This is a genomic window from Azospirillum palustre (assembly GCF_002573965.1).
GTDB lineage: Bacteria > Pseudomonadota > Alphaproteobacteria > Azospirillales > Azospirillaceae > Azospirillum > Azospirillum palustre.
The window spans coordinates 1672-59342 of record NZ_PDKW01000041.1 but is presented as its reverse complement, the minus strand read 5'-3'; the positions used below and the strand labels follow the sequence as shown (position 1 = coordinate 59342).

Here is a 57671-nt window from a genome sequence, read left to right as displayed (position 1 = left end):
CAGCAGTTCCCAGCAATGGGCGGTGTAGCCGGCGGTCAGCAGGAAGGAGCGGCGGTCGGACAGGAAACGGAAGGCGCCGCGCAGCCGCCGCGCTCCCCCGCCCGCCACCAGATTGGGCCGTCCGAGCAGGCCCGGCGTGGCGAGCAGCGCCGCCAGCAGCGGTCCCAGCCCGCAGGCGATGAAGGCCGCCTCGTAGCCGAACCGCTCGGCCAGTCCGGCGGCAAGGGCGATGGAGGCGAAATAGCCGAGCGACCCCGCCGCCAGCAGCCAGCCCACCGCAGCACCACGCCGGTCCGCCGGCACGCCCTGCGCCACCAGCATGATGGAGGGGGCATAGGTGCCGCCCTGGGTCAGTCCCATCAGCGCGAACAGCAGCAGTCCGCTTTCCGCCGAGCGGGCGAAGATGGCGAAGGCGATGCCGGTCAGCGCGGTCGCCCAGCTGGCGCACAGGAAGACGCGCTTGGCGCCCAGGCTGTCGGCGAACCAGGACGAGCCCACCAGCGACAGGGCGTAGCCGACGTTGAAGGCGGTCTGGATCGACCCGGCCTCTCCCGCCGACATGCCCCAGGCCTGCATCGCGGGCACGAGCGCGCCGGCATAGACCATGAAGGACAGCGAGGTGGCGAAGCGGCTGGTGCAGAGCAGCACGAACCAGATCGGCCGGGGCTCTTCAGCGGGGGTAGGGGCGGGAGTGGCGATGGCGGCGGTCGTCATGCCCACACCGTCGTGGACCGGCGGGGAAAAGGCAAATTTATTGATCTGATTGAAATCATAAGGAAGACTGGGGGTATGCGTGGCCTCAACCTCGACCAGCTCATCACCTTCGCGACCGTCATCGAGCATGGCGGCTTCACCGAGGCCGCCAGCCGGCTCGGCCTGACCCAGCCGGCGGTCAGCATGCAGATCCGCAATCTGGAGGAGCGCTTCGGCGTGCGGCTGGTGGAGCGGGTTGGCAAGCGCGCCCTGCCGACCGCGGCCGGCCGCGACCTGCTTCCCTTCATCCGCCGCCTGCGCGAGGAGATGGAGGCGGCATCGGCCGCCATGGGCCGCCACCGTGCCGGGCAGGTCGGGCGCGTGCGCATCGGCACCGGGGCCACCGCCTGCATTTACCGCCTGCCGCCGATCCTGACCGCCCTGCGCAGCGCCCATCCCGGGCTGGAGATCATCGTCGTCACCGGCAACACGCCGGACATCCTGGATGCGGTGGAGGGCGGAACGCTGGATCTGGCGCTGGTCACCCTGCCGGCCGGCCGCCTCGGCCTGTCCATCGAACCGGTCTGCGCCGAGGAGCTGGTCTGTGTCGGTCCCCGCGGCGCCGTGCCGCTACCGGAGCAGACCGCCGCCCCGGAAATGGCTCCGGCGGCGCTGGCGGACGAAACGCTGATCCTTTACGAGCGCGGCGGGACCATGCGGGCGGTGATCGACGGCTGGTTCATGGCCGGCGGCATCCAGCCGCGGCCATCGATGGAGCTGGGCAATGTGGAGGCGATCAAGAATCTCGTCGCCGCCGGGCTCGGCCGGTCGATCCTGCCGTCGGTCACCGTGGCGGGGCCGCAGGATTGCGACCGGTTCGCAGTACAAGCTCTGACGCCGCCATTGATCCGCACCCTTGGGTTGGTGTTGCGGCGCGATAAAGTGCTCGATGCCGGCGTGCGGGCAATGGTAAAGGCAATCACCGATATGCGGTAACGACATCGATTGCATTTCGGATATCGCAATCGTCCGGAATATTGCTTTTGGAAGGTTTACAGCGGCTTTGGGCATTGCGCACTCTCGACGAATGAGCGTTTTGTTTTTCTTTGGGCGCCTATGACCAAGCAGCCGTCCGTCCCGAACGAGCCCGCCGATAACCGAACGGGAGCCGGGCCGGATTTGCCTGCTCGACCGGACGCGGAACTGCTGGCAAGGCTGGAGGAGCTTGAGCGTGAAAATGCCCGGCTCCAGTCGGCGCTGTCCAACGCCTACAGCGGCCGCGACGATCTGCTGACGGTCACGGCATTGAACGAGGATCTGCGCACCGCCTTCAATGCGCTGGAGCGCAGCCGCGCCGCCCATGCCGACAGCGAGAGGCGGCTGCGCGCGATCCTCGACAGCGCCATCGGCCACGCCATCCTGACCCTGGATCCTGCCGGCCTGATCACCAGCTGGAACCCCGGCGCCGTCCGCATCCTGGGCTGGAGCGAGGAGGAGGCGAGGGGACAGCCGGTCGACATCCTGTTTCCGCCGGAGGAGGTCGCCGCCGGCGCGCCCAAAGCCCTGCGGGCCCGCGCGCTGGCCGAGGGCCGCATCCAGGAGGAGCGTCCCTTCTGCCACCGGGACGGCTTCGCCGTCTGGGCTGCGCTGACCGTCCTGCCGCTCCAGGGCGACGAGGAGGGATTCCTGTGGATCCTGCACGACCGGTCCGACGAGCGGCGGATGGAGGAGGCGATTGCCGACGTGCGCCGGCGCGCGACCGACATTCTGGACAGCATCGACGAGGCGCTGGTGGCGCTGGACGGCGATTACCGCGTGATCTACCAGAACCGCCGCGCCGAAGAGTTCGACCACCAGTCGCTGTCGGCGATGCGCGGCCGCCTCCTGTGGGAGGTGTGGCCGCAGCTTGCCGGGTCGGACCTGGAGGCGCTGTGTCGCAAGACGATGACGGAGCGGCAGCCGACCGGCATCGAAAAGCGTTTCGACGGCGAAGACACCACCCTGTGGCTGGAGGTCCGCTTCCTGCCGACGCCGGAGGGGGTGGGCTGCTTCTTCCGCGACATCACCATGCGCAAGCGGGCGGAGGAGGAGGCCCGCACCTCGCACGAGCGTGCGGTGAAGATTCTCGAAAGCATCAGCGACGCCTTCTATGCGGTCGACCACCAGTGGCGCTTCACCTACATCAACCGCAAGGCCGAACAGGTCTGGGGCCGCTCGCGCGACACCCTGCTGGGCCGTCGCGTCTGGGAGGCCTTCCCCAGGGTGCTGGGCAGCGAAGCCTTCGAAGCGCAGAAGCAGGCGGTCCGCGAAGGCCGTGAAATGACCATAGAGGTGCTGTCTCCGACTATGGGCAACTGGCTGGAGGCCAGCATCTATCCCAGCTCCGACGGTCTCTCCGTCTATTTCCGCGACATCACCGCCCGCCGTCAGGCGCAACAGGCGCTGTTGCAGGCGAAGGAGACGGCGGAGGCCGCCGACCTCGCCAAGGGCAAGTTCCTGGCCGCGGCCAGCCACGACCTGCGCCAGCCGTTGCAGGCGCTGCTGCTGTTCGTCGACGTGCTGAAGCCGCATGTCCAGGGCAGCCAGGGCGCCACCGCGCTGATGCATCTGGGCCGCGGGCTGGACGCGCTGAAGGAGCTGCTGGACAGCCTGCTCGACATGTCGCGGCTGGATGCCGGCGTGGTCCAGCCCAACATCGAGAATGTGCCGGTCGCCCCGCTGTTCGACCACATCGCCGCCTCCTACCGGCCGGTGGCGGCGGCCAAGGGGCTGGAGTTGCACGTCCTGTCCTGCAACGCCGCGGCCCGGACCGACCGCACCCTGCTGACCCGCATGGTGCGCAATCTGGTGGAAAACGCCCTGCGCTATACCGAAAGCGGGCGGATCGACATCGAATGCCGGCGGGCTGGCGGGCGGCTGCTGATCGAGGTGCGCGACACCGGCATCGGCATCCCCTCCGACCATCTGGAAAGCATCTGGGAGGAGTTCCATCAGGTCGGCAACCCGGAGCGCGACCGCAACCGCGGGCTGGGGTTGGGGCTCGCCATCGTGCGGCGGCTGTCGCTGCTGCTGAACCATCCGGTGGACGTGACCTCCAAGCCGGGGCAGGGGACCAGCTTCGTCATCGCCCTGCCGCTCGGCCGCAAGGTCGAGACGCCGGTGACCGCGGCGGAGGCGGCGACCGCCGGACGCGGCCGCTTCGCCGTGGTGGTCGACGACGACGCCATCGTGCTGCTGGGGCTGGAGACGATCTTCCGCGAATGGGGCTATCAGGTGCTGGTCGCCGGCTCCGCCCAGAAGGCGGTGGAGGGGTTGAGCCGCATGGGCCGCCGCCCCGACCTGATCGTCGCCGATTACCGGCTGCGCGAAGGGCGCTACGGCACCGAGGCGGTCGCCCGCATCCGCGCGCTTTACGACGATCCCGGCAGCGCGCCGGTCCCCGGCCTGATCCTGACCGGCGAGACCGGCCCGGAGTGCGAGCGCGACGCCGCCGCCCATGGGCTGGGCATCATCCACAAGCCGGTGACCCCGCGCCAGCTCAGCCACGCGCTGGGCGAACTGCTGGGCGCGCCGTAGGAGAGGCGGGGCATCATCCCCGCCAGCCTCACCCCCGCCCGTCCAGGAAGGCGCTCAACTGCTCGCCCGCCTGGATGACGTGGCGCACGACGATGCCGCAGGCGGCGTCCGCGTCGCCGGCACGGCAGGCCGCCAGCAGGGCGTGATGCTCGTCCTGGGAGCGGGGATGGTAGCCCAGCGCCGCGAACTGGAAGCGCAGATAGCGGTCGGCGGCGGAGAGATGCTGTTCCACCAGCGCCAGCAGGCGCGGCCGGCCGGCGCGGGAATAGAGCGTCATGTGGAAGCGCCGGTTCAGCTCGCCCATGCGGCCGGGATCGGTCTCCGCATCCATCTCCGCGATCAGCTCCGCCGCCAGGGCAAGGTCGTCCGCCGTCAGATGCGGCAGCGACAGCCGCAGGGCCGCCGGCTCCAGCGCCGCCCGGATGGCGCCGATGTCGGCCGAATCCTCCGCCGAGATCTCCGCCACCACCGCGCCCCGGTGGGGATGGAATTCGACCAGCGCGCGGGCCTCCAACTGGCGCAGGGCCTCGCGCACCGGCATGCGGCTGACGCCGAAGGCGGCGGCGAGATCCTCCTGGCGCAGCGGGGCGCCGGCCGGAAGAACCCCCTCCAGGATCGCCTCGCGCATCGCCGCCTCGACGAACTCGGTCGCGGTGCGGAAGCGCGGCCGGTTGCGCGCGATCAGCACGGCCAGATCGGCAAGGCGCGCATCGGGGGGGCGGGAGTCGGGAGGCTGGGACATGCTGGAGACCTGGGAGGTGAGAAAAACGCTTGCCTGGATATTGGATCCAATTTACCTGTCGGGTCCTCTCCTGTCCATGCATGCGAAAGGACCGGCCATGCCCGGCTCGTCATCCGCCGACCAGACCGTTTCCGGCGCGCCCGCATCCCCGGGGGGGCGCGGCCTGTCGCCTTCGGCGCTCGCCACCGGCGGTCTGGTGGCGCTGGTCGGCTATGCCAGTTCGGTCGCGGTGGTGATCCAGGGGCTGGCGGCGGTCGGGGCGGACACGGCGCAGATCACCTCCGGGCTGGTGGCCGTCGGCTTTTCCATGGGGCTGTCGGCGATCTGGCTGGCCTGGACCCAGCGCAAGCCGATCAGCGTCGCCTGGACCACGCCGGGCATGGCGCTGCTGGCGGCGACCGGCCCGGTGGCCGGCGGCTTTCCGGCGGCGGTGGGGGCCTTCCTGACGGTCGGCGTGCTCATCATGGTCGCGGGGCTGTGGCGGCCGCTCGGCCGCTGGATCGCGGCGATCCCGAAGCCGCTCGCCAACGGCATGCTGGCCGGGCTTCTGCTGAAACTGTGCCTGGCGCCCTTCATGGCAATCGGGCAGGCGCCGGGGCTGGGCCTGCTGGTGCTGGCGACCTGGGCGATCGTCGGGCGCGTCGCCCGGCTCTATGCGGTGCCGGCGGCGGTCGCGGTGGCGCTGGCGGCGATGGCGATGAACCCGCCGGTGTCGGGCGCACTGCCGGCCGACCCCTGGCCGACCCTGTCGCTGGTCGCCCCGGCCTTCACCTGGGAGGCGCTGGTCGGGCTGGCCCTGCCGCTGTTCGTCGTCACCATGGCGTCGCAGAACATCCCCGGTCTGGCGGTGCTGGCGACCTTCGGCTACACGCCGCGGGTGCCGCCGGCCTTCCTGGCGACCGGCTTCGCCTCGGCCCTGACGGCGCCGCTGGGAGCGCCGACGGTCAATCTGGCGGCGATCACCGCGGCGATGTGCGCCGGTCCCGATGCCGACCCCAGGCCGGAGCGTCGCTGGCAGGCCGCCGTCACCGGCGGTGTCGGCTACATCGCGCTGACGGCGCTGGCGGCGGTCACCGCCACGCTGGTCACCCGTTCGCCGCCGATCCTGATCGAGGCGGTGGCCGGTCTGGCGCTGATCGGTGCCTTCGGCGGCTCTCTGCTGGCGGCGGTCCAGGCGGAGGAGGAGCGCATCCCCGCCCTGGTCACGCTGCTGGTGACCGCGTCGGGCCTGTCCTTCTTCGGGGTCGGATCGGCCTTCTGGGGCTTGCTGTTCGGCGGGGCGATGCATGTGCTGCATCGGTGGCGCCCCGCCAAAGCTTGAGACCGGGTTCGGAAAGTCCTGATTTTCCGAACCCGGGATATCGTCCGCGACTGCGGGCGCGCACCGTCAGGTGCGAAGCCTGCGTGGCGAATGAACGCAGCGGTCAGAATTATTCTGGCCGCGTATAAGCAACCTCAGCCCTGCTCGATCAGGTCGGCGCAGGCGTTCACCGCGGCGGCGGCGTAGGGGCGGATGCGCGGCAGGATCTGCGACGGGTTGATCCCCGGCCCGAGGATGCCGACGCCGACCGGCTTCATGAACTGGAGCTGCAGGTCGATCAGGCTGCCGATGACCGCATGGCCCATGACGTTGCCATGTTCGGTCTCGCCGCGCTCGATGATGCCCAGCGCGACCGCGCCGGCGACATCCTCGCGCATCAGCAGGCGCTTGATCGCCAGCGGCTTTTCCATCGAACCGGGAACCCAGACCTCCGCCACGATGCCGAGGCCGCGGCTGGCGGCGACGGTGCGCGCCTCGTCCAGCATCTCTTCCACCTCTTTGCGGTGGAACCGTCCGAGCACGATGCCGATGTTGCTCACCCTCTGCTTCTCCCATGGTCGCGGTGTAACGTCCGTCCAAACTGTCGCGTCGCCGCGCAAAGCGCAAGAGCCGTCGCGCGGCATCCGGACCGGGCAGCGCCGGTACGGAGATTTCCGTCCGGCTTTATAAAGTTGCCTGGGTAAATCGCGCCGCTTTGCGCCGATGTCCAAGCGTCCGGCAAGCAGATCGGGGGCAAACCTTATGGTTAGGCCCACGCTCGTCGTGCACGCTGTTGCCAACCGCGACAGGCCGTCGCATGGCGCTACAATTCAGAACAAATTGGTCGCCGCCGCATTTCTTACGACCATGTAATAATGCTGCTATGGTGCAATTGCGGGGGGCCGGCCAACGGACCCGTAATGGTGCCGGCAGAGCGGTCAGGCGAATCCGGAACGGCAATCATGTTGAAGGGTGCGATCGAATACGCGCCGTCGACCTTCGAGGAGCGGGGGGCCGCGGTGGCCTTCACCACGCCGCTGCTGTCCCAGACCCGCGTGCGCTGCGGTGAGCGCTCGAAGCTCGAAGTGCTGATCCCCAGCCTGTCGCAGGGCATGGGCATCTATGTCGTCGCCTGGAAATCGGTGCCGGACATGGTGTCGATGACCATGCACGACCGCTATCTGCACGACCTGATCGTGAAGGAGGAGGCCTGCTCCCCGTACGAGATCCGCCGGGCGACGCTGAGGGCGGCGCGGCGCGGGCTTGCCGGGCCGAAGGCGGCGCAGGCCGCCCGCCGCGCGCTGGACGAGGATGACGAGCAGGGCACCCTCACCCATTACCTGCTGATCCTGTCGATCCTGAAGGCGGTCGGGCTGGAATCGCCGGAGATGCTGAAGGCCGGCATCGACACCGACGAGGGCCAGCGCCTGACCCGGCAGCTGATGACCCGCGCGGCCGAAAGCCTGCGCATGGACGCGACGCTGCTCTATGCCCGGCTGGCCGACATTGCCTCGGTCACCGCGCCGGTGGGACTGGCGCACTCGCCCCGGCCGGGCCGGCTGACGCGCGGGCTGAACGACCTGAAGGGCTTCCGCGACGGCATGATCGACTGGGCGCGCGACGTGCCGAGCGATGCCGCCCCGGTCGCGGAGTTCTGCGCGGAGGTGGCGCAGCACACCATCGCCATCGGCGAAAAGGTGCTGGGCGATTTCCACCGCCGCATCGACGCCATCGGGCCGCTGATGCGCGACTGGGACGACGCCTTCATCCGCGTCCGCACCCAGGCCGCCCGCATGGCCTGGCTGCTCGACGGCTGGAGCCACATCACCGGGGCGTGGGAGGTGGCGCAGGCCGAGGACCGCCAGCAGCAGGCCGCCACCGTCAACGATTTGTTCCGCATCCTGCCGCTGCTGCCCCGCCGGGAATCCAGCCGCGATTTCGTCGAGGATTCCAAGCAGGTCAAGATGGCCCACCGCCGCTCCGTCCGCATGCTGGAGGATTGGCGCACCGGCCAGATGGACATCGACGCCATCCGCCGGATCGAGGCGGTGAAAGCCCGCGCCCCATGAGCGGAGCGGCGGACGGACGGGGCGGGGGCGACCGCCTGCCGGGGCTGGAGAGCCGGCTGTTCGACATTCCCGAGGACAAGTTCATCGAGGTGGTCCGCCTGCTGGAGCGGGTGCGCGACCATCCCGAGGTGCGCCAGACCTTCGCCGCCATCCGCCCGCGGCTGGTCCAGGTGCGGCCGAACCGCCGGCCGACGCTGAAACGCGTGCTGTGCATGCCGTTCGAGGATGTGCTGGAAAGCTTCAGCGGCCTCGACGTGCCGGTGGGCCGCATCGAACGGCGGGTGATCGACCCGGTGTGGCGGCTGGTGACGGAGTGCGGCGACCGTGCCCTGATCGACCGGCTCGACCGGCAGGTGCAGGAGACGGCGCCCGGCAATCTCAACGCCCTGCGCAACATCGGGCGCCGGCTGTGGCCGATGGCCGCGCAGGCCATTCAGGGCGCTGTCGGCGGCGTTGGGGAACCGGACACCGGCGGCCAGCCGCAGTGGCGCGTCCTTCAGGGCGACGAGGAGATGCGGCGGCAGTTGCTGGACGTCGCCGCCTTCCTCGAAATCGGGCTGACGGTCGAAGCGCTGAAGGACGCGCTGGCGCCGAAGCCGCTGGCGGCGCTGGACGATTTGCATGTGGATGCCATCGAGCAGGCGGCCCAGGCGGTGGCGCGGCAATCGGCCGGGCTGGTCTATCACCTGCTGCTGGTCGCCGCCTCGCGCATGGCGAACCCGGCCGACCTGCTGACGGTGCTGAACGATCTGGATTTCGGCAAGGCGCGGCGCGAGCAGCCGGCGATCTTCGCCCAGCTGAGCGGTCTGGTCGTCACCAATCTGGAGGAGCGCTCGGCCCGCCTCGAAAGCAAGGACGGCGGCAAAGATTGGGGCGAAGGCGGCGGCACCGGCCACAGCGCCGGGCCGGGCGGGGCTGCCGCCTTCGCCCCGGAGGAGGCCATCGCCATCGCCGAGCGGCTGGTCGCCGGCATCGACACCACCTCCGCCGCCATGGATGTCCTGGCCGACCCGGCCTATCGCGAGCGGCTGGACGCGGTGAAGGTGGCGGTGCGGACCATGGTGTCCGGCACCGTCCTTGACACCGCGCCGGCCGGCATCCTGACCGCCGTTCCGGCCCCCGCCGCGAACGGCCGCCCCGCCCCGGTGGACGAGGACGCCCAGGCCGCCGCCGAGGACCACGCCCGCGCGCTGCGCCGCTGCGAGGGGCTGGCCGGCGCGCTCGGCCTGCGCGAGCCGCTGAAGGACACGCTGGTGTCGATGGAAATAGGGCTGATGGCGCGGGCGCAGGCCCTGCTGGCGGACTATTCCAAGGCGGCCGGCGACCCGGACGATGCCGAGACGGCCGAGATGAACCTGTTCTACGCCCTGCGCCTGCTGGAGCTGGTCGCCGGTCCCGCCAAAGCCGACCGGCTCCGCACCGCCATCATGGCCGCGACGGGAGAATTCGCGGAGGAGTAGGGCGCGCCCCGCTCCCTCACGAGGTCGCCGGCAGGGCGTCCCGCGCCTCGCCCTCCTCGGCATAGCGGCGGGCCAGGACGGCGCAGACCATCAGCTGGATCTGGTGGAACAGCATGACCGGCAGCAGCACCAGCCCGGCGGTGGCGGGGGCGAACAGCACGCCGGCCATCGGCACGCCGCTGACCAGCGACTTCTTCGATCCGCAGAAGACGATCACGGCTTCGTCGGCGCGGGAAAAGCCCAGGCGGCGGCTCAGCAGCGTCGTGCCGACCAGGAAGACCGCCAGGATGGCGCAGTCGATCACCACCACCATGCCCAGTGCGGACGGCGGCACCTGATGCCACAGCCCGTTCACCACCGCCTCGCTGAAGGCGAGATAGACGACCAGCAGGATCGAACCGCGGTCGGTGAAGCGCAGCATCGTCTTGTGCCGGGCTGCCCAGGCGCCGATCCAGCGCCGCAGCAGCTGGCCGGCGACGAAAGGCAGCAGCAACTGCGCCGCGATGGTCTGCAAGGTGTCGAGCGACAGCGCCGAGCCCTGCACCTTCAGGAACAGCGCCACCAGCAGCGGCGTCATCAGGATGCCGGAGATGTTGGACAGGGTGGAACTGCACACCGCCGCCGCCACGTTGCCGCGCGCCATCGAGGTGAAGGCGATGGAGGACTGCACGGTGGAGGGCAGCAGGCAGAGGAACTGCACGCCGATGGCGACGGCCGGCGGCAGCAGGCTGTGCGGCAGCGTTTCCACCACCGCCCAGCCGATCAGCGGGAAGGCGGCGAAGGTCAGGCTGAAGATCAGCAGATGCAGGCGCCAATGCGCCATGCCCGCCACCACCTCTTCCCGCGGCAGGCGGGCGCCGTGCAGGAAGAACAGCAGCGCGATGGCCGCCTCCGCCAGCCAGTGCACGCCCTGGGCGAACTGCCCCTGCACCGGAAGCACGGTCGCCAGCCCGACGGTCGCCACCAGGGCCACGGTGAAGCCGTCCATGTTGGGCCGAGGCACGCGGATCATTCGTTGGTCCCCCAAATCGATATCACTGGCCGGATATAACGCGTCGGCTCCTGTTATAATCGCCTTCGCCGCTCTGGAATACAGTATCCAACATGCATGGCAGCCTTGAATCGATTGGGGAAAAATCGGGCTGCCCCCTGTGGTTTCCACGATGCGAAAACGCCGCCGCGCCCTCTTGGGCGGCCAAACTCCTGACCTTGAACGGCTTTTCGATGCGCTCGGCAACCCCCTTGCCAGCCGCATTGCCATACGGTAACGTATGGTCAAAGAACGGATGATTTCCCAGGGGAGCGATACGTCCATGCTGTCCAACCAGTACCCGAGCCTGAATTTCGACCTCGGTGAGTCGGCCGACATGCTGCGCGATTCGGTGCGGAGCTTCGCCGCCAACGAGATCGCCCCCCGCGCCGCCGAGATCGACCGCAGCAACGAGTTTCCGAACGAGCTGTGGCGCAAGATGGGCGACCTCGGCATCCTCGGCGTGACGGTGGAGGAGGAGTATGGCGGCGCCGGCATGGGCTATCTGGAACATGTCGTGGCGATGGAGGAGGTGTCCCGGGCGTCGGCCTCGGTGGGCTTGAGCTACGGCGCCCATTCCAACCTCTGCGTCAACCAGATCCGCAAGAACGGCACCGAGGACCAGAAGCGCCGCTATCTGCCCAAGCTGATCTCCGGCGAGCATATCGGTGCCTTGGCGATGTCGGAGCCGAACGCCGGGTCCGACGTGGTGTCGATGAAGCTGCGGGCTGAGAAGAAGGGCGACCGTTACGTCCTGAACGGCACCAAGATGTGGATCACCAACGGCCCCGATGCCGACACGCTGGTGATCTACGCCAAGACCGACATCAATGCCGGCCCGCGCGGGATGACCGCCTTCCTGGTGGAGAAGGGATTCAAGGGCTTCTCGGTGGCGCAGAAGCTGGACAAGCTGGGCATGCGCGGCTCCAACACCGGCGAGCTGGTGTTCGAGGATTGCGAGGTGCCGGAGGAGAACATCCTGGGCGGCGTCGGCCGCGGCGTGAACGTGCTGATGTCGGGTCTGGATTACGAGCGCGCGGTGCTGTCCGGCGGCCCGCTCGGCATCATGCAGGCCTGCATGGACGTGGTGATCCCCTATGTCCACGACCGCAAGCAGTTCGGCCAGTCCATCGGCGAGTTCCAGCTGATGCAGGGCAAGCTGGCCGACATGTACACGATCATGAACGCCGCCAAGGCCTATGTGTACGCCGTTGCCAAGGCCTGCGACCGGGGCGAGACCACCCGCAAGGACGCCGCCGCCGCCATCCTGTTCTCTGCCGAAAAGGCGACCTGGATGGCGCTGGAGGCCATTCAAACGCTGGGAGGCAACGGCTACATCAATGAGTATCCGACCGGCCGCCTGCTGCGCGACGCCAAGCTCTACGAGATCGGCGCCGGCACCAGCGAGATCCGCCGCATGCTGATCGGTCGCGAACTATTCAAAGAGACCGCGTAAAGCGGTTCGGAAACAAGGCACAGAGAGCATCGAGGGAAAGGGACCGACCACCATGACCGACAGCATCGTCATCGCCGCCGCCGTCCGCACGCCGATGGGCGGCTTCCAGGGCGACCTCATGGGCCTGACCGGCCCGCAGCTGGGCGCCGTCGCCATCCAGGCGGCGCTGGAGCGCTCGGGCCTCGCCGCGGACGCGGTGGACGAGGTGTTCATGGGCAACGTGCTGTCGGCCGGTCTGGGCCAGGCCCCGGCGCGCCAGGCGGCGCTGGGTGCCGGGCTGCCGAAGGGCGTCGGCTGCACCACCATCTCCAAGGTCTGCGGCTCGGGCATGCGGGCGGTGATGTTCGCCCATGACGTGATCAAGGCCGGCTCGGCCAAGGTGGTGGTGGCCGGCGGCATGGAGAGCATGTCGAACGCCCCCTACCTGCTGGACCGCGCCCGCGCCGGCTACCGCATGGGCCACGGCAAGGTGCTGGACCACATGTTCTTCGACGGGCTGGAGGATGCCTACGAGAAGGGCCGCCTGATGGGCACCTTCGCCGAGGAATGCGCCAGCAGCTACAGCTTCACCCGCGAGGCGCAGGACGATTTCGCCATCGAAAGCCTGAACCGCGCCCGCAAGGCGGTGGAGGACGGCTCCTTCAAGGCGGAGATCGCGCCGGTGCTGGTCAAGGGCCGCAAGGGCGACACGCTGGTCGATACCGACGAGCAGCCGGGCAAGGGCGATCCCAAGAAGATCCCGACGCTGAAGCCGGCCTTCGCCAAGGACGGCACGGTGACGGCGGCGAACGCCTCGTCGATCTCCGACGGCGGGGCGGCGCTGATCGTCACCACCCGCAGCGAAGCGGAGAAGCGCGGCTTGCGCGTGATCGCCGAGATCAAGGGCCATTCCAACCACGCCCAGCAGCCGGCGCTGTTCACCACCGCGCCGGTCGGCGCGATGCAGAAGCTGTTCGACAAGGTGGGCTGGTCGGCCCGCGACGTCGACCTGTTCGAGATCAACGAGGCGTTCGCAGTGGTCACCATGGCGGCGATGCGCGATCTCGATCTGCCGCACGACAAGGTGAACGTCCATGGCGGCGCCTGCGCGCTCGGCCACCCCATCGGCGCCTCTGGGGCGCGGATCCTCGTGACGCTGCTGGCGGCGCTGGAGAAATACGACCTGAAGCGTGGCGTGGCATCGCTCTGCATCGGCGGTGGCGAGGCCACGGCCATCGCGGTGGAGCGGGTGTAAGCCACTCCCTCTCCCGCCCCGGGAGAGGGAAGGGGCCCATGCAAAGCATGGGAAGGGTGAGGGGTGGTCCAAGGATCAGGATCCATGCCCGGATCACCCCTCACCCCCCCCGCCTTCGGCGGGTCCCTCCCTCTCCCGGGACGGGAGAGGGCAATAACGACCAGGGAGGAGCAGCATGCACCTGACCGAAGAACAGACCATGGTCCGCGACATGGCCCGCGCCTTCGCGCAGGACCGGCTCGCGCCGACCGCCGCCGAGCGCGACCGCACGGGCGCTTTCCCCAAGGCCGAACTCGCCGAGATGGGCCAACTCGGCCTGATGGGCATGCTGGTGCCGGAGGAGTTCGGCGGCGCAGCCACCGACCATGTCGCCTACGCGCTCGCCATCGAGGAGATCGCCGCCGGCGACGGGGCCGTCTCCACCATCATGAGCGTGCACAACTCGGTCGGCTGCATGCCGATCCTGAAGTTCGGCAGCGACGCCCAGAAGGACCGTTTCCTCAAGCCGATGGCGCGGGGCGAGATGCTGGGCGCCTTCTGCCTGACCGAACCGCAGGCGGGGTCCGACGCCTCCGCCATCAAGACCCGTGCCCGGCGCGACGGCGACCACTGGGTGCTGAACGGCACCAAGCAGTTCATCACCTCGGGCTCGCAGGCCGATGTCGCCATCGTCTTCGCGGTGACCGACCCGGCGGCGGGCAAGAGGGGTCTCAGCGCCTTCATCGTGCCGACCGGCACGCCGGGCTATCAGGTGGCGCGGACCGAGGAGAAGCTGGGCCAGCACTGCTCCGACACCTGCCAGATCGTCTTCGAGGAGTGCCGGGTGCCCGCCGACCTGATGCTCGGCGCCGAAGGCGCCGGCTACAAGGTGGCGCTGGCGAACCTTGAGGGCGGGCGCATCGGCATCGCCTCGCAGTCGGTCGGCATGGCGCGCGCGGCGCTCGACCACGCCATCCGCTACGCCCAGGAGCGCCAGAGCATGGGCGTGCCGATCATCCAGCATCAGGCCATCGCCTTCCGCCTCGCCGACATGGCGACGCGGGTGGAGGCGGCGCGGCAGATGGTGCTGCATGCGGCATCCTTGCGCGACGCCGGGGTGCCCTGCATGAAAGAGGCGGCGATGGCCAAGCTGTTCGCCTCGGAGATCGCCGAGAAGGTCTGCTCCGACGCCATCCAGATCCATGGCGGCTACGGCTATCTCAACGATTTCCCGGTCGAGCGCATCTATCGCGACGTCCGGGTCTGCCAGATCTACGAGGGCACCAGCGACATCCAGCGGTTGGTCATCAGCCGCGCCCTCATCCAGTAATCAAGACCGCCAAACCGGGAGGAAGACGGCATGACCGTCCTGAAGAGCGCCCTGAACGCGCGCTCCGCCGAGTTCCAGGCCAACGCCGACGCCATGCAGGTTCTGGTCGACGATCTGCGCCGGAAGGTCGCCGCCATCCAGCAGGGCGGCGGTGCGAAGGCCCGCGACAAGCACCTCGCCCGCGGCAAGCTGCTGCCGCGCGAGCGCATCCGTCAGCTTCTCGACGTCGGCTCGCCGTTTCTGGAGCTGTCGCAGCTGGCCGCCGACGGCGTCTATGCCGACGACATCCCGTCGGCCGGCATCATCGCCGGCATTGGCAGCGTCGCCGGGCAGGAGTGCATGATCGTCGCCAACGACGCGACGGTGAAGGGCGGCACCTATTACCCGCTGACGGTCAAGAAGCACCTGCGCGCGCAGGAGATCGCCCAACAGAACAACCTGCCCTGCATCTATCTGGTGGATTCCGGCGGCGCCAACCTGCCGAACCAGGACGAGGTCTTCCCCGACCGCGACCATTTCGGCCGCATCTTCTACAACCAGGCCAACATGTCGGCCGAGGGCATCCCGCAGATCGCCGTGGTAATGGGAAGCTGCACCGCCGGCGGCGCCTATGTCCCGGCGATGTCGGACGAGGCGATCATCGTCCGCAACCAGGGCACCATCTTCCTGGGCGGTCCGCCGCTGGTGAAGGCGGCGACCGGCGAGGTGGTGTCGGCGGAGGATCTCGGCGGCGCCGACGTGCATTCCCGCACCTCCGGCGTCACCGACCATTACGCGATGAACGACGCCCACGCCCTGGCGATGGCGCGCCGCGTGGTGTCGAACCTGAACCGCGCCAAGCACATCGACCTCGACCTGCGCGAGCCGGAGGAGCCCGCCTTCGACCCGCGCGAACTCTATGGCGTCATCCCCAGCGACGCCCGCAAGCCCTTCGACGTGCGCGAGGTGATCGCGCGGGTTGTCGACGGCTCGCGCTTCGACGAGTTCAAGCCGCTCTACGGCACGACGCTGGTGACGGGATTCGCCCACATCTTCGGCTATCCGGTCGGCATCATCGCCAACAATGGCATCCTGTTCAGCGAATCCGCCCTGAAGGGCGCCCATTTCGTCGAGCTGTGCTGTCAGCGCCGTATCCCGCTGGTGTTCCTGCAGAACATCACCGGCTTCATGGTCGGCCGCAAGTACGAGGCCGGCGGCATCGCCAAGGACGGTGCCAAGCTGGTCACCGCGGTCGCCTGCGCCAAGGTGCCGAAATTCACCGTCATCATCGGCGGCAGCTATGGCGCCGGCAATTACGGCATGTGCGGCCGAGCCTACAGCCCGCGCTTCCTGTGGATGTGGCCGAACGCCCGCATCTCGGTCATGGGCGGCGAGCAGGCGGCCGGCGTGCTGGCCCAGGTCAAGCGCGACGCCATGGAAGCCCAGGGCAAGCCGTGGACGGCCGAGGATGACGAGGCGCTGAAGGCGCCGATCCGCGCCCAGTTCGAACGCGAGAGCCACGCCTATTACGCCAGCGCCCGGCTGTGGGACGACGGCATCATCGACCCGGCCGACACCCGCATGGTGCTGGGCCTCGGCCTGTCGGCCTCGCTGAACGCCCCGGTGCCGAAGACGCCCTTCGGCGTCTTCCGGATGTGAGGGGGCGGATATGAGCGACATCCTCATCGACATCGCCGACACCGGCGTCGCCACCGTCACCATGAACCGCGGCGACGTTCACAACGCCTTCAACGAGCAGGTGATATCCGACCTCACCGCGGCCTTCCGGCAGGTGGGCGAGGATCCGGCGGTGCGCGTCGTCCTGCTGCGCGGGGTGGGCAAGAGCTTCTCGGCCGGGGCGGATCTGTCCTGGATGAAGAAGATGGCCGGCTACTCCCGCGAGGAGAATCTGGCCGACGCCATGGGGCTCGCCACGATGCTGCGCACGCTGGACGAATGCCCGAAGCCGACGGTCGCCGTGGTGCAGGGTCCGGCCTTCGGCGGCGGCGTGGGCCTCGTGTCGGCCTGCGACATCGCCATCGGCGTCGACACCGCCACCTTCGCTTTGTCGGAGGTGCGGCTGGGCATCATCCCCGCCGCCATCAGCCCCTATGTCATCGCCGCCATCGGCGAGCGCGCCTGCCGCCGCTATTTCCTGACCGGCGAGCGGTTCAGCGCGGCGGAGGCCCACCGCATCGGCCTGCTGCATGAGCTGACCAACGCCGACGGGCTGGAGGAGGCGGTGGCGAAGACGGTGAAGAACCTGATGGACAGCGCCCCCACGGCGGTCACCGCTGCCAAGGAGCTGATCCGCGCCGTCGCCCGCCGGCCGCTGACCGACGACGTGGTGCGCGACACGGCGGAGCGCATCGCCCGCCAGCGCGCCAGCGCCGAAGGCAAGGAGGGCGTCGGCGCCTTCCTCGACAAACGCACCCCGTCCTGGCGGAGCTGATCCACATGTTCGACAAGATCCTGATCGCCAACCGCGGCGAAATCGCCTGCCGGGTCATCCGCACCGCCCGCCGCCTGGGCATCAAGACCGTCGCCGTCCATTCGGAGGCCGATGCCAAGGCGATGCATGTCCAGATGGCCGACGAGGCCGTCTGCATCGGCGCGGCCCCGGTCGGCGAAAGCTATCTGCGCGGCGAAATCATCCTCGACGTGGCGAAGCGGACGGGGGCGCAGGCCATCCATCCCGGCTACGGCTTCCTGTCGGAGAATGCCGGCTTCGCGGCGGCTTGCGCGGAGGCCGGTGTCGTCTTCATCGGCCCGCCGATCGAGGCGATCCGTGTCATGGGCTCCAAGGCCGAGTCCAAGCGGCTGATGGCGAATGCCGACGTGCCGCTGGTGCCGGGCTATCACGGCACCGACCAGGACTTCGCCACCCTGTCGGCGGAGGCCGAGCGCATCGGCTTTCCGGTGCTGGTCAAGGCGTCGGCCGGCGGCGGCGGCAAGGGCATGCGCGTGGTGCGCGCCGCCAACGAGCTGGCCGACGCGGTGGCCGGCGCCCAGCGCGAGGCCAAGGCCGCCTTCGGCGACGACAGCCTGCTGCTGGAGAAGTATCTCGGCCGGCCGCGCCATGTCGAAATCCAGGTCTTCTGCGACACCCACGGCAACGGCGTCTATCTGTTCGAGCGTGACTGCTCGGTCCAGCGCCGCCACCAGAAGGTGATCGAGGAGGCGCCGGCCCCCAACCTGCCCGACGACCTCCGCCGCCGCATGGGCGAGGCCGCGGTCGCCGCCGCCAAGGCGGTCAACTATGTCGGCGCCGGCACCGTCGAGTTCCTCTATGAGGATGGCGGCTTCTACTTCATCGAGATGAACACCCGCCTGCAGGTGGAGCATCCGGTGACCGAGAAGATCACCGGCCTCGATCTGGTCGAGTGGCAGCTGCGCGTGGCATCCGGGGCGGAGCTGCCGCTGCGCCAGGACCAGCTGACCCGCCGGGGTCATGCCTTCGAGGCGCGGCTCTATGCCGAGGATCCGCAGCGCGACTTCCTGCCGGCCATCGGCAAGCTGGTGCGGCTGCGCCCGCCGGCCGAGAACGATCATGTCCGTGTCGACACCGGTGTCCGCGAGGGCGATTCGGTGACGATGTATTACGACCCGATGATCGCCAAGCTGATCGTCTGGGACGAGGACCGCGACAGCGCGCTGCGCCGCCTGCGGGTGGCGCTGGCCGAGTATGAGGTGGTCGGCGTCACCACCAATGTCGCCTTCCTCGGCGCCATCGCCGGCCATCCGGCCTTCAAGGCGGTGGAGATCGACACCGGTTTCATCGAGCGCCACCGCGCCGATCTGCTGCCGCCGCCGGCCCCGGTGGCCGACAAGGCGCTGGCCGCAGCATCCCTGTCGGTGCTGCTGACGCGCCGGGAGGAGGCCCAGGCCGCCCTGCGCGCCCGGTCGGATCGCTATTCCCCGTGGCTGCTCGCCAATGGCTGGCGGCTGAACGAGGAGAACCATTACGACCTGCGCCTGATGGACGGCGACACCGCGCGCGAGGTGACGCTGCATTTCCGCGCTGATGGTTATGAGGTCGCGGTGGATGGCGGCAAGCCGATGCCGGTGACCGGGGTCAGTCTCACCGACGGTCTGCTGACCGCGACGCTGGACGGCATGCGCACCCGCGCCACGGTGGTGCGGCAGGGGCTCGACCTCACCGTGCTGATCGACGGCGCGGTGTCCCGCCTGACGCTGGACGACCCCAGCGCCCGCGCGGCGGAGCAGGAGGGCGGCTCCGGCCGCCTGACAGCACCCATGCCGGGCACCGTGGTCCGCGTGCTGGTCGAAGCCGGCCAAGCCGTCGAGGCCGGCACGCCGCTGATGCTGCTGGAAGCGATGAAGATGGAGCACACCATCAAGGCCCCGGCGGCGGGCACCGTCAGCGCGGTGAATTTCGCGGCAGGCGATCAGGTGTCGGAAGGCGTCGACCTGCTGGTTCTCGACATCGCGGAGGCCTGACGATGCAGTTGCCGAAATTCGTCCGCATGGTGGAGGTCGGTCCGCGCGACGGCCTCCAGAACGAAAAGTCCATGGTGCCGACCGCGGTGAAGGTGGAACTGGTCGACCGCCTGTCCGACGCCGGCCTTACCGTGGTGGAGGCAGCCAGCTTCGTCTCGCCCAAATGGGTGCCGCAGATGGGCGACAGCGCCGAGGTGCTGGCCGGCATCGCCCGCAAGCCCGGCGTGCGCTATGCCGCCCTCACCCCCAACCTGAAGGGGCTGGAGGGCGCGCTGGCGGCCAGGGCCGACGAGGTGGCGGTGTTCGGCGCCGCCTCGGAGAGCTTCAGCCAGAAGAACATCAACTGCTCCATCGCCGAGAGCCTGGACCGCTTCGCTCCCGTCATGGAGCAGGCCAAGGCGGCGGGCGTGCCGGTCCGCGGTTACGTCTCCTGCGTGCTCGGCTGCCCCTATGAGGGGGAGATCGCGCCCAGGGCGGTGGCCGACGTGGCGGAGCGGCTGTTCGCCATGGGCTGCTACGAGATCTCGCTGGGCGACACCATCGGCACCGGGACGCCGACCAAGGCGCAACTGATGATCGCCGCGGTGGCGGAGCGAGTGCCGGTCGACAAGATCGCCGTCCACTTCCACGACACCTACGGGCAGGCGCTGGCCAACATCCTGGCGGCGCTCCAGATGGGGGTGGCGGTGGTCGACAGCTCTGTCGCGGGCCTTGGCGGCTGCCCCTATGCCAAGGGGGCCAGCGGCAACGTGGCGAGCGAGGATGTGCTCTACATGCTGAACGGCCTCGGCATCGAGACCGGGGTGGATCTCGACAAGCTGATTGCGGCCGGTGCGTTCATCAGCGACGCCATCGGCCGCCCCACCGCATCGAAGGTGGCCCGCGCTCGTGGTTGTGCGTGAGGGAATCTTCGGCAACGAAGGGCCGCGCTTCCGAAAAGGGGCGCGGCCCTTTCGTATTGGGGGATGAGGAGTTTCCAATTAAATGCAGTTATAGGGAATGAAAGTAAATGACATCGTCGTGTAAATATGGCACAATGCAATGACATTCACGCATATTCATGCAATGAATCGAAGTCGAGTCGGCCGTATTTATTGAGAAATTGCACGATATTTTTTGGTAACGGTAAAAATTGGATATTGGTCATTTTGCCGACCACAATATGCTGTGGCGGATGGAGGTGAGATTGCACAACATGATGACACGAAACTAAGCTCGCCTAAATTGTCAATTGCGCGTTTGACTCTCCTGAAAGCCTAGAAAATACCCTTGCACTCTCGCTTTGAGGGAATGCTGGGGTGATGGGCGTGCTATCTTCGAAGAGCTGCGACGAACACGTCGAGCAGGATCCGTCGCGATCCTCCGAAGCCTTCATCAGATATTGGAGCGACAAGGGCGGGTCGGAGCGCGCCAACTACCAGAAATTCATCAACCAGCTCTGCGCCCTGATTGGAACGGCGGAGCCGGAGGCCTCGTCGGAACAGGACGCGCTTAACAACTACGTCTATGAAAAGAGGGTTCGCGCGCTCGATCTGGAGGGTGACGACGGGCGGAATAACTATCTTGACTGCTACAAGCGGGATTGCTTCGTTCTGGAGGCCAAGCAGTCGCGCAAGCGCCAGCGCGGCGAGCAGGAGGGGAGGGACCTGTTCGGCGGGCTGCCCCACAGCTCTCCGCCGGCCGGGACACGCCCGTCATGGGACCGGCTGATGCGGCAGGCGCGCGCCCAGGCCGAACGCTATGCCAAGGCGCTGCCGACCGACCATGGCTGGCCGCCCTTCCTGATCGTCGTCGATGTCGGGCATGTGATCGAGACCTATGCCGACTTCACCGGGCTGGGCAAGGCCTACATGCCCTTTCCCGACAGCCGGTCGCGCCGGATCAGGCTGGCGGATCTCGCCGATCCGGAAATCCGGGCGCGGCTGAAGGCGATCTGGGAAACGCCGAAAAGCCTCGACCCCAGCGCCCGGCGGGCCGAGGTGACGCGGGACATCGCGCAACGCCTCGCCCGGCTGGCGCAGAGCCTGGAAAAGCGCTACGAACCGAAAGCGGTTGCGCTGTTCCTGATGCGCTGCCTGTTCACCGCCTTCGCGCAGAATGTCGGGCTGCTGCCGGACGGCGCCTTCACCGGCGTGCTGAACGACGCCCGGCCGAACCCGCAATTCCTGCCGCGCTATCTGGAGCCCTTCTGGCGCAGCATGGACAGGGGCAGCGACCACGACACCACCATCCGCGCCCGCGTCCGGCACTTCAACGGCGGCCTGTTCCGCGAAGCCGAGGCGCTGGCGCTCGACGAACAGGAGATCGGCGAACTGATCGCCGCCTGTTCACGCGACTGGAAGAATGTGGAGCCGGCGATCTTCGGCACCCTGCTGGAAAACGCACTGAGCAAGCGCGAGCGCAGCCAGTACGGCGCGTTCTTCACGCCGCGCGCCTATGTGGAAAGGCTGGTGGTGCCGGCCGTCATCGAACCGCTGATGGCGAAATGGCGCAACGCGCAGGTGATCGCCGAGAACGCGCGGCAAAAGAACGATCAGGCGCAGGCGATCAGGCAGATCAAGGAATTCCACCAGGATCTCTGTTCGGTGAAAATATTGGATCCCGCCTGCGGAAGCGGAAATTTTCTTTATGTCGCCCTGGAGAAGATGAAGGCCCTGGAAGGGGAGGTCATCGCGACGCTGGAAGAAATCGGCGGCGGGACGCAGGCCAATCTCGACCTCGCCGGTCATACCGTCGGCCCGCACCAGCTTCTTGGGCTGGAAAAGAATCCCCGCGCCGTGCCGATTGCCGAACTGGTGATCTGGATCGGTCATCTGCAATGCCACCTGCGCCAGCGCGGGCCGGAAAGCCTGAGCGAGCCGATCCTCCACTCCTATGACAACATCCGGCAGTGCGACGCGGTGCTGAGTTGGGAGCGGGTGGAGCCGATGCTGGACGAGGCCGGGCAGCCGCGGGTGAAGTGGGACGGCGTCAGTTGGAAGACCGACCCCTTCACCGGCCAGGAGGTGCCGGACGAAAGCCGGACGGTTCCGCTGCAACGCCATGTCGGCGCCAGGCCGGCGGACTGGCCGCAGGCAGACTACATCGTCGGCAACCCGCCCTTCATCGCCGGCAAGGATCTGCGCGCCGAACTGGGCGACGGCTATGCCGAAGCGCTGTGGAAGGCCTATCCGCACATGCCCGGTGGCGCCGATTTCGTCACCTACTGGTGGGACAAGGCGGCCGATCTGGTGCGCAAGGGAGAGGCCCGGCGCTTCGGCTTCATCACCACCAACAGCATCACCCAGACCTTCAGCCGCCGGGTCATCCAACGCCATCTGGACGCGAAGACGCCCCTGAATCTGACCTTCGCCATCCCGGACCACCCCTGGGCGGACGGGCAGGGGGCGGCGGCGGTGCGGGTGGCGATGACGGTGGGTGCGCCCGTCGAACATGACGAACGGTCCGGTTTGTTGAAGACGGTGGTGCACGAGGGACAGGCGCCGGACCGGGATGGGGCGGTGCCGGTGGTGCTTGCCGTGCGGCACGGGCGCATACACGCGAACCTGACCACCGGAGCGGACGTGGCGGCAGCGAAAGCGCTCAAGGCAAATGACGGGCTGTCTTCTCCTGGCGTGAAGCTGCATGGGTCGGGCTTTCTCGTCACCCCGGCGCAGGCGCGTGCCCTCGGTCTGGGGCGGATTGCCGGACTGGAAGAGAGGATACGCGAATACCGGAACGGCCGTGATCTGACCGGCCGCTCCCGCGGGCTGATGGTGATCGACCTGTTCGGCATGACGGAAACCGAGGTCAGGCAGAAGTATCCTGATGTTTACCAGTGGCTGTTGGATCGCGTGAAGCCGGAGCGTAATTCCAATAGCAGGCAGTCATATCGTGAGAACTGGTGGGTGTTTGGTGAGCCGAGAAAGGAGATGAGGTATGCTCTCCAAAATATAACTAGATATATAGCAACTGTTGAAACTTCAAAGCATAGATCGTTTCAATTCTTTGAGATAAATGTTACTCCAGACAATAGGCTTGTTTGCATTGCCTCAAATGATGCATATGTTTTGGGGGTTCTTGGTAGCGCGGCTCATGTAACTTGGGCGCTTTCCGCTGGGGGAACGCTTGAAGATAGGCCGGTTTACAACAAAACCCGCTGCTTCGACACCTTCCCCTTCCCCAACGCCACGCCGCATCAGAAGCGCGTGATCGGTCAGCTTGCCGAGGAACTCGACGCCCATCGCAAGCGGGTGCTGGCCGAGCATCCCGACCGGCTGACGCTGACCGAGCTTTACAATGTCCTGGAAAAGGGGCGGAGCCGGGAGGAGCTGACCGCGCGTGAGATGGAGATCTACCAGATGGGGCAGGTCGGCGTGATGCTGGACCTCCACGGCCGGATCGACCATGCGGTGGCCGACGCCTATGGCTGGCCCGCCGATCTGGAGGAAGCGCGGATTCTGGAAAACCTCGTGGCGCTGAATGCCGAGCGCCACCGCGAGGAACGCGACGGCCTCGTCCGCTGGCTGCGGCCGGACTACCAGAACCCGAAGGGGCAGGGTGCCGCCGTCCAGATCGCGGCGACACTCGACATTGCGGCGGACACGGCGAAGCGGATCGTCTGGCCGAAGGCGCCGACCGAACAGGTCCACAGCCTCATGGCGGCGCTGAGCCGTTGTGGCCGCGCCGTCGAAGCCGAAAGCCTCGCCCGCCAGTTCAAGGGCGCCAAGTCGCCGAGGGTCAGGGAACTGCTCGACATCCTGGTGTCGGTCGGCCATGCCCGGCAGATCAACAACCTCTATGCGCCTTGACCGGAACCGTCCCGGCCGGTCGCCTCTCTCCATCGTCCAGATATGCGGCATCCTAAATTGTACGTACTACAAACTTGACGCTGCCGCCCGCCCGGCGCATCATCGTCGTCGTGAAGGATGGTGCCGAAAACGCAGCGTTCCCACGACGCCGACCGGCCTGACGGCCGGCCGGAACCACGGCTGGAGTTCTAGTGGCAACGACCCACGGCCGCTTCACGCGCGCCGCTCCATGACCTGTTGCCCGTCCGGCTGAACGGCGGCGGAGCCATACCCGGGTGGCTCCGCCGCCGATTGTTTTTGTGCCGATTGATTTTTGGGCAATCGCCACGATCCCGACCCGTCTCGGCCATCCTCCCGCCTCATTTCTGTCACGTCCTGTCGCTCCGCAAATCTTCAACGAAGCGGCTGGCGAGCAATGGATTTGACCGGTTTTCATACCACTTTTGAGCAAAGAGCCGTGAGATCCCCCGTGGATTCGCTCGAAAATCAAACGAAACTTCAAAAAATATTGATGCGCTTTCGCAAAATGGGGGTAAGGGCTGTGGCTTTAACGCGCCATTAACCAGACTGGATTGAGTTTAGGGACATCGGACGCAGCCAACTCCAACCAGCACGCGAAGTTGACTTCCAGGCTAGATGGAAATGGTTCGTCCCGTGTTAATGCCGTTATGTCCGTTCCTCTTGGATTTGAAAGGCCCGCCCCCATGACCGTGCCGGCAGTCCTCCGCGATGTGGCGCAGTACGGCGCCTACGCCGCCGGCCGGGGCCGACATGCGGGCCTGCTGGTCGCGGTCCTGCTGCTGGCCGGCTGCCCGGCCAACACGGCGGGACCGTGGGGGAGCGCTGACATGACGGCGGCCAACCCGAATGCCCGCACGGCGACCCCGCCGGTGCCCAGGCAGAAGCCGATCCGCAAGATTGCCGACGCCGCCGCTCTGGCGCCGACCCTGCCGATGCCGCAGCCCGGCCCGCCGGTGACCACCGGCGACGTGGCGACAGCCGCGGCATCCGCCCAGACATCCGCAGAGGCCTCCACCCAGCTGGCGGCCATTGCACCCGATACCGCTCCCCAAGCGGCGGCCGCCACGGCGAATGCCGTTGCGGTGCCGACGATGGCGCCGGCCATGGGGGGCATGTCCACCCCACCCGCAACCCCCAACGCCGACCCCGACACCCTTGTCGGGCTGGACGAAGTCCAGACTCTCAAACTCCTGGGGTCCCCCGTTGCACGGGAAGAGGCGCCTCCCGCCAAGATCTGGCGGTATGCCAAGGGCGATTGTACCCTCAAGGTCTTCTTCTTCATGGATATGACCTCGTCCCAGGACTTCCGCGCCCTCTCCTACGACATGAAGAGCAGCCAAAATGTCCCTGACGCCGACCACCGATGCTTCGCCCAACTCCTCGCTCAAGCTGACGCAGGGCGCCCTGTCCGCCCCGGGTTTCAGTAAGCCGGAGTCGAACAAGGGAATGTCCGCGATGACCGATCCGACCATTGCCCGCATCGCTCTGGTGGACGACGACGATCTGTTCCGTGAGTCGCTCAGCCTCAACCTCGGCGACGAGGGCTACGAGGTCATCACTTTCGACCGCGGCGAACCGGCGCTCGATTTCTTCGCCGAGGGCGGGTCGGTCGACATCGTCCTGCTGGACTGGCGCATGCCCAAGCTGGACGGCATCGACGTGCTGCGCCAGATGCGCGCCCGCGGCATCGCCACCCCGGTCATCTTCCTGACCGTGCTGTCCGACCAGATTTATGAAGAGGCGGCGCTGGCCGGCGGTGCGCTGGACTTCGTCGAGAAGTCGCGCAGCCTGTCGATCCTGCTGAAGCGCATGCGCCTGATCCTGGACGGCATCAAGGGCGACGGCGCCAAGGGCTCGGAGGACGGGGAGGCCGGCGGCAACGCCACCAGCCACCGCCTGGGCGAGCTGGAACTGCGCCTGGACAACAGCCGCGCCCTCTGGAAGGGCAAGCGCATCGACCTGACGCTGACCGAGTTCAACATCGTCAAGCTGATGTCGACCCGCCCGGAAGAGGACGTCTCCTACCGCGAGATCTACGACCTCGTCCATGGCAAGGGCTTCGTCGCCGGCTACGGCCCGTCGGGCTACCGCGCCAACGTCCGTGCCTTCATCAAGCGCATCCGTCAGAAGTTCCGCTCGGTCGACGCCAGCTTCGCCTGCATCGAGAACTATCCGGGCTTCGGCTACCGCTGGGGCAAGGGTGAGAACGCGGCCAACCAGGGCCGTGACGAGGATGGTATGGGCGAGGATATGCTGATCGATGGCGCTGCTGCCGATTGACCTTGCGATGCGGGCGCCCCGACGGGCGTCCGCCCGCCTGCTCTGGCTCTGGCGCTCGATGGCGAGCCGCCTGGTGCTGCTCACCCTCGTCTTCGTCGCGGTGCCGGTCCTGCTCTACGACCAGTTCCAGCGGGCCGACGAGGCGTCGCAGCAGCTTCTGCTGAAAAGCGCCCAGCGCCAGGGCGAGCTGATCGCCCGCGCGCTGGAGCCCGAACTGCTGGGCGTCGACCGCACGGCCCTTCCCAGCCTGAGCATCGCCCTTGCCCGCTACGGCGACGACCGCACGCGGCTGAAGCTGCTGGTGCGCCCGCGGGTAGCGGCATCCGGCAACGCCACCACCGCGTCCGGCGCCAAGGCCGGGCCGGAGCCCTTCTTCTATGTCGCCGCGGCGCCCAGCCTGTCGACCGCCGACATCGACGCCGAACGGCGCCTGCTGCTCGAACAGGGTGTGCTGGACCGGCTGGGATCGAGCTGCGCCGGCAACGCGACGCTGGCGATGCGCGTCCCCCATGCCGAAGGCGGGGAGGAGGTGCTGTCCTCCATCACCCCGATCAAGACCAGCTTCGGCTGCTGGGCGCTGGTGACCAGCCACGCGACCGAAGCCTATATCTCCTCCTCCATCGGCCGCCCCTATTGGAGCACGCCGGCGGTGCAGGCCGCCGCCGCGATCTATCTGGCGATGGCCGCCCTGGTGCTGGCCGTGCTGGCCGGCATCTGGCGCAACCTGAACCGCTTCGGCGATCTGGCCCGCCGCATCGTCGGCGGCGAGGACGTGCCCGACCAGGACAGCGGCAACGCCTCCTTCGCCGCCCGCAACACCGTGCCGGAACTGGCCGGCGTGGCCGAGGATTTCGACCGGCTGGTCGCCACCCTGCGCGACAGCGCCCAGTCGCTGCGCCGCGCGGCGGAGGACAACGCCCACGCTTTCAAGACGCCCATCGCGGTGATCCGCCAGTCGGTGGAACCGCTGCGCCGCGCCCTGCCGGCGGAGAACGCCCGCAGCCAGCGCGCCCTGACGATGATCGAGAAGTCGTTGGACAAGCTCGACGGCCTCGTCTCCTTCGCCCGCCGGATGGACGAGGCGGCCGCCGACCTGCTGGCCCCGGCCCGGCGCCGCGTCGACCTGTCGTCGCTGGTGGAACGGATGGCCGGCGGCTACACCGGGTTGCTGGCCGAACGCCGCCTGCACATGCGCTCGCGCATCGATGCCGGGCTGGTGGTTCGGGCCAGCGAGGAGACGCTGGAGACCATCGTCGAGAATCTGGTGGAGAACGCCGTCAGCTTCTCGCCCGCCGACGGGACGGTCAGCGTCCGCCTGACCCGCGTCGGATCCTGCACCGAGCTTGTGGTGGACGACGAGGGGCCGGGGGTCGATCCCGCCAACCTGGAGCGCATCTTCGAGCGCTACTTCTCCCACCGCGAGCCCGGCCGCGGCATGCCGGAGGACGAGGCGGCGGCGCATCAGGCCGGGGCAGCGCATTTCGGCATCGGGCTGTGGATCGTCCGGCGCAACATCGAAGCCTTCGGCGGCCGGGTGCGCGCCGAAAACCGTCCGACCGGCGGCCTGCGCATGACGGTGACCCTGCCGCTGGCGGCCTGAAAGGGCGGCCTGAAAGAATCCGCCGGCGGCCTGAACCGCCAGGCTGCCGGCAAACAGGCTTCGGAGCCGCATCGCTCCCACCGCTGCGGCTACGGTCCGCCATGGCTTGGCGCCAATTTTTCCGCTAGGATCGGGGCCGCCAGCCGAACAGCATTCCGAGCCGCCGATGGACCGCAGCCTCGATTCCACCGACATCAAGATCCTGCGCGAGTTGCAGGATGACGGACGCCTCAGCAATGTGGAACTGGCCCGCCGCATCAACCTCAGCCCGGCCGCCTGCCTGGAGCGGGTGAAGCGCCTGCAATCCGAGGGCATCATCCAGCGCTATGTCGCGCTGCTCGACCCGCATCGGCTGGAGGCGGGGATGCTGGTCTTCGTCGAGGTGGTGCTGGACCGCACCACGCCGGACAATTTCGACGACTTCAAGGCCACCGTCCTGCGCATGCCGCAGATCATGGAATGCCACATGGTGGCGGGCGGCTTCGATTATCTGGTCAAGGCGCGCGTGCGCGACATGAACGAATACCGTCTGTTCCTGGGCGAGCTGCTGTCCACCGCCCGCGGCGTGCGGGAAACCCACACCTACGCCGTGATGGAAGAGGTGAAGAGCGTCACCGCCATCCCGCTGGACGGGCTGTCCAACGGGCCGTTGCGCGGCTGAACGGTCAGACAATATAGCAATTTCCAAATTGCATAATACTTTGGGGCCGGTCCGCTTTTCCGGAGGCATTTTGCAACGAGCGATGCCCGCCGACTTCGCGTCGCCGTTGCACCCGAATGCCGCGTTTGTTCGTTTACCGACAAAATGATGCGGCATGCCGCTTGCAGCGCAAGCTCCGGTCCTGGAGGCCGACCGATGCTTTCATGCTGCTGCTATCGGTTCGCCACCATGCCCGACCGACTTGTTCGAGGCTATGGCTGGAGCGGAACCGCGATATGCGCGTCAACACACCGATCACCGACCGAGAAGTTCATCTGACCGACGGGGTTCCTCTGGTGTCGCGCACCGACACCGGCGGGCGCATCACCTTTGTGAACCAGGCTTTCGTCGAGATCAGCGGCTTTGACGAGCATGAGCTGATCGGCGCTCCGCACAACATCGTCCGCCATCCCCACATGCCGAAGGAGGCCTTCGCCGATCTGTGGGCGACGGCGAAGGCGGGGCGGCCCTGGGAAGGACTGGTGAAGAACCGCACCAAGAGCGGCGATTTCTATTGGGTGCGCGCCAACGTCACGCCGGTGATGGAGGATGGCGCCATCACCGGCTTCATCTCCATCCGCTCCAAGCCGTCGCGGGACGAGATCGCGGCGGCCGACAGGCTGTATGCCGAGATGCGCGACAACCGGGCGGCCGTGGCGCTGTCGGAGGGCATGCTGGTGCGCCGCAGCCGCGCCGGACGGGCCGCCGCCTTCGCCTGGGCGAGCCTGTCCGGGCGCATGGCCGCGGTGTTTGCGCTGCTGGCTTTCGCCATTCTGCTGGCGGGCTGGCTGGGCCTGGACGGCATGGCGGACTCCAACCAGTCGCTGCGCACGGTGTATGAGGACCGCACCGTTCCCGCCTATCAGATCGGCGAGATCCAGAACCTCGCCCGCGACAGCCGGCAGCGCCTGACCGACCTCGCCGCCGATCTGCGGGCCGGCGGCGGCGGCGACGATCCGGCTGCGGTCGAGAAGGAGGTGTCGGACAATGCCGCGGCGATGCAGCGGCTGCTGGCCGACTATCTGGCGACCTACCTGACGCCGGAGGAGGAACTTCTCGCCGCGAAGTTCAAGCCGCTGGTCGGCTCCTACCTCCAGGGTGGGATCGGCCCGGCACTGGCTATGGCGCAGCAGAAGAACTCGGCCGGGCTGGACGCCCACCTGCGCAGCGCCCTCCGTCCCACCTTCGCCGAATTGCACCGCGTGGCCGACGCCCTGCTGGAGCTTCAGATCCGGGTGGCGCGCGAAGAGTTCGAGAAAGCCGAAAAGGACTATAAGAGTCGTTTCTTCGAAGTGGTGGCGGCAATGCTGCTGAGCGGCCTGCTCGCCCTCCTGTTCGGCTGGGCGATCCTGCGCAACCTGCGCCGGCCGCTGGCGGTCCTGGAGCGCACCTTCGAGCGCATCTCGAGCGGTGCCCTGACCGAGCCGATGCCCGCCATCGGCGTGCCGGAATTCCGGCGCGTGGCGTCGGAGCTGAACGCGATGAAGGCGAAGCTGGCCTATGGCATCCACGAGAAGCACGAGACGGAACTGCGCCAGAAGGCACTGACCCGCCAGGCCCTGCTCGAAACCTGCAAATCCATCGAAAGCGACCTGGATTCCACCTGGATGGGCGTGGAGCTGGCGAGCCGGCGGGCCGGCGACGGCATCGAGCATCTGATGGAGGCGCTCGGCGTCGTGCGCGAGAACACCGTGGTGGTGTCGGCCGCGTCGGAGCAGGCCAGTTCCAACGCCCAGTCGGTCGCCGCCGCGACGGAGGAGCTGAATTCCTCCGGGCAGGAAATCGCCCGGCAGGCGGCGCGCTCCAGCGAGGTGGCGCGGCGTGCGGTGGACAGCGCCCGCGGCTCCGCCTCCGCCATCGGCCGGATGGAGATCGCGACGGAGGAGATCGCCAAGGTCGCTACCCTCATCAACGAGATCGCCGGCCAGACCAACCTGCTGGCGCTCAACGCCACCATCGAGGCCGCCAGGGCGGGGGAAGCCGGCAAGGGCTTCGCCGTCGTCGCCAGCGAGGTCAAGACGCTGGCCAACCAGACCGCCAGGGCGACCGAGGACATCGCCCGCCAGATCGAGCAGCTGAAGCATGCGGTCGGCGGCAGCGTCCAGGCCATCCAGACCGTCATCTCGGTGATCGAGGAGATCGACGAGGCGGCCACCGCCACCGCCGCCGCGGTGGAGGAGCAGTCCGCCGCCAATGCGGAGATCGGGCGCAGCGCCACCAACTCCGCCGGCGGCGCCTCCCAGGTTTCGGGCAGCGTGCTGCGGATCCGCGACCAGACCGACGAGATCACCGGCATCGCCACCGACGTCAACCGCCGTATGACCGACACCCAGGGCGCGGTGGCCGACCTCAAGCGCCGGCTGGTCATCGCGCTGCGCCAGTCGGTGGCGGGCGACCGCCGCGTCTCCAACCGCATCCCCTGCGAGGAGCCGATCGTCATGACCGTGGCGGGCGACCGCCGCACCGTCACCATGCTCGACCTGTCGCTGGACGGGCTGCTGATCGACAGCAAGGGGTTGTCGGACCTGCCGGAGCAGACGAAACTGACGGTGACCCTGCGCGAGGTCGGCGATCTGCCGGCCATCGTCGCTGGAACCAGCGATCTCGGCCTGCATCTGGCCTTGGACGACCTGTCGGACGCTCAGGCCAATCGTCTGGAAAGCGCCTACAACGCGATGGTCGAGGCCGATTCCGCCATCATCGCCACCGCGCAGGACGCCGCGGCGGCCCTGGGCAAGGCATTGGAGGGGGCGCTCGCCAGCGGCGGCATCGGCGAGGAGGCCCTGTTCTCGACCGAGCTGTCCACCATTCCCGGCACGGAGCCGGAACAGTGCCTCGCCCCCTTCACCGACCTGACCGACCGCCTGTTCCCGGCGATCCAGGAGCCGATCCTGGCCTCCAACCCGCGCATCCAGTTCTGTGCCGCGGTCAACGCCGTCGGCTACCTGCCGACCCACAACAGCCGCTATTCCGACCCGCAGCGGCCGGGCGACGCGGTCTGGAACGCCGCCCACTGCCGCAACCGCCGTGTCTTCGCCGACCGCTCCGGGCTCGCCGCGGCGCGCAACACCCGGTCGTTCCTGTTGCAGGCCTACCGCCGCGACATGGGCGGCGGCCAGATGGTCCGCCTGAAGGAGGTCGATGCGCCGATCATGGTGCGCGGCCGCCACTGGGGCAATCTGCGGCTGGCCTACATGCCCTGACGGCTTATGGCTGCGGCTGCGCCGCCGGCACCAGCACGTCGGCGCAGATCGCCCGCACCACCTCGGCCCGGTCGGCGGCGGCGCCGGGGGCGAGCAGGCCCTGGCCGAAGGCGAAGGCGTAGAACAGGTAGGCGCGGGCGAAGGCCTGGTCGGCGGGCAGCCCGAGCGCCACGAACAGGCCGGCGACGCTGTGCAGGCGTTCGCGGTCGACCTCGGCGATGACGCTTTCCGCCTCCGGCGCGCGGCGGGCCCAGTCGCGCACCGCCAGCTCGATGGCCATGCCGCGCGGCTTGCTGCCGCCATAGAGCGCCAGCAGGTCACGCAACTGCTGCGCCGGTTCGCGCCCGTCCAGCCGGGTCTGTTCCTTGATCGCGGCGATGCGGCCCAGCTTCCAGCTGTCCAGCAGGGCGCTCATCAGTTCGGTGCGGTCGCGGAAATGCCAATAGAAGCTGCCCTTGGTGACCTTCAGGGCCTTCGCCAGCACCTCCACCCGCACCTTGTCGACGCCGCCTTCGGCCAGCGCCGCGAAGGCGGCGGCCAGCCAGGATTCGCGGTTCTTCGTCTTGGATTCCATACCCGTCCTTCGCGCTCTTCCCATTGCCGCAGCCGCAGGCCCGAACGCGTTCTATACCCGAAAAGGGGGGGGCGTGACTATTCGCCCTGCTGCATCTGGATCGCGTCGGACGCCCGGCCGCGGTAATGGATGTTGCCGTCGCCGTCCAGGAAGGCCCGGTCGCCGGTCAGGTAATAGCGCCGGCCGTGGCGGAAGCGCTGGGCGGTGCGGTCCGGGTTGTTGGCGTAGGATTCGAACCAGAACAGCGGCGAGTGGTCGACGTCGATGGCGATCTCGCCGGCGCCGCCCACCGGCGCCTCCCGCCCGTCGGGGTCGAGGATGACGACGCGGAAGCCCGGCATCGGCCGGCCGAGCGAGCCGCTTGCCGGCTGGACAGCATCCCCTCCGTCCAACCCTTCGGACTCGTGGCGGCCGATGCCGTCCGGATCGTACCGGTTCACGATGAAGATGCCGGTTTCGCGCTGACCATACTGGTCGAGCAGGGGAACCTTTACCGTGCGGTTGGCCCAGGCGATCAGGTCGGGCGGCAGCGGTTCGCCCACCACCGACAGGATGCGGAGCGCGAACTGGTGCGACACGCCGGGATCGGCACCGTGCCAGGCACGGATCTGCGACGGGGCTGCGGTCAGGTTGGTGACGCCGAACTTGGTCAGCATGCGGTAGCCCTGCCGCACGTCGTAGGGCCCGTCGCAGAAGATCGTCGTCCGTCCCAGCAGCAGCGGCCCGACCAGACCGTAATAGGCGCCGTAGGCCCAGCCGGGATCGGCCATGTTCCAGTAGATGTCGTCGTCGCGCAGGTCGAGACCGATGCGCATGTACTGCTCGATTCCCGACAGCGCCTTGACCGGCAGCGAGACGCCGAGCGGCGTCGGCTCCGACTCAGAGGTGTAGATCAGGGCGAAGGCGTCGCCCTCGCGGTAGCGCGCCACCTCGGCCAGCGGGGCGGCCTCGTGCAGCGACGACCAGAAGGGCACGGCGTCGGGACCGAAGGCCTCGTCGCCCTCCACCGTCACCACCGGGCGGGTGTTGTCGCGCGGCACCTTGCGGCGCAGGAAGCCGTTGGTGACGATGGCCCGCGCGTCGCTGTCGGCCAGCCGGTAGGCGACGGCCGAGGCGGTGTAGGTGGTGAACAGCGGCATGTAGACGCCGCCCAGCCGCCAGATCGCCAGCGCGGTGATCAGCAACTCCGGCCCCTTCGGCAGCAGCACCGCCACCCGGTCGCCCGGCCCCACCCCCATGCCGGCCAGCACGGCGGCGAAGCGCGCCGAATCGCGCGCCAGCCGGGCGAAGCTCAGCTCCGTCGTCTGTCCGGCGACGCTTTCATGCAGCAGCGCCGCCCGTGCGCCGTCGGCGGCGCGGACATGGCGGTCGCACAGCAACGCCGCCAGCGCGATGGAGTCGCCGCGGTATTCCGGCCGCAGGAAGGCCGACGGCCTCACCATCAGGACGGGCGGCGAGGGCTGCACGGCCACCGGTGCCGCGGCCTCCGGCGGCTGGAGCGGGGCAGCAGGGGGGGGAGGCGGTGCCGGCGGGCGGTGCCGCAGGGCCGCCAGATCGCCCAGCGCCACCAGATCGGGACCCAGGTGATAGCGCTTGCTGCGGCTGTCCTGCTCCACCAGCCCGTCGCGCGCCAGCGCCATCAGCAGCCGGTGCGCGGTGGCCTTCGACAACCCGACCCCGGTCATCAGATCGGCCAGCCGCGCGCCGTCGGTTTCGGCGTCGGCGACCGCGCGCAGCAGCGCGATGGCGCGTTCCAGGCTTTGCGTGCCACCCGCCGCGCCCGGAGTGGCGGGGGAAGCGGCCGGGGTGGGGACGATGTCTGCATGACTGCTCATGAGGTCCATCATATGGAACGTGCGTCGCCTTATCGCAACAAAAAACATGCACTGGCGGAATGTCAGTGTTGAAAACAGACCGCAGCCCGGTATATAGTGCGGAAGTTGCTCATGAAACGGTCCACAATATGGACCCAGCCGGCCGCCAAAGAGCCGGATCGTGACCCCGAGAAGCGGTACCAACAGCAACGGAGGAGGAAATGTCAGGCGCGCCCGTCGCACCACACCCCGGCCCTGGCCAAAATTCCCTTGGCCAAAAGTCGCCCACCACCCAGGCGGAGACCATCTTCGAGGCTCGGGGCGTCAATCTGCGCTTCGGGGGCGTCCATGCGCTGACCGACGTCAGTTTCGGCATCCGTAAGGGCGAGTTGTTCTCGATCATCGGTCCCAACGGGGCCGGCAAGACCTCGATGGTCAACTGCATCTCCGGCCGCTACCGTCCGACCGACGGCAAGGTCTATTTCAAGGGCCGCGACGTGACGGGGATGACCCCGAACCACCGCGCCGCGCTCGGCATCGGCCGCACCTTCCAGAATCTGGCGCTGTTCGGGCACATGACCGTGCTCGACAACATCATGGTCGGCCGCCATCACCTGCTGAAGAACAACTTCCTGACCGGGTCGCTCTACTGGCTGACCGGCGCCAGGAAGGAGGAGCTGTCCCACCGCCGCGAGGTGGAGGAGATCATCGATTTCCTCGAAATCCAGCATGTGCGCAAGGCGACCGCCGGCACCCTGTCCTACGGCCTGCGCAAGCGGGTGGAGCTGGCCCGCGCCATCGCGCTGAAGCCGGACCTGATCCTGCTGGACGAGCCGATGGCCGGCATGAACCTGGAAGAGAAGGAGGACATGGCCCGCTACATCGTCGACCTCAACGAGGAGTTCGGCATGACCGTGGTCATGATCGAGCACGACATGGGCGTTGTCATGGACATCTCGCACCGGGTGATGGTGCTGGAATTCGGCAAGAAGATCGCCGAAGGCAAGCCGGAGGAGGTCCTGGCCGATCCCCGCGTCCGCCGCGCCTATCTGGGCGAGGACGACGAGGAAGAGGCGCCGGCGACGGCGGTCCAGCCGCGCAAGGAGGTCGCGTGATGTCCAGTACCGCTCTTCCCGATCTGGCCGCCAACGACACCCTGCCGAAGCTGCTGGCCTTGCACGCCCGCGACCATGGCAACGACATCGCCATGCGCGAGAAGGATTTCGGCATCTGGCGCACCTTCACCTGGAGCCAGGTCCATGCCCGTGTCCGCGCCTTCGCGCTGGGCATGACCAAGCTCGGCGTCGTGCCGGGCGAGGTCGTCGGTCTTCTCGGCGACAACCGCCCCGACTGGGTGATGGGCGAGATCGCCACCCATGCGGTGCGCGGCTACAGCCTGGGCATCTACCGCGACGCGCTGGACGAGGAGGTCGCCTACCTCATCACCTATGCCGACGTGAAAGTGGTGTTCGCCGAGGACGAGGAGCAGGTCGACAAGCTGCTGAACCTCGCCGAGCGGCTGCCGACGCTGCAGCACATCATCTATTCCGACCCGCGCGGCATGCGCAAATACCACGACCCCCGCCTGATGCCGGTCACCGATCTGGTGGCGATGGGCGAGGAGATGCATGCGCAGCAGCCGGATCTCTACGACCGCATGGTCGCGGCGACGAAGGGTGAGGAGGTCGCCATCCTCTGCACCACCTCGGGCACCACGTCGAACCCGAAGATGGCGATGCTGCCGGCCGGCCGGCTGATCCGCCATGTCGCCAGCTACCTGTCCGCCGATCCCAAGGGGCCGGAGGACGATTACGTCTCCGTCCTGCCGCTGTCCTGGATCATGGAACAGGTCTATGCGGTCGGCATGGGCATGGTGTCGCGGATGCGCGTGAACTTCGTCGAGGAAGCCGAGACGATGATGCACGACTTCCGGGAGATCGGGCCGAGCTTCGTTCTGTTCGCCCCGCGCCTGTGGGAGCAGATCGCCGCCGACGTGCGCGCCCGCATGATGGACGCCTCGCCCTTCAAGCAAAAGATGTACGATCTCGGCATGAAGCTGGGTCTGGAGGCTCTGGCGAAGGGGCAGCGCTCGGCGATGGCCGACGCCATCCTGTTCAAGGCGCTGCGCGACCGGCTGGGCTTCACCAACCTGAAATCGGCGGCGACCGGCGGCGCGGCGCTCGGCCCCGACACCTTCAAGTTCTTCCAGGCGCTGGGCGTGCCGCTGCGCCAGATTTACGGCCAGACCGAGACGATGGGCGCCTACACCGTCCATCGCGGCACCGACGTGGATTTCGACACGGTCGGCGTGCCGTTCGACGGCGGCATCGAGGTCAAGGTGATCGAGCCCGACCACAACGGCGTCGGCGAGATCGTCACCCGCCACCCCAACATGTTCGCCGGCTATTACCGGAACGAGAAGGCGACCGTCGCCGACATGCGCGACGGCTGGATGCATACGGGTGACGCCGGTTTCTTCGACAAGAAGGGCCATCTGGTCATTATCGACCGCATCAAGGACATCGCCACCACCGCCCAGGGCGACCGCTTCAGCCCGCAATACATCGAGAACAAGCTGAAGTTCTCGCCGTATGTGGCCGAGGCGGTGATCCTGGGCGACAAGCGCGACTATCTGTCGGCGATCATCTGCATACGCTTCCCCATCGTGTCGAAGTGGGCGGAGAAGAACCGCATCGCCTTCACCACATATTCCGACCTGTCGTCGAAGCAGGAGGTCTACGACCTGCTGCGGGCGGAGGTGGAGCGGGTGAACCAGACGCTGCCCGAGTATCAGCGCATCTCCAAGTTCCTGCTGCTCTACAAGGAGCTGGATGCCGACGACGGCGAACTGACCCGCACCCGCAAGGTGCGCCGCGGCGTCATCGCCGAGAAGTACGGCACCATCATCGACAGCATCTATACCGGCCAGCCGAAGATCGACGTGGACACCACGATTGCCTTCCAGGACGGCACCAAGCAGCGCATCCGCACCACCCTGACCGTCATCGACCTGCTGCCGCCGAAGGGCGCGCAGCGGCAGGCCGCCTGAGGGGAAACGCCATGACCCTTCTGTTTCAGCTTCTCGTCAACGGCCTGATCGTCGGCGCGCTGTATGGCGTGGTCGCCATGTCCTTCGTGCTGATCTACAAGGCCAGCCGCATCGTCAACTTCGCGCAGGGCGAATTCCTGCTGATCGGCGCCTGGACCTGCTGGTGGCTGCTGACCCACTGGCAGCTGCCCTTCTGGATCGGCTTCCCGATCACGCTGGCCTTCATGCTGGCCTTCGGCGTCATCCTGCAGATCGTCGTGCTGCGGCCGATGATCGGCGAGCCGATCATCTCCGTCATCATGGTGACCATCGGCCTGTCCATCGTCTTCCAGGCGGCGATGAAATGGATGTTCGGCGTCTTCGCCAAGCCTTTCCCGCCGATCTTCGCCAGCCCCACCATGAACCTGTTCGGGCTGGAGGTGCAGACCGTCTACGTCATGTCGCTGCTCATCTCGATCCTGATCATGGCGGGCTTCGGCTGGTTCTTCAAATACTCGCGGACCGGTCTCGCCATGCGGGCCACCGCCTTCGACCAGCAGGTGGCGCAGTCGCTGGGCATCTCGGTCCGCCACATGTTCGCGATGAGCTGGGCGATCTCCGCCATGGTGTCGGCGGTGGCCGGCGTCACGGTGGGCGTGGTCAACGGCGTGTCGTCGGCGCTGTCCTTCTTCGGCATCAAGGTGTTCCCGGCGGTGATCCTCGGCGGGCTGGACAGCGTCATCGGCGCCGTGGTCGGCGGGCTGATCGTCGGCGTGCTGGAGAACATGGCCCACTACCTGGACAGCCAGTGGCTGAACTGGGGCAACATGTACGAGATCGCACCCTTCTACGTTCTGATCGCCATCCTGATGATCAAGCCCTACGGCCTGTTCGGCACCAAAGACATCGAGCGCGTGTGAGGCCCCCATGGCATCCGTCAGCATCATCCCGAGCGGCGATTACAAGACGTCCTACGGGTCCGACACCACCATTTTCCCGACCAGAACCAGCCGCAACTTCGCGATCCTGGGCGTGGTCCTGCTGCTGGCCTGCCCGGCCTTCATGGACCGCTACTGGCTCAGCCTGCTGATCCAGATCAGCTATCTCGGCATCGCGGCGCTCGGCCTGAACATCCTGGTCGGCTTCACCGGCCAGATCTCCATCGGCCATTCCGCCTTCTTCGGCTTCGGCGCCTTCGCCTCGGCCTGGCTCAGCAACAGTGTCGGCGTCCCGGTGGCGCTGGCCATTCCGCTGGCGGGCGTGATCACCACGCTGGTCGGCCTCTTGTTCGGCATGCCGGCGGCGCGGCTGAAGGGCCTGTATCTCGCCATCGCCACGCTGGCGGCGCAGTACATCCTGCAGGACTTCTTCGCCCGTGCCGACTGGTTCACCGGCGGCACCGCCGGCACCATCGCCGAGCCGCTGACCATCTTCGGCTTCGCCTTCGACACCGACGAGCGCTTCTTCTACGTGGCGCTGGTGGCCCTGGTGGTGATGTACATCCTCGCCACCAACCTGATGCGGACCCGCGACGGCCGCGCCCTGGTGGCGGTGCGCGACCATTATCTCTCCGCCGAGATCATGGGCATCAACCTGACGAAGTACCGGACGATGTCCTTCGGCATCTCCGCCTTCTACGCCGGCATCGGCGGCGCGCTGTACGCCCACTACCTCCAGTTCGTGTCGGTCGAGGGCTTCACCATCCTCTTCTCGATCCAGTTCCTGGGCATGATCATCATCGGCGGGCTGGGCTCGATCATGGGCACGCTGATGGGCACCGCCTTCATGGTCTTCCTGCCGGAAGCGATGCAGGCGCTGACCAAGATGGTGAGCGGCACCGCGCTCGATACCGCGCTGAACCTGAAGGACAACATCGCCTTCCTGCGCGAGATGTCGATCGGCCTCGTCATCATCCTGTTCCTCGTGTTCGAGCCCGATGGGCTGGCCCACCGCTGGAAGCAGATCAAGGCCTACTGGAAGCTCTATCCCTTCTCGCACTGATGCGTACGCTTTTGCTGATCAACAAACAGAACAGACTGGGGAGTCAACGCACCATGTCGATCAAGACCGCGCTCTTCGCGACCTCTGCCCTCCTGCTGGCGACCTCCGCCACTGGCGTCACCTCCGCTTGGGCCGACATCCCGGTCGGCCATCTGGCGGACCAGTCCGGCGCCACCTCCGACGTCGGCGTGCCCTATGCGCAGGGCGTCGCGGACGCGCTGGCCTACATCAACGCCAAGGGCGGCATCAACGGCACCAAGCTGGCGGTCGACAGTGTCGATTACGGCTATCAGGCGCCGCGCGCCATCAGCCAGTACAAGAAGTGGTCGTCGGGCAGCGACAAGATCGCGGCACTCCAGGGCTGGGGCACCGCCGACACCGAGGCGCTGACCGGCTTCGTCGGCAAGGACGAGATCCCGGCCTATTCCGGTTCCTATTCCGGTCACCTGACCGACCCGACCGGCAAGGGTCCGCACGGCTCCAAGCCGGCGCCCTACAACTTCTTCTACGGTCCCTCCTATTCCGACGCGCTGCGCGGCATGCTGACCTGGGCGGCGGAGGACTGGAAGAAGCAGGGCGGCCAGGGCAAGCCGAAATACGTCCACATGGGCGCCAACCATCCCTATCCCAACGCGCCCAAGGATGCCGGCGAGCAGCTGGCCAAGGAGCTGGGCTTCGACGTGCTGCCGGCCGTGCAGTTCGCGCTCACCCCCGGCGACTACACCGCCCAGTGCCTGACGCTGAAGCAGTCCGGCGTCAACTACGCCTATCTCGGCAACACCGCCGGCTCCAACATCTCGGTGCTGAAGGCCTGCCAGACGGTCGGCGCCAAGGTGCAGTTCATGGGCAACGTCTGGGGCATGGACGAGAATGCCGCCAAGGCCGCCGGCTCGGCCGCCGACGGCGTGGTGTTCCCGATGCGCACCGCCGTCACCTGGAACGGCGACGCGCCGGGCATGAAGACGCTGAAGGACATCTCCAGGATCTCCGACGCGTCGGGCAACGCCTATCGTCCGGTGCATTACATGGCCGGCGTCTGCACCGCCTTCTACATGAAGGAGGCGATGGACTGGGCCTCGGCCAACGGCGGCGTCACCGGTCCGAACATCCGCAAGGCGATGTACCAGAAGAAGGACTGGGTGCCGGCCGGTCTGGAGGGCGTCTGTGTTCCCTCCACCTGGACCGATACCGATCACCGCGGCATGACGGCGGTCAACATCTACCGCGCCAAGGTGTCGGGCGAAACCGGTGCCGGGGTGGACGAGCTGGTCAAGGCCGGCACCATCAAGCTGGAGAAGCTGACCACCGTCGACGTTCCGCGCAAGCCGGAATGGCTGGGCTGGTAAGCCGATAAGCACGCGGCGCCTCCGCCTTCTTTCCGGCGGGGGCGCCCCCGATCTTTACGAACAGTTCAGGTGCCGCATGCTGAACACCGCCACGGCCGCTTCGACCAACGCTCCAGTCGCACCGCCGGTCACGGCCGCGAAGAAGCTGATGCTGTCCGTCAACAACATCGAGGTCGTCTACAACGACGTTATCCTCGTGCTCCGCGGCCTCAGCCTGGAGGTGCCGGAGGGCGAGATCGTGGCCCTGCTCGGCGCCAACGGCGCCGGCAAATCGACGACGCTGAAGGCGATCTCCGGCCTGTTGAAGACCGAGGACGGCGAGGTCACCCGCGGCGACATCACCTTCAACGGCGAGCGCATCAACGGCATCGATCCCGACCAGATCGTCCGCAAGGGCATCTTCCAGGTGATGGAGGGCCGGCGCATCATCGCCGACATGACCTGCCTGGAAAACCTGCGCCTGGGCGCCTACACCCGCCGCGACAATGGGGTGAAGGACGACCTGGACATGGTGTTCCAGTATTTCCCCCGGTTGAAGGAGCGCACCGGCCTTGCCGGCTACCTGTCCGGCGGTGAGCAGCAGATGCTGGCCATCGGCCGCGCGATGATGGCCCGGCCGAAGCTGATCCTGATGGACGAGCCGAGCATGGGCCTGTCGCCGCTGATGGTGAAGGAGGTGTTCAGCATAGTCCAGCAGATCAACAAGGACCTTGGCGTCACCATCCTGCTGGTGGAGCAGAACGCCCGCATGGCCCTCCAGGCTGCGACCCGCGGCTACATCATGGAGAACGGCAAGGTCGTGCTGGACGGCACCGCCGAAGAGCTGCGCAACAACGAGGACGTGAAAGAATTCTACCTCGGCGGCGGCAATGAAGAGCGCAAGAGCTTCAAGAACCTGAAGAGCTTCAAGCGCCGCAAGCGCTGGATTTGAGGGGAGTGGCGGGGCGTCGCATCGCCGACGGTCCCGCCGCCGATGCCAAAACCTGATCGGCCGACCCCTGAACGGACGAACGACCATGACCGATTTCTACGACGACCTCGAAACCCGTTCCTCCGACCGGCGCGAGGCCGAGCAGTTCGCGGCATTGCCTGCCCATCTGCACCACGCCAAGGACGCGGCCCCCTATTTCCGCCAGTTGCTGGCCGGGATCGACCCGGCGTCGATTCATGATCGCAACGCGCTGGCCACCCTGCCGGTGACGCGGAAATCCGATATGATCGCGTTGCAGCAGGCCCACCCGCCCTTCGGCGGTCTGGCGGCGGTGGAGATCGGCCGGCTGGCCCGCGTCTTCGCCTCTCCCGGCCCGATCCACGATCCGGAGCCGCATGGCGTCGATCCCTGGCGCAGCGCCCGCGCGCTGTTCGCCGCCGGCTTTCGCGGCGGCGACCTCGCCCACAACTGCTTCGCCTATCACCTGACCCCCGCCGGCTCGATGTTCGAGACAGGCGCGCACGCCCTCGGCTGCACCGTCATCCCCGCCGGCACCGGCAACACCGAGATGCAGGCCCAGGTGGTCGCCAGCCTGAAGCCGCGCGGCTACATCGGCACGCCCGACTTCCTGAAGATCATCCTGGAGAAGGGCGACGCGCTGGGGCTGGACGTCTCCTCCATCCGCATCGCCGCCGTGTCGGGCGGCCCCTATCTGCCCGACGCCCGCGCCTTCTACGAGGCGCGCGGGCTGGACGTCTACCAGAGCTATGGCACCGCCGATCTCGGCATCGTCGCCTACGAGACCCGGGCGCGCTCCGGTCTGGTGGTGAACGAGGGCTGCATCGTCGAGATCGTCCGTCCCGGCACCGGCGACCCGGTTCCCGACGGCGAGGTCGGCGAGGTGGTGGTGACCATCTTCAACCCGGCCTATCCGCTGATCCGCTTCGCCACCGGCGACCTGTCGGCGGTGCTGCCGGGCACCAGCCCCTGCGGCCGGACCAACATGCGGCTGAAGGGCTGGATGGGCCGCGCCGACCAGACCACCAAGGTCAAGGGCATGTTCGTCCACCCGAGCCAGGTCGCCGAGGTGCTGCGCCGCCATCCCCAGCTCGGCCGCGCCCGCTTGGTCGTCGGCCGCCAGGACGCCAGCGACACCATGACGCTCCGCTGCGAAGCGGAGGAGAGCGGCGAGGGTCTCGCCGCCGCCGTCCGCGAGACCCTGGCGTCGGTGACGAAGCTGAAGGGAACGGTGGAGTTCGTGGCGCCGGCAAGCCTGCCCAACGACGGCAAGGTGATCGACGACACGCGGGGGTGAATGTGCGGGTGTGACTGTGCGGGGCTGAACGGTCGCGGCGGGGGACCGCCGCAACCGTCCGTCTTCCTACCTCAGCACTCCGCGTCGGCCTGCGGCACCAGCTCATACTGCGGCTTGTAGCCCGGCTGTGCGCGGATGCGGTCGGCCCAGGCCTTGACGTTCGGATAGTCCTTCTCCTCGATCCCCGATTCGCTCAGCAGGTCGATCCAGGGGAAGGCGAAGATGTCGGCGATGGTCAGGCGTTCGCTCTGGATATAGCTGTGGCCGGCGAGATGCTGGTCGAACAGCTTCAACCCGCTGGCCGCCGCGCCGTCGAGCCAGGGCAGGGCGTTGGCATCGCCGTTGAACTTGCGCACGGCGCGGGCGCGCTGGACCGGCAGCAGCACGTCGGCCAGCCAGCTCAGCCATTCGGCGAGGCGCAGTGTCTCGGCCTCGTCGCGGCCGCCGAACTGGCCGGTCTGTTCCGCCAGATAGGTCAGGATCACGCTGGATTCGGAGATCGAATGGTCGCCGTGGACCAGCGTCGGCACCCGGCCGAAGCGGTTGATCGCCTGATACTCCGGCGACTTCTGCTGACCGGCGCGCAGATCGAGGTGACGGTACTGGAAGGGGATTCCAGCCAGCCGGAAGAACAGCGCGATGCGGGTCGCGGGCTGGGAATTCACGTTGCCGTAGAGGATGAAGGGCGCGGTCACGATCTCTGTCTCCCTGATTTAGCAGTCCCGAACGGGTCGGGGCCGGTGTTGCCGGGAGGATGGCCTCAACCGCCCCGGCCACGCCAGCGGAAAGCGCGGGCGGACTCACCCAAGGGTGCACTCAAGCTGTCCGCCGGATCGCCAGCCCCGATGCGGCGATGCGGAAGCCGCCGTCCGCCGTCTGCTCCACCGCGTCGCCGCCGTCCAGGCGATAGCTCTTGCCCTCCGGCACCCAGCCGGCGGGTCCGCGGAAGGTCACCATCTGGATGTAGCTGGTCGTCTCGACCACCGCATGGACGCTGCCATCCTCGGCCGTCGCCTCGAAACGGTCCGTTTCCATCTCCTGACGCAAAGGCATCGGCCTGTTCCCTTCCTGATCCGCGGCGCCCATAGCCTGCCATGGCGATGCCCCGGCAAGGCATAAGTTTAATTTGGGTCTTCCGCGAGGAAAGCTCGTTTGCCGGCCCCCGCCGGGATTTCTATCGTCCGGCCATCGCAACGATGCAGAGGGAGGTTGGAATGATCGGAAGGCGGGGGTTCCTGGCGGCGACAGGCGGGGTTCTGCTGCTGTCGGCGGCCGGGGCGCAGGCTGCGGAAGCCGGCAGGAACAAAGGCGGGAAAGCCACGGGAAGCGATGCGTTCGCAGCGCGCATGACCGAGCTGGAGGGGCGCACCGGCGGCCGTCTGGGCGTCGCGGTGCTCGACAGCGCAAACGGCCGGCTGCAGGACTGGCGCGGGGACGAGCGGTTCCCGATGTGCAGCACCTTCAAATTTCTTTTGGCCGCCGCCGTCCTGAAGACGGTGGACCAGGGCAAGGAGCGGCTGGACCGGCGGATTCCGGTGACCAAGGCCGATCTGGTCCCCTACGCGCCCTTCTCTGAGACCCGGCTGAACGGCACGCCGCCGACAGTGTCCGAACTGTGCGAGGCGGCGATGACGCTCAGCGACAATGTCGCGGCGAACCTGCTGCTGCCCGGCGTCGGCAACCCGGCCGGCCTCACCGCCTTCCTGCGCGGCATCGGCGACAAGGTCACGCGGCTGGACCGCAATGAGCCGAGCCTGAACACAGCCATCCCCGGCGATCCGCGCGACACCACCACGCCGGCCGCCATGGTGCGCAGCATGGAGCGGCTGCTGGTCGGCGACGTGCTGCGGCCGGAGTCCCGCAAGCAGCTGACCGACTGGATGGTCGCCAACAAGACAGGCGACAAGCGTCTGCGCGCCGGGCTGCCGGCTGGCTGGCGGGTCGGCGACAAGACGGGGACCGGCACCAACGGCACCGCCAACGACATCGCCATCCTGTGGCCGGAGGGCCGCGCGCCGCTGCTGGTCGCCAGCTACCTGACCCACACCGCGAAGGACTTCAAGCAGCAGGACGCCATCCATGCCGATGTGGCGCGGGCAGTGGCCGGGATGATCGGCTGAGGCAGAGAGAGGGCAGGCTCAGAGGGGGGATGTGGGCTGCGGATGCGGCGGCACCGCCCCCGCCCATCTGACGATGGAACGGACGGCGTTCAGGGCGTTCACATTGTCCTGAATGTGGAAGTGCCGCCGCAACTCGACGACGGCCGCCCATTCGCCGCTTTCGTGAAACGCCCTCTGGATCGCGGCGGCTTCAGTCTCGCTGACGCTGAACATTCCAACCTCATGGCCGACCCGGCGGCCCTCTGCATGGATCATGCCCTGACGGTGAGTCCGGTTGCAAGTCCGGCGGTGGGGCCGTCGCCCGATCAGGCGTTCGCCATCTCGGCATCCGGTTCCATGCCGCCGGACTCGTCGAAGTAATCGCCGGCCACGTCCGGTCCCCATTCCTGGACCAGAGCCACCTTCTTCTGCTTCAGCACCTCGACCCGCTTTTCGGCGCGGGTGACTTCCATGCCGGCGACCATCGGCGGGATGCCGTAATAGATGCCCCAGCCGACGGCGGCGGCGCTGTACATCACCAGCCAGGCCAGCGGGTCGGCGAAGATCTTCGCGGCGGCGCCGATGGTGTGCTGGTGCTTCCACAAATCGATGGCGAAGGGCATGCAGCCGCAGAAATTCAGCCCGCCGACGGTGATCGGCGCCGATTTGTCGGGATCGCGGTCGACGACATAGGCGACGATGGTCGGGATCATGCCGATGCCGAACAGGATGGTGGTCGGCAGCACGATCAGCGCCGCCGGCACGATCAGCAGGATCAGCGTGAGGGCGCCGCCCTTTTTCTTCTTCTTGCGCGCCATGGCGATCCCCCCTCGATTCAGACTTTATGAGTTCCGGTCAGAAGGCGAAGAACAGGATGATGCCGGCGACCAGCAGGGTCGACAGCAGGCTGGACACGATGGCGGCGACCTGCCGGCCCGACGTCTCGATGATGGAATTGCGGTCGGCGATGGTGTGGCGGATCTTGTCCATCTCCGCGTCGGCCTCGCGGTAGGCGATCTGTGCCGCTTCGAATTCCAGCCGGTCGCGGCGCAGCGCGTCGGGATCGTCCACCACCTTCAGCAGTTCGGTCAGCCGGCCGTTGTGCGCGGCGGCGTCCGCCATCTTGCGCACCTCCTGCTGCTGCGGCCGGTTGTGGAAGCGGCGGAAGGCGGGGTCAAGCATCGCCACCACCCAGCTGGCCAGATGGGTCAGCCCATCGACGCCGGTGCGGGCCTGGATGTCCGACAGGATGGTCAGCATGGCGATGATGCGCCGCATCGGCTCCACGCCGCTGCCGAGCTGGGTGAACAGCAACTCGTCCCCCCGCTTGTGACGGGCGCCGAGGAAGGCGGCGATATGCCGGTCGATGGGGTCCTTGTGCCGCTCGCCCCCGGCGGCGATCCAGTCGAGCGCCCTGAGCAGTTCGGCCGGCGAGGTCGGCAACTGCTTGACCACCAACCCGCTCATGCAGGGCATCGTTGGGTTCATCTCGTACAGCATGCGTTCCACCCCCAGCCCGTGGCTGGAGCGGTCGAGGAAGCCGCGCAGCTGGTCGAAGGTCTGGACCAGCGGCACGAATTCCGGCTTGAAGTCGGATTGGACGTTGACCCAGAACATCGGCAGCTGGTTGGCGATCACCTCCGCCACCGCCTGGGGGGATTCGCCGCGCAGGAAGGCGTCGGCCAGCATGGTGGCGATACCGTCCGGCATCATCGCCCGGCCGCGGTAACGGATGGGGGCGGTGGGGTCGAGCGCGATGCAGACGCGGGCCACCAGCCGGTCGCCCTGGGTGCCGCCCTTGCCGCTGGAAGCGGTCTGGATGGCGTGGCTCACCGCCTCCGCCCGCACATCGTCGCCCATCGACCGGCGCAGCCACTTGTCCAGCTCCCCGCTTTCGATGACGGAGGCGGCGGCGGGGGCATGGCGGGCGAAGGCGCGGGCCAGCGTGCGGCAGTGCCAGTATTCCGACCCCTGGAATTCCAGCGGACGGGCGGCGCGGCGGGAAATCTGCGGCTGCTTCGGGCTGAGCCGGCGGCCGGCCACCCACAGATCGAGGTCGTTCAGGGTCCAGCGCTGCTTGGGATCGTCGACCAGCAGGCCGCGCACCACCTCGTTGATCGCCAGCGGCAGCCGGTGCTGCTGGACCAGCGCCGGATAGGACCCGCGCTCCATCTTCGCCTGCAGAACCGCCTCGTCGTCCAGCCCGGCCAGCGGGTTGCGGCCGAGCGCCAGGATCAGCAGGGTGACGCCCAGCGAATAGAGGTCGTCGGCCATGGTGCCGGTGCCGCGACCGGCCGGGCTGGCCATGCCGCGCTCGATGGTTTCCAGCAGGACCGGCTGACCGTAGCCGGGCTGGGCCGACACGCAGTCGCCCAGCATCAGCGTGCCGGACGCGAGATCGCGGTAGAACAGGTTGGTCGGGCGGATCGCGCCATGGACGACGCCGCGGCTCGACAGTTCCTTCAATGCCGAGACCAGCGGGTGGACGATCTGCCGGGTCAGCTGGTCTTCCGGCATCGGATCCAGCGTGTCCGTCAGCGACCCCATCAGCCGCTTGCCGCCCGGCCGTTCGAACACCAGACAGAAGCGCCGCCCGCGGTCCTGCGGCCAGTCCACCAGCCCCCAGTCGAGCAGCCGCATGTTGGTGGCGTTGTCGAGGCTGCCGACGGTGGAGCAGATGTCCATCCGCGGCAGCACCGACGCATGGCAGATGATGGCGAAGGGCTCGATCCGCTTTTCGCGCAGCGCCTTGGCGGTGAAGGCATTGCCGCCGACGGCGTTCAGCAGGGGTATCGGCGCGCCCGGCTGGATCTCGTAGCGTTCGGCGAGCTTGACCGGTTCGGCGTTCGCCATCGCTGCCGTGGCGGCTCCCATCGTACCTGTCTGGGCGTCGGATGGCATGAACGGCGGATCCCCGGGGCGTGCGAATGTGCGCAGGCCTTAGGTGGCGTTAAAAGGGCAAACAAACCCTTAACGTGCGCGTGCGTAACACTATCGGATTGGACGGAAAAGGAAAACCCCCGCCGGGACGGGCGCTGAAGCTTTGCGAGGGGGCAGGGACGGGTGGCAAGATTTACACGGATTTCACGGATTGAAGCACGGATTTCACGGATGTGGAGTCGCGAGGTGGTGGCTATCGGGAAAAGCGGCGTGCCGCCAAGGCTAAAAAATCCGTGAAATCCGTGTCTAAATCCGTGAAATCCGTGTAAATCTTGCCAGCGCGGCCGGAAGATCCAAAAGAGAAAGGGCCGCCTTTCAGCGACCCTTTCCACAATACTGCTCATCCACCAGGGAAGAGGGGGCTCGGCGACGAACCGGTTACCCGTTCTTGACCGCGACGTAGGACCCCGGCGCGTCTTCCAGGGCGGGCAGGGCGCCGTCGCCGGGCTGGCGGGCGGGAACCTTGCCGTTGGCATACTGGCCGACCCACTTGTTCCATTCCGGCCACCAGGAGCCGGGGGTCTGGGTCGCCTTCTCCAGCCACTCGTCGGAGGTCTTGGCCAGCTTGTCGCTGGTCCAGTAGCAGTACTTGTTGGCCGCCGGCGGGTTGACGACGCCGGCGATGTGGCCGGACGCCCCCAGCACGAACTTGACCGGACCGCTGAACAGCTTGGCGCCGCTGTAGGTGCTCTTCCACGGCGCGATGTGGTCTTCGCGGGCCGACAGGAACAGCGCCGGCACCTTGACCTTGCCGAGGTCGACCGGAACACCCTTCAGCGTCACGGCGCCCGGCTGCGCCAGCATGTTCTTCTGGTACATGTTGCGCAGATAGAAGCTGTGCATCGCCGCCGGCATGCGGGTGCTGTCGCTGTTCCAGTACAGCAGGTCGAAGGGGAAGGGATCCTTGCCAAGCAGGTAGTTGTTGACGACGAACGACCAGATCAGGTCGTTGGCGCGCAGCATGTTGAAGGTGGTCGCCATCTTGGCGCCGTCGAGATAGCCCTGCTCGGCCATCTGCCCTTCGATGAAGGTCAGCTGCTCCTCGTCGATGAAGATCGACAGCTCGCCGGCTTCGGCGAAGTCCAGCATCGTGGTGAAGAAGGTCGCCGACTTGATGCGGTCGTCCTTCTTGACCGCCATGTAGGCGAGCGTGGAGGCCAGCAGCGTGCCGCCCAGGCAATAGCCGATGGCATTCACGTCCTTTTCGCCGGTCGCCTTCTCGATGGCGTCCAGCGCCGCCAGCGGGCCTTCGACCATGTAGTCCTCGAAGCCCTTGGCCGCCAGCGTCTCGTCCGGGTTGACCCAGGACAGGACGAAGACGGTGTGGCCCTGGTCGACCGCCCACTTGATGAAGCTGTTCTTCTCACGCAGGTCGAGGATGTAGAACTTGTTGATCCAGGGCGGCACGATCATCAGCGGACGCTTGTTCACGTCCGGCGTGGTCGGCGTGTACTGGATCAGCTGCATCAGGCTGGTCTGGAAGACGACCTTGCCCGGCGTGACCGCGATGTTCTTGCCCAGCTGGAAGGCATCGTAGTCGGTCATCGAGATGCGCAGCTCGCCCTTGCCGCGCTCCAGATCCGTCAGCAGATGCTCCAGCCCCTTGACCAGATTCTCGCCGCCGCTCTCGATGGTCGCGCGCAGCACCTCCGGGTTCGTCATGACGAAGTTGGAGGGCGCCATCGCGTCGACGAACTGGCGGGTGTAGAAATCGACCTTCTTGGCGGTGTGGTCGTCCAGCCCCTCGACCTGATTGACGGTCGACTGCATCCACCGGGCGCTCAGCAGGTAGGACTGCTTGATGAAGTCGAACAGCGTGTTCTCGTCCCAGGCGGCGTCCTTGAAGCGGCGGTCGTCCTTGGCCGGCGCGATGACCGGCTGGGTCTCCTGCCCGAAGAAGCGCTGGGTGGTGCGCTGCCACAGGGTCAGGTAATCCTGCCACAGCGACATCTGCGCCTGCATCAGCTTGGCCGGGTCGGCCATCATGCGGGTGGTCATCTCAAGGAAGGCATGGCCGACGCCCATCGGGTCCGGGCTCTTCGGGCCGGCGCCGTCGGCGGCCTGACGGGCGAGGAACTCGGAGACCAGCCGTTGGCTCTGTTCGGCGATGCGGGTCATCGCCCGCGACATCTCGACCGGATCGGGCAGCTTGACGTCGGGCACCTGGGGGGAAGCCGGGTTGGAAGCCTGGGAGGGGGCCTTGGTCTCGGCCATGAGCACGGTCCTTCTTCTTTGGGCGGGTGTCGCGTCGTCTCGGTCATGTCGCCTGTGTCGCCTTGGGTCCGCGGGATCGGGCTTGCGCCAGATTGGGCTTTGGGCCTTGCGGACGGACGGCTATACAGGCTTGCAGGCGATGGTCTTCGGGAGCGGTCTTCGGGAGGCGGTTTGCACCATGTCGCTGTGGGTTGCGTGCGGCGGTCCGGCTTTATGGTGCGGTGCAGGAGAAATCCGAAACCTCTCATACACCGCAGTTGTGAACATTTCATTTCAAGGATCGTCGCACAAGTGTGGCGTATCGGCCAGACACGGGGAAGGATGATGGTGACGGGCAGTCAGGGTAACGGTCGGGGTATCGCGGCGTGCGGGCGGGCGTTCAGCCTGTTAATCGTAGCGATACCAATGGTTTTCGGGCTGTCGGCCTGCAGCGACCGCATGCTCGACACCGGCCCGCTGGGGGCCATCACCGGCGAGCCGTCGCCGGTCAGCGACAATTCGTCGCCCATCCGCAGCATGAGCGGGGAGCGGAGCGGGTACCCCAACCTGGGCACCGTCCCGCCGCGACCGACCGACCTGACCACCGAGGCGCAGCGCCAGCAGGCGATGGACCGTCTGGCCCAGGACCGTGCGGCCTCCCGCCGCACCCGCGAGCAGACGGAGGCGATCCAGGTGCCGGAGCCGCTGCCCACCCCGATGGCGGTTCCGCCGAAGCCGGACCTGCGGCCCGGCAAGAGCTGAGGCCGGCGAGATCTGAGGATTGCGGGCAAGCAAAAAGCCCCCGGCCGGACGGTCGGGGGCTTTTTCCTGCATACGGGCTGCCGGGGGTGAGGGGCTGCCTCACTCCCCTGCTCGTCACTCCTGCCCGCTTATCACTCCTGCCCGCTTATTACTCCTGGATGAACGCCTTCACGTAGGACTGGCGCAGCGGCTGGATCAGATAGTCCAGCGGGGTGCGGGCGGACAGCACGATGCGGGCCTCCACCGGCATGCCGGCCTTGATCTTCATGTGGCGGACCTCGTGGCTGTCGGCGTCCTTCAGGCGGATGCGGGCCAGATAGTATTCCTGGCGGGTCGCATTGTCGGTCAGGCGGTCGGCCGACACGTAGGACACGGTGCCGTCGATGGTGCCGACGACGCGGCTGTCATAGGCGGTCAGCTGCACCTTCACCGGCAGGTCGACGGCCATCGACTTGATGTCCTTCGGCTGGATGCGGACCTCGGCCAGCAGGGCCTTGTCGTCGGGAACGATGTCCAGCACCGGCTCGTTGGCGGTGATGCTGCCGCCGACGGCCGGATGGCCGTACATCACGACGTTGCCGGCGTCCGGCGCCTTGACGGTGCGGTTGTCCAGGCGGTTCCTGGCGTCGCGGATCTGCTCGGCCAGCTTCTGGGCGTCGCCACGGGCCTTGTCCAGCTCGACCAGCACCTTCTCGCGGAAGTCGCTGCGGCGGCGGACCAGATCGCCCTGGGCATCGACCGCCTGCTGGCGCGACTGCGACATGCGGGCTTCCAGCTCATGGTCCTGGGCGTGGAGCTGCGCGTTCTCCTTCTGCGCCGCCACCAGCTTGGTGCGGGTGGAGTTGCCGCGGTCCAGCAGGCCCTGGGTGATCTGGATGTCCTCGTCCGACAGCTTGATCTCGCGGGCCAGGAAGGCGCGCTGCTTCTCCAGGCTCTGCACCTCGTCGCCCAGCGTGGCGATGCGGTCCTTGGTCAGCTTGGCTTCGGTGTCGAGCTGGGTGCGGCGGACCTGGAACAGCTTTTCCTGGTTCGCCATGGCGTTCTCGACCGCCGGTTCCTTGGCACGGCGGGCGGCGAGAGCGTCGGGCCATTCGATGGCCGGCTTCTCGAACAGCTCGGCCGACAGGCGCGCTTCGGAGGCCAGCGTGTCGAACAGGGCGGCGTTCAGCATCTCGAGCCGGGTCTGCGCCTCGGTGCTGTCCAGCCGCATCAGGACCTGCCCGGCCTCGACCCGGTCGCCCTCATTGACCATGATGGCGCTGATCACGCCGCCTTCGGTGTTCTTCACCACCTTGCGGCCGGTCTCCGGCGCCAGCGAACCCGTGGCGCTGATCGCGCTGTGCAGGGGGGCCACCGCCGCCCAGCCGGCCATGCCGCCGAAGCCGACCGCCAGGACCAGGAAGCCGCCCAGCAGCAGGCCGCGGGCATTGGTTTCCGGCATCGCCGCCCGCAGCGCATGGATCGAGGTGATGGTCGCCGTCTTGCGCGACGGCTTGCCGGCGGGGGTCTCGGGGCCGTTGTCGCTGGAGAGCGGGGCGGGGAAGGTCGTGGTCATCGTGGTCATGGGACTTCCTTGGCTCTGTCGGGTCTGGCGTCAGCCGGATGGTCGGTCTCGGGGGCGGTGCCGGCGGTCAGCCGGCGGCCCCTGCCGTGGCGGCGGCCGGACCCTGAGGGCCGAGATTGCCTGGTCCGAGATTACGGAGGCGGGCGAGGTTGACGGCGCCGGGCTGGGCCTGCTGCTGCTCCGGACGCGGCAGCTCCATCGCCATGCCGTTCTTCAGAACGTAAGTGTGGTCGGACATATCGACGAAGATCGGGGCGTGGGTCATGACGATGGTGGTCGCCCCGCGCTCCTTGCTGGCCGCGACGAAGGCGCGGACCGCCTTGATGCCCAGCTCGTCCAGGCCGGCGGTCGGCTCGTCCAGCACCAGAAGCGGCGGCTGGCCGAAGGCGGCGCGGGCAAGGCCGATCAGGCGGGCGCTGGCGCCGGTGATCGGGGACAGCGGGTCGTTGACCTCGGTCTCGTAGCCCATGGGCAGGCTTTCGACCCATTCATGGATGCCGACGGCCTTGGCAGCCTCTTCAACCTGTTCGCGGGTGGCGCTGGTGAAGCGGGCGATGTTGTCGGCGATGCTGCCGGGCAGGAGATCGACCTGCTGCGGCAGGTAGCCGATGCCCTGGTCGGGGCTGTCGGGGGTCAGGGTGGCGACGGACAGGCCGCCCAGCCGCACCGTGCCGGCCGACGGCAGGGCGACACCGGCCAGCAGGCGGGCCAGCACCGACTTGCCCGACCGGTTGGGGCCGGCGATGCAGACGGTCTCGCCGGGTTCGACCGACAGGGTGACGCTGCGCAGGATCGGCTTCTGGTCGCGGGGGGAGACGAACAGCAGGTTCTCGACGGTCAGGCGCTCGCTCTCGACGGGCACGGAGGGACGCTCCGGCTCACGCGACAGGCGCTTCAGCAGCGGCAGCAGGCGGCGGACGGCCTGGGCGGAGCGGACCAGCCCGCCCCAGGCGCCGGCGGTCTGTTCGATCGGGGCGAGGCCGCGGCCGACCAGCATCGAGGTGGCGATCATGCCGCCGAAGGACAGATGCTGCTCGATCACCAGCCAGGCGCCGATGCCCGTCACGGCGATCTGCAGGACCATGCGGACCCACTTGGTGGCGGCGCCGATGGCGGCGCTGCGCTCATAGCCCTGGCCCTGCATGGCGCTGGCGGTCAGGAAGTCGCGGTTGACGGCGTCCAGCGAGGCGTTGCCCATGCGCAGGCCGCGCACGGTGTCGGAACGCGACGCCAGCGCTTCGAACAGCTTCTGGGCGCGGCCGGCCGGCAGCTTGCTCTCGTCGTTGATGTCCTTGACGGCCACATAGCCGATCCAGCCCATCACCGCCATGATCAGCATCGACACGACCAGCACCAGCGCCAGCATCGGGTGGATGACGTAGATGCCGATGACGTAGAGCGGGGCCCAGGGCAGGTCCATCAGCGCCGGCAGCGACGGGCGCGAGAAGGCGCCCTTCAGCTCGATCAGGTCGGCGAGCGGGCCGTTGTCCGGGCGGCCGCGGCCGGCGGCGTCCAGCGCGTCGGCGGTCAGCCGGCGGCGCCACCGCACCTCCAGCGCGTTGCCGGCACGGGCGAGCAGGCGCGAGCGCACCATCTCCAGAAGACCGCTCAGCGTCAGCGCCATCACGACGATGACGGTCAGCATGGCCAGGGTATCGTAATTGCCGGACGGGATGGCGCGGCTGAACACCTGAAGCGAATAAAGCGGCATGGCGAGCATCAGCGCGTTGATGGTGGCGCTGAAGATAAATGTACTAACAAGTATCCTGGTGAAATAACCGCGATTGAATGAGGCTTCCGGCTTATCATTGCCGGGCTGTCGCATAGAGTTGGACTTGGTCGAAACAGGCATAAAACAGCCCTCCAATTGTCACCGGTCGGCGCAGTGCCCACTGGATGCAGGCGAGCTCAGAGAACGCGATCTTGGTAAATGGGACCTTAACATTCGGGGACGTCACAGGATTGCCACCGGATGCCACCACTTTTGCGCAGAATTACCTCGGTATTGTTTGTTCCTTCGGGGGTGACTTGGTGCCGGTGCCCGGCGGAGGGGGCATGACCTATGGCCGGTTGGAGGGGGCAGGCATTACCGCTATCGTTCCCCCGCGGCGATTCCGCCGGTCCATTCCCAACGAAAGCCGGAGATGACGATGGAAGGGCGCAAGGTCCCCTCGGTGGTTTTCAAGACCCGCGTGCGCGATGAGAGCGTCGGCGGACCCAACCCGTTCCGCTGGCAGGACGTGCAAAGCGACGAGTTGTTCAAGGGCAAGCGGGTGGTGGTGTTCTCGCTGCCCGGCGCCTTCACGCCGACCTGCTCCAACGAGCAGTGCCCGGCCTTCGAGCGTCTCCATGACGACTTCAAGGCTCTGGGCATCGACGAGGTCTATTGCATCAGCGTCAACGACGCCTTCGTCATGTACCAGTGGGGCAAGAGCCTGAACCTCAAGAAGGTGAAGCTGATCCCCGACGGGTCGGGCCATTTCACCCGTCGCATGGGCATGCTGATCGACAAGGACAGTCTGGGCTTTGGCTTCCGCTCCTGGCGCTATGCCATGGTCGTGAAGGACGGTGTCGTCGAGAAGTGGTTCGAGGAGCCGGGCATCAACGACGAAGGCGAGAACGGCGATCCCTACGGCGAATCCTCGCCGGAGACTGTGCTCGCTTTCCTGCGGAACTGAGCGGGCCGATTCGGCGCCCGCCCGGCCGGCCCGGCCGCCGGGATGATTTCGGACTGACGGCGCAAGGCCGGCGGGGCGGCGGCTCCGTCGGCCTTTTCCATGGCTGCCCGAAGCCCCGCCGGCATCCGCCGCCGGGGTTGGGTTGCGCATGATCGTGCATGTGCGTGTATCAGAAATCCCTTAAGGCTTTTTGTTAGACATTCCCTGTTCTATTGCTACCTTCCGCAGAGGTTCTGGCGGATGGGGTGCAGCAGGTGGCAGAAAATCGGCCGCTCCGGTGTTTTCTGGTTGCATGGTTCGTGGCGGCGCTGGCGCTGGTGTCGCCCTTCGGCGCCGCTCCGGCCAGTGCCGATGCCACAGCACCTCCGCTCGCTCCGCACAACGTGGTGCTTGCCAAGAGTTCGGTATCGGGGTTGGCGGCCGGCGCCTTCATGGCGCTCCAGTTCCACGTCGCCCATTCGGGGGAGATGGCCGGCGTCGGTCTGGTGGCCGGCGGTCCCTATCTCTGCGCGGCCGAGAATCCGCTTCTGGCGGCGGCCTGCATGCAGGGCAATCCGCTCTGGCCGCGCGGCCAGCCGCTGTACGAAGCGGCCCAGCCGCTGGCGGCGGCCGGGGCTATCGACCCGCTCGACCGGCTGGCTCAGGCTCAGGTCTACCTGTTCAGCGGCCGCGCCGACATGGTGGTGAACCGCAAGACGGTGGAGGAGGCGGAGGCATTCTATCGTGCCGCCCATGTGCCGGCGAACCAGATCCGGTTGGAAACCGGGCTGGATGCCGGCAACGGCTTCATTGCGCCGGGCGGGGGCAACGACTGCAACGCCAACCGCAGCCCTTATGTCAATGCCTGCGGCGACTATGACCAGGCCGGCCGAATCCTGTCGCACATCTATGGCGGGTTGAACCCGCCGGCTCCCGACATGCCGGCGGCCGTTCCTTTCGACCAGACGCCCTTCGGCGATCCGGACCGCACGGGGCTGGCCCCCGCCGGCTATGTCTATGTGCCGCCCGCCTGCGGGCGCGGAGCGGCCTGTGCCGTGCACATCGTCTTTCACGGATGCCGCCAGTCCGCGGCCGAGGTCGGCGATGCCGTGACCACCGGCGCCGGCTTCAACCGCTGGGCGGCCAACAACAATCTGATCGTGCTCTACCCGCAGCTGTCGGCGCGCAATTCCGCGGATCCGATTGCCTGCTGGGACTGGGTCGGCAGGACCGGGACGGAATACGCGACGAAGGGCGGGGCGCAGATCGCCGCTGTCCACGCAATGTTGACAACACTTTCAGGGCAAAGGTGACCCTTTTCATGACCATTTCGAACAAAGCGATTCTCAAGACTGCGTTTGCGGCTCTCCTCGTCCTGGCGCCGCTTCCCGTGGCCGCGCAAAGCGCTGCCCAGATCAGGCTGTCGGACCTGAAGCTGAAGATCGACCCGGCCCAGACCACGGTGTCGGGCATTTCGTCGGGCGCCTACATGGCCGGGCAGTTCCAGGTCGCCTATTCGGGGCTGGTCAAGGCGGCCGGGCTCGTCGCCGGCGGTCCTTACGACTGCGCCGAGGTGTCGACGGGCGGCGTCGCCACGGCAATCGTGGCGCTGAAACGCTGCATGGACGTGGCGATGGGCGCGTCCGATGTCGATGCCCTGGTCGCCAACGCCAAGGCGCGCGAGAAGGCGAAGGAGATCGACCCGCTGTCCAACATGGCGCAGGCGAAGATCTACCTGTTCAACGGCGATGGCGACGTGACGGTGAAGCGGCCGGTCGCCGACGCCACCGACCGCTTCTACCGGGCGCTGGGGGTGGCGGAGGCCAACCTCTCCTACGTGAAGCTGCCGAAGGCGGCCCATGCCTACATCACCGACGGCTATGGCGCGGCCTGCGACTTCATCCCGAAGGAGGGGGAGAAGAGCGAATACATCAACAACTGCCAGTACGATCAGGCCGGCGCCATCGTCCGCTTCTTCTATGCCGACGCCAAGACCCCGAACGCCTCCGCCGCGGCCCGCCAGCCGCAGCTGTTCAACCAGGCGCCCTTCGTCGGCGACACCAGCCGCAGCGGCATGGCCAAGACCGGCTACATCTATGTTCCGGAAGCCTGCGAGGGCGGTGCGCAGACCTGCCGCATCCATGTCGCCTTCCACGGCTGCCAGATGGCGTCGAACCTGATCGGCGATCATTTCGCCGTGAATGCCGGCTACAATCGCTGGGCCGACGTCAACAACATCGTCGTGCTGTATCCGCAGATCGACGGTGCCGCCAAGCCGACCTCCAACCCGAAAGCCTGCTGGGACTGGTTCGGCTACACCGGCTACGATTTCGCCCGCAAGAGCGGCTTCCAGATGACCGCGGTGCGCAAGATGATCGGCGCGCTCGCCGGGGAGTGACCGTCCGCTCCCCATAAAAAAGCCCCTCTCCGGCGGACCGGAGAGGGGCTTTTCTTTGCCTTGGGTCGATCAGGCCTTGAGGATGCCGCGGCCGGCGAAGCGGGCGGCGACGCCGAGCTGCTCTTCGATGCGGATCAGCTGGTTGT

General features: G+C 67.6%; 44 protein-coding genes (1 of these 44 running past the window's edge). 30 read left to right on the top strand and 14 right to left on the bottom strand.

What is annotated here, in order from left to right; translation table 11 throughout:
- A protein-coding gene (locus tag CRT60_RS14160; RefSeq protein ID WP_244592501.1) for an MFS transporter crosses the window boundary here: on the bottom strand, positions 1-714 show its 5' portion. It extends 540 nt beyond the left edge of the window; the window shows 714 of its 1254 coding nt (coding positions 1-714); it begins with the start codon at positions 712-714; its stop codon lies beyond the left edge, outside the window.
- Between the two features lie 75 nt (positions 715-789).
- On the opposite strand from CRT60_RS14160, the gene CRT60_RS14155 reads away from it, so the two are divergent.
- Both CRT60_RS14155 and CRT60_RS14150 read left to right on the top strand, forming a co-directional pair.
- On the top strand, positions 790-1689 hold the full coding sequence (locus tag CRT60_RS14155; RefSeq protein WP_098737081.1) for a LysR family transcriptional regulator: 900 nt from the start codon (positions 790-792) through the stop codon (positions 1687-1689).
- Between the two features lie 183 nt (positions 1690-1872).
- On the top strand, positions 1873-4269 hold the full coding sequence (locus CRT60_RS14150; protein ID WP_244592500.1) for a PAS domain-containing hybrid sensor histidine kinase/response regulator: 2397 nt from the start codon (positions 1873-1875) through the stop codon (positions 4267-4269).
- 28 nt (positions 4270-4297) lie between these two features.
- Here CRT60_RS14150 and CRT60_RS14145 read toward each other — a convergent pair whose 3' ends face one another.
- Positions 4298-5011 carry a GntR family transcriptional regulator gene (locus CRT60_RS14145; RefSeq protein ID WP_098737079.1) on the bottom strand — a complete coding sequence of 238 codons (714 nt, stop codon included), beginning with the start codon at positions 5009-5011 and terminating at the stop codon, positions 4298-4300.
- 97 nt (positions 5012-5108) lie between these two features.
- Between CRT60_RS14145 and CRT60_RS14140 the strand changes: the two genes are divergently transcribed.
- On the top strand, positions 5109-6332 hold the full coding sequence (locus tag CRT60_RS14140; protein ID WP_098737078.1) for a benzoate/H(+) symporter BenE family transporter: 1224 nt from the start codon (positions 5109-5111) through the stop codon (positions 6330-6332).
- Positions 6333-6466: 134 nt separating this feature from the next.
- Here CRT60_RS14140 and CRT60_RS14135 read toward each other — a convergent pair whose 3' ends face one another.
- Positions 6467-6871, bottom strand: coding sequence for a 6,7-dimethyl-8-ribityllumazine synthase (locus CRT60_RS14135; protein ID WP_098737077.1), 405 nt, complete (start codon positions 6869-6871; stop codon positions 6467-6469).
- Positions 6872-7273: 402 nt separating this feature from the next.
- Between CRT60_RS14135 and CRT60_RS14130 the strand changes: the two genes are divergently transcribed.
- Together CRT60_RS14130 and CRT60_RS14125 are read left to right on the top strand one after the other, a co-directional pair.
- The gene (locus CRT60_RS14130) at positions 7274-8380 is read left to right on the top strand and encodes a hypothetical protein (protein WP_098737076.1); all 1107 of its coding nucleotides are present in this window, start codon (positions 7274-7276) and stop codon (positions 8378-8380) included.
- Positions 8377-9840, top strand: a complete 1464-nt coding sequence (locus CRT60_RS14125) for a hypothetical protein (protein WP_098737075.1) — start codon at positions 8377-8379, stop codon at positions 9838-9840. Before CRT60_RS14130 ends, CRT60_RS14125 begins: the two co-directional genes overlap by 4 nt.
- Before the next feature lie 16 nt (positions 9841-9856).
- Here CRT60_RS14125 and CRT60_RS14120 read toward each other — a convergent pair whose 3' ends face one another.
- Entirely contained in the window at positions 9857-10852 is a 996-nt protein-coding gene (locus tag CRT60_RS14120; protein WP_098737074.1) for a bile acid:sodium symporter family protein, read from the bottom strand.
- Between the two features lie 301 nt (positions 10853-11153).
- On the opposite strand from CRT60_RS14120, the gene CRT60_RS14115 reads away from it, so the two are divergent.
- From CRT60_RS14115 to CRT60_RS14055, 13 genes are all read left to right on the top strand, one after another.
- Entirely contained in the window at positions 11154-12326 is a 1173-nt protein-coding gene (locus CRT60_RS14115) for an isovaleryl-CoA dehydrogenase (protein WP_098737073.1), read from the top strand.
- Positions 12327-12378: 52 nt separating this feature from the next.
- Positions 12379-13560: an acetyl-CoA C-acyltransferase gene (locus tag CRT60_RS14110; RefSeq protein WP_098737072.1), complete on the top strand. Its 1182-nt coding sequence runs from the start codon at positions 12379-12381 to the stop codon at positions 13558-13560.
- A 175-nt stretch (positions 13561-13735) separates the two neighbouring features.
- Entirely contained in the window at positions 13736-14869 is a 1134-nt protein-coding gene (locus tag CRT60_RS14105) for an acyl-CoA dehydrogenase (RefSeq protein ID WP_098737071.1), read from the top strand.
- A gap of 30 nt (positions 14870-14899) precedes the next feature.
- A complete protein-coding gene (locus CRT60_RS14100; protein ID WP_098737070.1) occupies positions 14900-16507 on the top strand; it encodes a carboxyl transferase domain-containing protein in 1608 nt (535 codons plus the stop codon).
- A 10-nt stretch (positions 16508-16517) separates the two neighbouring features.
- Positions 16518-17300, top strand: coding sequence for an enoyl-CoA hydratase/isomerase family protein (locus CRT60_RS14095; protein ID WP_098737069.1), 783 nt, complete (start codon positions 16518-16520; stop codon positions 17298-17300).
- 5 nt (positions 17301-17305) lie between these two features.
- The gene (locus tag CRT60_RS14090; protein WP_098737068.1) at positions 17306-19309 is read left to right on the top strand and encodes an acetyl/propionyl/methylcrotonyl-CoA carboxylase subunit alpha; all 2004 of its coding nucleotides are present in this window, start codon (positions 17306-17308) and stop codon (positions 19307-19309) included.
- A gap of 2 nt (positions 19310-19311) precedes the next feature.
- Entirely contained in the window at positions 19312-20211 is a 900-nt protein-coding gene (locus CRT60_RS14085) for a hydroxymethylglutaryl-CoA lyase (protein ID WP_098737067.1), read from the top strand.
- 399 nt (positions 20212-20610) lie between these two features.
- Positions 20611-24099: a class I SAM-dependent DNA methyltransferase gene (locus CRT60_RS14080; RefSeq protein WP_204561911.1), complete on the top strand. Its 3489-nt coding sequence runs from the start codon at positions 20611-20613 to the stop codon at positions 24097-24099.
- Between the two features lie 704 nt (positions 24100-24803).
- Complete coding sequence (locus tag CRT60_RS14075) at positions 24804-25547, top strand: hypothetical protein (protein WP_098737066.1); 744 nt, start codon at positions 24804-24806, stop codon at positions 25545-25547.
- 28 nt (positions 25548-25575) lie between these two features.
- A complete protein-coding gene (locus CRT60_RS14070) occupies positions 25576-26400 on the top strand; it encodes a response regulator transcription factor (protein WP_098737851.1) in 825 nt (274 codons plus the stop codon).
- On the top strand, positions 26381-28000 hold the full coding sequence (locus CRT60_RS14065; protein ID WP_098737065.1) for a sensor histidine kinase: 1620 nt from the start codon (positions 26381-26383) through the stop codon (positions 27998-28000). The genes CRT60_RS14070 and CRT60_RS14065 overlap by 20 nt, the downstream gene beginning before the upstream one ends.
- Positions 28001-28166: 166 nt before the next feature.
- Positions 28167-28661, top strand: coding sequence for a winged helix-turn-helix transcriptional regulator (locus CRT60_RS14060; RefSeq protein WP_098737064.1), 495 nt, complete (start codon positions 28167-28169; stop codon positions 28659-28661).
- 275 nt (positions 28662-28936) lie between these two features.
- The gene (locus tag CRT60_RS14055) at positions 28937-31903 is read left to right on the top strand and encodes a methyl-accepting chemotaxis protein (protein ID WP_098737063.1); all 2967 of its coding nucleotides are present in this window, start codon (positions 28937-28939) and stop codon (positions 31901-31903) included.
- Positions 31904-31907: 4 nt separating this feature from the next.
- Here the strand turns inward: CRT60_RS14055 and CRT60_RS14050 are convergent, their stop codons facing one another.
- Positions 31908-32477, bottom strand: coding sequence for a TetR/AcrR family transcriptional regulator (locus CRT60_RS14050; RefSeq protein WP_098737062.1), 570 nt, complete (start codon positions 32475-32477; stop codon positions 31908-31910).
- A 77-nt stretch (positions 32478-32554) separates the two neighbouring features.
- Positions 32555-34312: an AMP-binding protein gene (locus CRT60_RS14045; RefSeq protein ID WP_244592499.1), complete on the bottom strand. Its 1758-nt coding sequence runs from the start codon at positions 34310-34312 to the stop codon at positions 32555-32557.
- A 200-nt stretch (positions 34313-34512) separates the two neighbouring features.
- Between CRT60_RS14045 and CRT60_RS14040 the strand changes: the two genes are divergently transcribed.
- The 7 genes from CRT60_RS14040 (at position 34513) to CRT60_RS14010 (ending at position 42912) form a co-directional block, all read left to right on the top strand.
- Complete coding sequence (locus CRT60_RS14040; protein ID WP_204561907.1) at positions 34513-35406, top strand: ABC transporter ATP-binding protein; 894 nt, start codon at positions 34513-34515, stop codon at positions 35404-35406.
- Entirely contained in the window at positions 35406-37340 is a 1935-nt protein-coding gene (locus CRT60_RS14035; RefSeq protein WP_098737061.1) for a long-chain fatty acid--CoA ligase, read from the top strand. Before CRT60_RS14040 ends, CRT60_RS14035 begins: the two co-directional genes overlap by 1 nt.
- Positions 37341-37351: 11 nt before the next feature.
- Positions 37352-38239, top strand: a complete 888-nt coding sequence (locus tag CRT60_RS14030; RefSeq protein ID WP_098737060.1) for a branched-chain amino acid ABC transporter permease — start codon at positions 37352-37354, stop codon at positions 38237-38239.
- Between the two features lie 7 nt (positions 38240-38246).
- Positions 38247-39320, top strand: coding sequence for a branched-chain amino acid ABC transporter permease (locus CRT60_RS14025; protein WP_098737059.1), 1074 nt, complete (start codon positions 38247-38249; stop codon positions 39318-39320).
- Between the two features lie 53 nt (positions 39321-39373).
- Positions 39374-40666 carry an ABC transporter substrate-binding protein gene (locus CRT60_RS14020; RefSeq protein WP_098737848.1) on the top strand — a complete coding sequence of 431 codons (1293 nt, stop codon included), beginning with the start codon at positions 39374-39376 and terminating at the stop codon, positions 40664-40666.
- Positions 40667-40742: 76 nt separating this feature from the next.
- The gene (locus CRT60_RS14015; protein ID WP_193548432.1) at positions 40743-41597 is read left to right on the top strand and encodes an ABC transporter ATP-binding protein; all 855 of its coding nucleotides are present in this window, start codon (positions 40743-40745) and stop codon (positions 41595-41597) included.
- Positions 41598-41682: 85 nt separating this feature from the next.
- The gene (locus CRT60_RS14010; RefSeq protein WP_098737058.1) at positions 41683-42912 is read left to right on the top strand and encodes a phenylacetate--CoA ligase family protein; all 1230 of its coding nucleotides are present in this window, start codon (positions 41683-41685) and stop codon (positions 42910-42912) included.
- 71 nt (positions 42913-42983) lie between these two features.
- Here the strand turns inward: CRT60_RS14010 and CRT60_RS14005 are convergent, their stop codons facing one another.
- Positions 42984-43607: a glutathione S-transferase family protein gene (locus CRT60_RS14005; protein ID WP_098737057.1), complete on the bottom strand. Its 624-nt coding sequence runs from the start codon at positions 43605-43607 to the stop codon at positions 42984-42986.
- 121 nt (positions 43608-43728) lie between these two features.
- Positions 43729-43965 (bottom strand): hypothetical protein, encoded by a 237-nt coding sequence (locus CRT60_RS14000; RefSeq protein WP_098737056.1) that lies wholly within the window; start codon positions 43963-43965, stop codon positions 43729-43731.
- Positions 43966-44126: 161 nt separating this feature from the next.
- Here CRT60_RS14000 and bla point away from each other — a divergent pair, with 161 nt between their 5' ends.
- Positions 44127-45032 (top strand): class A beta-lactamase, encoded by a 906-nt coding sequence (gene bla, locus CRT60_RS13995; protein ID WP_098737055.1) that lies wholly within the window; start codon positions 44127-44129, stop codon positions 45030-45032.
- An 18-nt stretch (positions 45033-45050) separates the two neighbouring features.
- On the opposite strand, the gene CRT60_RS13990 is transcribed toward bla, so the two are convergent.
- The 4 genes from CRT60_RS13990 to CRT60_RS13975 all read right to left on the bottom strand — a co-directional run bounded on the left by CRT60_RS13990 (position 45051) and on the right by CRT60_RS13975 (position 50165).
- Positions 45051-45245 carry a hypothetical protein gene (locus tag CRT60_RS13990; protein WP_244592498.1) on the bottom strand — a complete coding sequence of 65 codons (195 nt, stop codon included), beginning with the start codon at positions 45243-45245 and terminating at the stop codon, positions 45051-45053.
- A 92-nt stretch (positions 45246-45337) separates the two neighbouring features.
- Positions 45338-45829, bottom strand: a complete 492-nt coding sequence (locus CRT60_RS13985) for a hypothetical protein (RefSeq protein ID WP_098737053.1) — start codon at positions 45827-45829, stop codon at positions 45338-45340.
- A gap of 37 nt (positions 45830-45866) precedes the next feature.
- Complete coding sequence (locus tag CRT60_RS13980) at positions 45867-47912, bottom strand: protein kinase domain-containing protein (protein ID WP_244592497.1); 2046 nt, start codon at positions 47910-47912, stop codon at positions 45867-45869.
- 417 nt (positions 47913-48329) lie between these two features.
- Positions 48330-50165 carry a PHA/PHB synthase family protein gene (locus tag CRT60_RS13975; protein WP_098737051.1) on the bottom strand — a complete coding sequence of 612 codons (1836 nt, stop codon included), beginning with the start codon at positions 50163-50165 and terminating at the stop codon, positions 48330-48332.
- 438 nt (positions 50166-50603) lie between these two features.
- Here CRT60_RS13975 and CRT60_RS13970 point away from each other — a divergent pair, with 438 nt between their 5' ends.
- Complete coding sequence (locus CRT60_RS13970) at positions 50604-50906, top strand: hypothetical protein (RefSeq protein ID WP_244592496.1); 303 nt, start codon at positions 50604-50606, stop codon at positions 50904-50906.
- A 148-nt stretch (positions 50907-51054) separates the two neighbouring features.
- Here CRT60_RS13970 and CRT60_RS13965 read toward each other — a convergent pair whose 3' ends face one another.
- Positions 51055-52470: an HlyD family type I secretion periplasmic adaptor subunit gene (locus tag CRT60_RS13965; protein WP_098737050.1), complete on the bottom strand. Its 1416-nt coding sequence runs from the start codon at positions 52468-52470 to the stop codon at positions 51055-51057.
- Between the two features lie 67 nt (positions 52471-52537).
- On the bottom strand, positions 52538-54322 hold the full coding sequence (locus CRT60_RS13960; protein WP_244592495.1) for a type I secretion system permease/ATPase: 1785 nt from the start codon (positions 54320-54322) through the stop codon (positions 52538-52540).
- Positions 54323-54620: 298 nt separating this feature from the next.
- Here CRT60_RS13960 and CRT60_RS13955 point away from each other — a divergent pair, with 298 nt between their 5' ends.
- From CRT60_RS13955 to CRT60_RS13945, 3 genes are all read left to right on the top strand, one after another.
- A complete protein-coding gene (locus CRT60_RS13955; RefSeq protein WP_098737845.1) occupies positions 54621-55148 on the top strand; it encodes a peroxiredoxin in 528 nt (175 codons plus the stop codon).
- A gap of 254 nt (positions 55149-55402) precedes the next feature.
- Positions 55403-56440, top strand: a complete 1038-nt coding sequence (locus CRT60_RS13950) for an extracellular catalytic domain type 2 short-chain-length polyhydroxyalkanoate depolymerase (RefSeq protein WP_244592494.1) — start codon at positions 55403-55405, stop codon at positions 56438-56440.
- 8 nt (positions 56441-56448) lie between these two features.
- Positions 56449-57525 (top strand): extracellular catalytic domain type 2 short-chain-length polyhydroxyalkanoate depolymerase, encoded by a 1077-nt coding sequence (locus tag CRT60_RS13945; protein ID WP_098737048.1) that lies wholly within the window; start codon positions 56449-56451, stop codon positions 57523-57525.
- Positions 57526-57671: the final 146 nt, after the last annotated feature.

What these genes read in the sequence shown, in the direction of transcription:
- CRT60_RS14020 (WP_098737848.1), top strand. Translation starts at nt 39,374, where the DNA reads ATGTCGATCAAGACCGCGCTCTTCGCGACCTCTGCCCTCCTGCTGGCG.
- CRT60_RS14115 (WP_098737073.1), top strand. Translation starts at nt 11,154, where the DNA reads ATGCTGTCCAACCAGTACCCGAGCCTGAATTTCGACCTCGGTGAGTCG.
- CRT60_RS14000 (WP_098737056.1), bottom strand. Translation starts at nt 43,965, where the DNA reads ATGCCTTTGCGTCAGGAGATGGAAACGGACCGTTTCGAGGCGACGGCC.
- CRT60_RS14025 (WP_098737059.1), top strand. Translation starts at nt 38,247, where the DNA reads ATGGCATCCGTCAGCATCATCCCGAGCGGCGATTACAAGACGTCCTAC.
- CRT60_RS14015 (WP_193548432.1), top strand. Translation starts at nt 40,743, where the DNA reads ATGCTGAACACCGCCACGGCCGCTTCGACCAACGCTCCAGTCGCACCG.
- CRT60_RS14060 (WP_098737064.1), top strand. Translation starts at nt 28,167, where the DNA reads ATGGACCGCAGCCTCGATTCCACCGACATCAAGATCCTGCGCGAGTTG.
- CRT60_RS14110 (WP_098737072.1), top strand. Translation starts at nt 12,379, where the DNA reads ATGACCGACAGCATCGTCATCGCCGCCGCCGTCCGCACGCCGATGGGC.
- CRT60_RS13955 (WP_098737845.1), top strand. Translation starts at nt 54,621, where the DNA reads ATGGAAGGGCGCAAGGTCCCCTCGGTGGTTTTCAAGACCCGCGTGCGC.
- CRT60_RS14035 (WP_098737061.1), top strand. Translation starts at nt 35,406, where the DNA reads ATGTCCAGTACCGCTCTTCCCGATCTGGCCGCCAACGACACCCTGCCG.
- CRT60_RS14125 (WP_098737075.1), top strand. Translation starts at nt 8,377, where the DNA reads ATGAGCGGAGCGGCGGACGGACGGGGCGGGGGCGACCGCCTGCCGGGG.
- CRT60_RS13960 (WP_244592495.1), bottom strand. Translation starts at nt 54,322, where the DNA reads ATGCCTGTTTCGACCAAGTCCAACTCTATGCGACAGCCCGGCAATGAT.
- CRT60_RS14140 (WP_098737078.1), top strand. Translation starts at nt 5,109, where the DNA reads ATGCCCGGCTCGTCATCCGCCGACCAGACCGTTTCCGGCGCGCCCGCA.
- CRT60_RS14085 (WP_098737067.1), top strand. Translation starts at nt 19,312, where the DNA reads ATGCAGTTGCCGAAATTCGTCCGCATGGTGGAGGTCGGTCCGCGCGAC.
- CRT60_RS13965 (WP_098737050.1), bottom strand. Translation starts at nt 52,470, where the DNA reads ATGACCACGATGACCACGACCTTCCCCGCCCCGCTCTCCAGCGACAAC.
- bla (WP_098737055.1), top strand. Translation starts at nt 44,127, where the DNA reads ATGATCGGAAGGCGGGGGTTCCTGGCGGCGACAGGCGGGGTTCTGCTG.
- CRT60_RS14030 (WP_098737060.1), top strand. Translation starts at nt 37,352, where the DNA reads ATGACCCTTCTGTTTCAGCTTCTCGTCAACGGCCTGATCGTCGGCGCG.
- CRT60_RS14145 (WP_098737079.1), bottom strand. Translation starts at nt 5,011, where the DNA reads ATGTCCCAGCCTCCCGACTCCCGCCCCCCCGATGCGCGCCTTGCCGAT.
- CRT60_RS14010 (WP_098737058.1), top strand. Translation starts at nt 41,683, where the DNA reads ATGACCGATTTCTACGACGACCTCGAAACCCGTTCCTCCGACCGGCGC.
- CRT60_RS14095 (WP_098737069.1), top strand. Translation starts at nt 16,518, where the DNA reads ATGAGCGACATCCTCATCGACATCGCCGACACCGGCGTCGCCACCGTC.
- CRT60_RS14065 (WP_098737065.1), top strand. Translation starts at nt 26,381, where the DNA reads ATGGCGCTGCTGCCGATTGACCTTGCGATGCGGGCGCCCCGACGGGCG.
- CRT60_RS14120 (WP_098737074.1), bottom strand. Translation starts at nt 10,852, where the DNA reads ATGATCCGCGTGCCTCGGCCCAACATGGACGGCTTCACCGTGGCCCTG.
- CRT60_RS14050 (WP_098737062.1), bottom strand. Translation starts at nt 32,477, where the DNA reads ATGGAATCCAAGACGAAGAACCGCGAATCCTGGCTGGCCGCCGCCTTC.
- CRT60_RS13985 (WP_098737053.1), bottom strand. Translation starts at nt 45,829, where the DNA reads ATGGCGCGCAAGAAGAAGAAAAAGGGCGGCGCCCTCACGCTGATCCTG.
- CRT60_RS14080 (WP_204561911.1), top strand. Translation starts at nt 20,611, where the DNA reads ATGGGCGTGCTATCTTCGAAGAGCTGCGACGAACACGTCGAGCAGGAT.
- CRT60_RS14075 (WP_098737066.1), top strand. Translation starts at nt 24,804, where the DNA reads ATGACCGTGCCGGCAGTCCTCCGCGATGTGGCGCAGTACGGCGCCTAC.
- CRT60_RS13945 (WP_098737048.1), top strand. Translation starts at nt 56,449, where the DNA reads ATGACCATTTCGAACAAAGCGATTCTCAAGACTGCGTTTGCGGCTCTC.
- CRT60_RS14130 (WP_098737076.1), top strand. Translation starts at nt 7,274, where the DNA reads ATGTTGAAGGGTGCGATCGAATACGCGCCGTCGACCTTCGAGGAGCGG.
- CRT60_RS13975 (WP_098737051.1), bottom strand. Translation starts at nt 50,165, where the DNA reads ATGGCCGAGACCAAGGCCCCCTCCCAGGCTTCCAACCCGGCTTCCCCC.
- CRT60_RS14155 (WP_098737081.1), top strand. Translation starts at nt 790, where the DNA reads ATGCGTGGCCTCAACCTCGACCAGCTCATCACCTTCGCGACCGTCATC.
- CRT60_RS14090 (WP_098737068.1), top strand. Translation starts at nt 17,306, where the DNA reads ATGTTCGACAAGATCCTGATCGCCAACCGCGGCGAAATCGCCTGCCGG.
- CRT60_RS13980 (WP_244592497.1), bottom strand. Translation starts at nt 47,912, where the DNA reads ATGCCATCCGACGCCCAGACAGGTACGATGGGAGCCGCCACGGCAGCG.
- CRT60_RS14045 (WP_244592499.1), bottom strand. Translation starts at nt 34,312, where the DNA reads ATGAGCAGTCATGCAGACATCGTCCCCACCCCGGCCGCTTCCCCCGCC.
- CRT60_RS14055 (WP_098737063.1), top strand. Translation starts at nt 28,937, where the DNA reads ATGCGCGTCAACACACCGATCACCGACCGAGAAGTTCATCTGACCGAC.
- CRT60_RS14070 (WP_098737851.1), top strand. Translation starts at nt 25,576, where the DNA reads ATGACCGATCCGACCATTGCCCGCATCGCTCTGGTGGACGACGACGAT.
- CRT60_RS13970 (WP_244592496.1), top strand. Translation starts at nt 50,604, where the DNA reads ATGCTCGACACCGGCCCGCTGGGGGCCATCACCGGCGAGCCGTCGCCG.
- CRT60_RS14040 (WP_204561907.1), top strand. Translation starts at nt 34,513, where the DNA reads ATGTCAGGCGCGCCCGTCGCACCACACCCCGGCCCTGGCCAAAATTCC.
- CRT60_RS14105 (WP_098737071.1), top strand. Translation starts at nt 13,736, where the DNA reads ATGCACCTGACCGAAGAACAGACCATGGTCCGCGACATGGCCCGCGCC.
- CRT60_RS14100 (WP_098737070.1), top strand. Translation starts at nt 14,900, where the DNA reads ATGACCGTCCTGAAGAGCGCCCTGAACGCGCGCTCCGCCGAGTTCCAG.
- CRT60_RS13990 (WP_244592498.1), bottom strand. Translation starts at nt 45,245, where the DNA reads ATGTTCAGCGTCAGCGAGACTGAAGCCGCCGCGATCCAGAGGGCGTTT.